Origin of the sequence: Paraburkholderia caledonica NBRC 102488, assembly GCF_000685095.1 — a bacterium.
Taxonomy (GTDB): domain Bacteria; phylum Pseudomonadota; class Gammaproteobacteria; order Burkholderiales; family Burkholderiaceae; genus Paraburkholderia; species Paraburkholderia caledonica.
Window position 1 is genome coordinate 1 of record NZ_BAYE01000036.1, and the last position, 42,790, is coordinate 42,790.

A 42,790-nucleotide genomic window follows, 5' to 3' on the forward strand; every position below is an offset into this window, starting at 1 on the left:
AGACGCAAGACGTCCGGAAGACTGGTCGCTGGAAGAGCGTCTGATGGCCTTGCAGGAGAGTCACGAGCTGGTGGGCGAAGCATTGAACGGCTGGTGTCGGGAGCGCGGCCTGTTTGCGCATCATCTCGTTCAATGGCGAGCAGACTTCTGTGCTGCCAGTGGAACCGGCAGCCGGCGCGAGAACGCGCAGGAGGTACGGGATCTGAAACAGGCTAATGTCCAGCTGCAGCGCGAGTTGAAACGCAAGGAGAAGGCGCTGGCTGAAGCTGCAGCGCTACTGGTGCTGCAAAAAAGTACCGCGCGCTGTTCGAGGGCGAGGCCGAATGACGGCCCCTGAAGAGCGCAAGGAATTGATCAGCCTGATCAGCGAGGCGACCCTGGCCGGGGCTCGCCAGGCACACGCGTGCAACATTCTGGGGCTCAGTGCCCGGACCGTTCAACGCTGGCAACGCGGCGAACCTGACGCGGTGGACGGGCGCTCGTTACGGCACCATGAGCCGCGCCATAAGCTTTCTGCCGACGAACGCGCCGAGCTGCTGGCGGTCGCGAACTCGCCCGAATTCGGTCATCTGCCGCCAAGCCCGATCGTACCGCGACTGGCAGACCAGCAACGCTATATCGCCTCCGAATCGACGTTCTACCGGGTACTGAAGGCCGAGAAGCAACTCGCCCACCGGCGCAGCGAACGGCCGGCCCACGCTCGCAGCAAACCCCGTTCGGTTTGTGCCGACGCGCCGAACCAGTTGTTTTCCTGGGACATCACATATTTGCCGACGACGATCCGCGGACAGTATTTTTATCTGTACCTGTTTCTGGATGTATTTAGTCGCAAGATCGTCGGCTGGCAGGTCTACGCCGAGGAACGCAGCGCGCTGGCCAGCGAAGTCCTCCGGGACCTTTGCGCACGCGAAGCGATACAGCCCGATCAGGTGATTCTGCATTCGGATAACGGCGGCCCGATGAAAGGCGCGACGATGCTCGCCACCCTCCAGGCGCTGGGTGTCATGCCGTCGTTGAGTCGTCCGGGTGTAAGCAACGGCAACCCTTATTCCGAGTCGCTGTTCAAGACCCTGAAGTACCGCCCCGCTTACCCACTCAAGGCGTTCGACACCCTGTTTGCCGCACGCGCCTGGGTGGGCGCACTGGTGCGCTGGTACAACCACGAACATCGTCACAGTGCGATCCGGTTCGTGACGCCAGCGCAACGCCATGCGAATCTCGATCAGGACATCCTGGACCGACGCGCGGCGCTCTACGAGAGCGCCCGGCAGCGCAATCCGCTACGATGGAAACGCCGCAAGCGCAACTGGCAGCGTGTAGATGCAGTGCATCTGAACCCGGATCACATTGACAACCAGGGTGCCGCCCCACAACGCCCTAACCAGGAGAGAAAGGCCGCCTGAAATTTATTCGTTGAGGCGACAACTAGCTTGAAACTTTCCGACCTGGTCTCGTACTCCCCGTTAGACAATACTTCCCATAAGCAACGAAGTGTCGAGGAAGACTCCATGCTGAAAACAGTTCAGACGAAACACCTTGTAATCGCCTATGACGAGCAAGGCAGCTCGTCGGGATGGCCGGTGGTACTGCTCCATGGCTTTCCCTACGATATCCACGCCTACGACGACGTCGGTCAACGCCTAATAGCTGAGGGCGCTCGCGTCATAACGCCCTATCTGCGCGGTTATGGCGCGACTCGGTTCCAGTCACCGACAACCATTCGCTCCGGCCAGCAGGCGGCGATGGGAGCGGACTTGCTTGCTTTGCTCGACGCCCTGACGCGTAATCGTCGGCACGTTAATTGAAGGCAAAGAGGCTAGGCGGCGCTCCATCTCTTCGAACTCAGGGTCACCGGCGACCAGGCCGAACCGATGCCGGTACGAATGAATGACGACCTCAATGAAGTCGGGGTTGTCGAACGCGGCTGCGGTCCTGGCAAATGTTGCGTCATCGAAGCGCCAGGATGGCGACCCCAGCGACCACAGCAGGCGGCATAACTCGCGGCGATTCTCTGTCAGCCCAGCTCGTCCCCGTTCGCCATGAAAATAATATTGATACCAGAGGCGCCGCTCTTCCTCGGGGTCTGCGGGTTTCATAGCAGCGGCTATGTTCTGGATGGCATAACCATTCGCTGATACCAAGCCTACGGCTCTTTCCGGATAGAGCGCAGCGACGACACACGCTGCTCTTCCGCCCCAGTCGTATCCGGCGAGCACTGCCCGGTCCATCGCCTGAAGGCGATGCCGACGGCGTGACGCAGCTCGGCGCGGGACGCGACGCAATGAGGCGGTTCACCGGCCGTCACGAGAAGCGTGTGGTGCATGGCGCAGGACATAACCTGCCGCAGGAGGCACCTGAGGAGTTCTTCCGTGCCGTTGCTGACGTTAATGCATGGGCTAGCTGACGGAAGCGCCCTCGGTAGCGCACGCCAAGGCGCTTGAGTGACCGTTTTCGCGACGGCGCATCGCTGTAGTTGCGAGCCGCGGCGGTGGGAGTCATACCGCCAAGCATGCAAGGCAGAAAAAGGGCCGCCCTAAGCCAAGGTGAGCACTACACCGTTAATAAGGATACGCATTACCACAACGCTCCCCTCAATGTTCTCGACGTGCTAGCGCTGAAGCGATTCACCGGAGGCTGGGGCGTCGGCGTCATCCCCGGCTGGGTCCAGCAATTAGGGAAGGACACCGGAGGGCTGGCCAACGTCACCGGCGGAGCAAGCGGTCACGCTGTCGGTATCGGCCCGATGGCGACGTGGTCGGGCAAGGTGAGCAAGACGCCGGTTAGCGCATCGCTGCGCTGGGTTAATGAATTCGCCGTCAGCAACCGCCCGAAAGGCAATGCCGTTGAACTCGCGGTTAGTGCGACCTTCCAGTAATCGGAGAGCCCTATGATACCCATCGTTATCGGGCGCAGCATTGGTCCAGCGTCGCAAGCGGGTACCGCCTAGTTGCAATAGTGTTGTCGTCAATGGCGTCGCTTGCCAGCAGTGCGGGCCGAATTGGTATCAACCCCAATTCATAGGCGCTCAAGTGCAGTACGTCGTTGTCACGCCGCCTCGATAAGCGCTACGTCGCCCTGCTTCGCCTGGGCTAGCTATGGCCGATTAGTCACAACCCGACGGATGTGGTTGACAATCCGGCGGCGTGGCATAGTGCTGGCATTTCAATGGGAGAAGCGACAAATGACGACACTGGAATCCTTGCAAGCAAAAATTCAAAGACTGCAGGCGCAAGCGGATGCGCTGCTCGCGAAAAAGTCGAGTGCTGTTATCGATAAGATTAAAAACTTGATGGCGGAGCACGGTCTAACGACTGCCGACATCGATGCGCACACTGGTGGCAAAAAGCGTGGACCCAAGCCGGGCGCCAAGGCTGCGAAGAACGCGGTCCAAGCAACGGGTAAGACTAAGGGCAAGTTGTCCCCCAAGTACATCAACCCCAAAACCGGAGAGACGTGGAGTGGTCATGCTCGGCCGCCGGCGTGGATTGCTAACGTCAAGGACCGCAGTAAATTCTTGATTGCCGGTGGTGCGCAAGCGACGGTGGCGGTGTCGAAGGGGACTGCGGGCAAAGCCAAGGCTGTCGTCAAGAAGACGGCGTCGAAGAGTGCAAGCCGAACAAAAGTCGTTGGCAACTATGTGCGCGGGCCGCAGCCGGCGCTCTATCGTGACCCCAAGACTGGCGCGACCTGGAGCGGACGTGCACGGCCGCCGGCTTGGATTGCTAACGTCAAGGACCGCAGCAAATTTTTGATTGAGGGTGCGGCCGCGGCGGGCAAACAGCCGGTACAAAAGGCTGCTGCCAAGAAAGCCACGGCGGCGAAGAAAACTGCTGCCAAGAAGGCCGCGACAAAGACGGCGGTAGCGAAGAAGGCAACGGCGAAAAAAATGGTTGTTGCCGGAAAGGTGCGCGCCACGACAAACGTCGCGGCCGCGCCCGAAGCTGCGGCTGCTTAAGCGACCGTGAAAGCGAGCGCACAGAGCTCGCTTTTCGCCGCGTCGGCGCGCGCGATTGACGTGGCTTACCTCGAGCGGGTCCGCAATACGTCCAGACGGGCGGCACATTCTGCGTTCGAACCACCGCGCTTGTAGGCCTGTGCCGCCTTTGTGCTGTCGGGGACGACGTCGCCGGGAGCACTTCTGTCCCAGTACCCCTCCCAGTGCAAACCAAGGTTGTACGCGGCCGACCGGTATCCAAGCTCCAGTGCCGTGGAATACATGTCCTTGGCCATATCGAGGTCGGCGTCCATGCCGCGACCAAGCCGCGCACTGTCCGCAAGAGCTGCTGCCGCCATGCCGCGCAGCGGGTCGCTCGCCGTATAGTCCTTAAGCACATCGCCCAGAATGACGTGCCCTCCCTCGTAGTCCGCAGGCCCGCCGCTCTCCGTGACAAGAGACAGCGCAAGCGCGACCCGGAGGGATGGATGCCGGTCGGGGCCAACCCGTTCGAGCAGTCGCCGGCCGAGGTAAGGTGCGCCCGACAGCGGGCTTGTGAGCAGGCCATTCGCAATAGCCGCGATGGATTCAAGTGAAAGAAATCCAACCTTGTTTGCCGACACAATGTGCCGGAAGAACTTTTCCACGTCGAGCGCCGGGTCGGCCTGGCGAAGTTGTGCCCACTCACGTTCAATTTGGCCCAACCAGCTGGAATCTACAGACATCAGATTTGGCGTCCTGTGGTGAGTGATGAGAACGATGATACCTCGCCGCTGCTGTTGCCTGACGGCCCGGCATGGCGAGGCCCTGTTCCCCAAAGCGTGGGTTCATAGGCCCGTCGTGTTCTGAGAGGGCGGTTAGTTATGTGCGGTTCAGGCGACGTCACGGTGCGTGATGCAAAGGACGATTGCTCAGGTTTGGCGAATGCTGCCGCCATTAACCTAGTTGCGTGAGTTGGTGGCCCGCGCCCGGTCTTTGATTGCCGACCACTAGCCGACGTTTGGAGCGCGAAACTCTACTGGCTCGCTGCGCTGCTTGGAGACGATAGCTCGCTGGCACTAAAGCAGCGCCAATGTATCTGCGCCTCGATTCGGAGCGACGTGGACTGGTCGTTGCACATCAGTCCCGGACCTGGACTTATAGGTCGGCAAGCGCGTCTCATTCTTTCCAACGCGCGCAATGTTGACGTGGTTGATGACGGTGGTCGTGCTGGGACTCTCCGGCTGCGGCTACAACGCTATCGAGACTAAGGACGAACAGGTGAGGGCGAGCTGGTCTGAGGTATTGGACCAGTATCAGCGTCGCGCGGACCTCATCCCCAACCTCGTGAATACAGTCAAAGGCTATGCGAGCCAGGAAAAAGAAGTGCTTATGCGTGTGACGGAAGCCCGCGCGAGACTGGGTTCGGTGCAGGCAAGCCCGGAGCTTATCAACGACCCGCAAGCATTTGCGAAATTTGAAGCGGCGCAAGCCCAGTTGACGAGTTCGCTATCACGGCTGCTGGTCGTGTCCGAGAATTATCCGCAATTGAAGTCAGACGCAAATTTCCGCGACCTGCAGGCGCAGCTCGAAGGGACCGAGAGTCGCATTGCAGTTGCCAGAAACCGGTACATCAAGGCTGTTCAGGACTACAACACTACAGTGCGGTCGTTCCCGGCGAATCTCACAGCCAGCGTGTTCGGATATAAGGAGAAACCGAACTTCTCTGTGTCGAACGAAGCAGACATTTCCCGTCCTCCGCAGGTCAATTTCGATACAGCGCCGACGCCCGGCGAGTGGAGCGACCAATTGAACATCCTGAAGGCAGCGAGGGTTCGCCGACTGCCTCGATCAATTCCCGTCTTGTTGTCATGCTGAGCCGCCTCGTCATAAGTCGCCCCGCTAGCCGTCTGACAGGTAGCAAAATACTTGAGGCAACGAGCCTAGCTCGGTAACAAAAAACCTGAGTCAATGCGCACATCAACGACGATCACGGACTCCTTGCGGAGATACTGCCCTCTGCGATTCTGCCAACGTGGCCCGAAGCTGGTCCGACGCTCCGATGTTATTGGGCGAATCGGAGGCGAGGAATTCCTGTGGTGATGCGTCTGACAACAGCAGCAGAGGCACTGCGGGTGGTTGAATGAATGCGGCGTGCGGCGCTGAGCCGAAATATGCTAAGCGTTGCGAGCAAAGAGATGGGGTATTCCGTATCGGCTGGCATTGCGCACGTGTCTCGCGGGGGATAGGTTGGACGAGACGTTCTATCGCTCCGGCCGTGCGCTCTACAAAGCTAAACGCCTCGGCCGGAATCGGGTCGGTCGAACTATAGTCCGAGCCTAACCGTCTTGGGGCGCACGCTCCTCGACGCGGTATTCACGAGGCGCATCCGCCACATAACGGCATTGATACGCGCCGCATTGGATGTCTTCACCGGCGATGCGGACGTGGTCGGCGCGTCGGAGGGTGGGAAACACGCGCCGTCAGGCGTTTGCCTTTTTCTTCCCCGCCCTGTGTGAGGGCACGCAAACACATGGTCACGTTGCCGCATTGCCGCATTGCCGCATTTCTGTTGGGCGCATTCAGCAGAGCAGGTACCTGGCGCGGTCCTTTAAAACCAAAATACGGTCGCAAGCGCCTATGATTGTTGTTGGGTCCATCGAATCCGGACCTTGCCAAAGCGGAACGCATTCCTGAAAACCCTTACTCAGCTTATGACCATCCCGAAGCCGGACAGCATCCGCGACACCCATCGCCAGTCGCTCATAACTTCAGAACTGTATTCGAGGGTAAGTCGGCATGCGGATTATGAAGCAGAGGCAAAGGTGTTGGGCCAACTCGCCCATGCACTGGCCACGTCGGACACAGAGATGTTTGATACGCTTGCACGCGAAGCTGCGCGGCTGTGTCGTGCGGACAGCGCAGGCATCAGCGTACTCGAGTCCCCGCCCGACCGGCCTGCCAGCTTCCGGTGGGCGGCTCTCGCGGGGCAGGCTGTGCCCTTTCTCAACACTCACCGGCCCTTCGACGACAGCCTGTGCGGCGTTACGCTGGCAATGGGCAAACCAGAGCTCTTCGGAACGCCACAGCGCTTCTTTCCATCCATCGAGATGCTGTCCCCGCCCGTGGTCGAGGCGTTGCTCGTGCCAATTCCTGTCCGGGACGACGCGTGGGGCGCAATCTGGGTGATGTCGCAACGTCCTGAAGTTCGCTTCGATGCCGAGGACCTGCGATTGCTCACCAGCCTCGCAGATTTCACCGGCGCGACGATGCATGTGGCGCGCATGAAGGCGCTAGCCGAAAGTCGGGCCATTCAGGCCGAAACTGCCCAGTCTGCCCTGCGCGAAGCGGAGGCTCGTAAGGACGAATTCATAGCGACACTAAGCCACGAGTTGCGCAGCCCAATTGCCCCCATCGACAGCGCCATCAAATGTCTGGGACGTCTGGAACTCCAATCACAACAGGCGGAGCAGGCGCTCGGTATTGCCGAACGTCAGCTCCACAGGTTGCAGCGCCTTGTCGACGACCTGTTCGACGCGTCCAGAATCCGGCAGGGCAAGGTCACGGTCAGGCCAGAGAACAGCCTCCTGGCAGACATTCTGAATGATGCAATTGCCGCTGTCCGGCCGCAAATGGAGGCGCGCAAGCACATGCTTAAAGTCACCGCGCCGGCTGATGCGGTGCTGGTTTACGTCGATTCCGGCCGTATTACCCAAGTGCTTGTCAACGTATTGAGCAACGCTGCGAAGTACTCACCAGATGGCAGCCAAATAACTTTGACTGCGGCTGTCGACGTTCCGGCGGCCCCCTCCGGGACGTCGACTGAGCCAACCTTGTTGATAACCGTCGTCGACGAAGGCTATGGGATATCCGCGCCGGCGTTGCCTCACATCTTTGACATATTCTCCCAGCGCGGTAGCCGCTCTCCTTCGACGGAAGCCGGCCTCGGAATCGGGCTCGCCCTGGTGAAATATCTGGTAGAGGCGCACGGCGGCACCGTCGCGGTCCGAAGCGGCGAGTCGTCCTCGGGAACGACGGTGACCATTCGTCTGCCGTTGTCGCGCGGCCCCGACTCGTCTGGTACGCAGCCTCATGGGATGGCACCTTGCCCGGCGCCCTGCCGCGTCCTCGTGGTGGATGACGACAGGGATACGGTTGACTCGCTGGCGCTTCTGCTTGAGCTTGATGCACATATTGTCCAGACCGCGACGAGCGCGGATGAGGCACTTGCCGCCCTTGATGGATTTACTCCCGACGTAGCATTCATCGACGTCAATATGCCCTATGTGGATGGATTTGCTTTGGCGGCAGAGCTACGAACTCGGCCAGCCCTTAAACATCTGAAGCTCGTCGCATTGACGGGAGACGTGTCGGAGAACGACCGCGTGGCAGCGCTTGCAGCTGGCTTTGACCGTCACATGGCAAAACCCGTCGATATGCAAGCACTTACTTCTATCCTCGCGAGCGTGGGGAAACGCCCCTGAAGACACAGGACTTCGGCTCGTAGTGAGCGACAGCTCGCGCGGGAACCATCGTGACCAAACGGGGTAAGAGAAGAGGAAGTGAGCTGCGGCCGACCCGACCGGGTACCGGCGTCTATGCGGTGGCGATTCGTCAGGTTTGGGCATAGGCATCCTGCCGACGTTGCCGTGTCAGTAAGTGCGCAACTCTCAGCCAGGTAATGCTTGGGCCCCGCAGCAGGCTCCCGTCGGGCACAGCGGTTGCGCCACATATGTAATGCTGCGACACGTGGCGTGCAATGTCTACCATACTCCTTGTAGACGATGACCTTGAAAACCGATGGGCTCTACAATTGGCCCTGGAAAGCGGCGGCCATCACGTAGTGCTCGCCGAGAATGGATACGACGCATTGCGGAAGGCCGCCCGTCATATTCCACAACTTGTTATCACTGACTGGCAAATGCCTGAAATGGACGGCGCAGAGCTATGCCGCCGTCTCAAGTACCAGCCGGCCTTCGCCGGCATACCGGTCGTCATGTTGTCCGCAATGCCGGAACCACCGGATGAACCACGCTGCTGGGCTGCTTTCCTTCGCAAGCCGGCTCCGATAGACCTGCTGATGCACACAGTCGATTTGTTTATTGCACAACGGCTGACTACGACGCGTACCTGAACTGTTAGTAAAGAGCAAAGCGCGTCTCGTCGGCGCCCCGTCGATTCCCATTGCGAAGTTACGTCTTCCGTTCGCCAATATCGCGTGCCGAGCTGTCTGACGCTGTCCCAGACAATCAGATTGACCTGCTGTCTCCACGGCTCCCGCGCCGGCTCATTGATGCCAAACGTCAGCAGGGCGACAGAAAGGCCCACGAATTGGGGTATGGCGGACCTGGCCGCGTGCGGTTTGCGCGACCTCTCCATTTTCGAAACAACAGCTTTCCCACTTGGAAGCGTCAATGAGGCGTTATCAACACTCGGCGGCCGTAACGGTGGCTTCACCAGTTTCGTCGCTAAGCCGCAGCAGTGATTTCCCACGTTACAGCGAATCCCGGCCCCTTGTGTGATGGGTAGGCATCTTCGTCGGACAGCCATGAGCCGGTCCCAACGCAGCTGGAATTCAGCCGCAGGCCGTCCACGCCTCGTCCGCGCTCGGTGCATATATACGTAGCATCCAGCGCTTCGCATCGAGGACTCCGATTCATCCATTGGGGGTCATGGCTTTTGCGCAACAGGAAACTTCCATGTGCCATCGAACACCGGCTTGGAAGGACCGCAAATCCTCGCGATGAAGTCATAGGGACCTCTCGGGGCAGGCAGCCAGTCTGACTCCTTATGCTTGCCCGGAGAATCATGCTGGACGTAGATGTCGAGCGAACCATCTACAGCGCATTTCAAGCCTTTGGTACGGCGTCGGCCGCTGTCGGCGACAACAAAGCCGGTCGTCGGTGGTGTGCCGACGCACGCCCTGCCGGGGCCGTCCATCTGTCAGTTTCTGGCCGACGCGGGGCGCTCCAGGTATGTGCCGTCGACTTGAGGCGCTGCGCTGCGGCGCGGCTACCGTTTGCCAGAAATTGACGGCGTCTGCCGTGATGACGAAACGGGTTCCATGCGAGAGCCCCAAGCCCAGGCCCAAATTTTGCTGTCGCCTGAAAGGCTTCCAATGTCCCGTCTTGAGTCGACTCGTCCAGCACCGCCTTTAGTACGGTGGCGTAAGCAACGGTCATAGCGGCGAGGTCGTGCCCGGCCTCGCTCGGTCAATCTCCTATCAGAAAGTCATGAGCTATCGGCCGACTCCAAAACTCCCTCATCAACAACCCCCGACTGAGTGCGGAGAAGACGCAAGAGAGCGACTTGTGTCAGCTATCGAGGCAGCAGAAATTGGCACTTTTTCCTGCCCGTTTCCCTTGCATGAAATCGTCTGGAACGACAAGTGCAAGGAGCACTTCTGGCTGCGTCATGACGCCGAGGTGGACTTCGACCTGTTCTATGCACGGTTGCATCCCGACGACCGGGAACGAACGCGCAGGGAAATCCTGGCTGCAGTGTTCGCGAATGTGCCATACGACGTTGAGTACCGAACTCTCTCACCGACCGGGGATATGCGCTGGATTCGCGCCAAGGGACGCACCACGTTCGACGCGAGTGGTAAGCCGACGCGCTTTGACGGTATTACCATCGATATTTCCGCGCAGAAACAGCTTCAGGCGCAGCGTGACCGCCTGCTTGAACGAGAGCGCCTGCAGAAGGAAATGGCGCAGAACGCAAGCGACACGAAAGATACCTTCATCGCCTCTGTCTCACATGAACTGCGCGCCCCCCTTACCGCGGTGCTGGCGTGGGTCGACCTCCTGGAGCGTCGAGGTAGTGATGAAGAGTTTGTAAAACACGGCGTGAGCGTCATCCGTCGCAATATTGCTGCGCAAACCCGACTCGTCGATGACCTCCTGGACGTTAGCCGGATTACCGCAGGCAAGCTGGCCGTCAGGAAGGCCCCTATTAACCTTGCGGATGCAATCCACGCGGAACTCGATACCCTGAGACCTCTAGCCGAGAAAAAGACCGTGACCATCACGGACCACCTCCGCGTTGGCTCATTGGTTCCCGGAGACGCTACGCGACTTCGTCAGGTCTTCGCTAACCTCTTGAGCAACGCGCTCAAGTACACGCCGGGCGGCGGCAATATCACCGTCAAACTGCGGGAGGTCGATGGCTATGCCGACGTGTCGCTCACGGACACAGGAGAGGGAATACCAAAGAACCTCCTCAATACGATTTTCGAACCGTTTGCGCAGGTCGACAGCAGTACCACTAGGAAGCACGGCGGTTTAGGACTAGGGTTGGCCATCGCGCGAAGCATCGTCGCCATGCATAACGGCAGTGTGACGGCTTTCAGCGACGGTGTTGGGAGAGGAGCGACATTCACCGTTCGACTGCCCTTGCAAACGGGCCGCCTCGCCACCGCTGCTGCTCCTGCATCTAGCCATGACGGAAGCGAAGCGCGACCGCCAGTTGCAGGAATGTCTGTACTTGTGGTCGATGACGACGAAGATACGCGGGACGCATTCGCCATGCTGTTTGAACACGAGCAGGTGGTGGCGTATCGGGCGAACTCTGCTGCGGAGGCGCGCCAAATCCTCTCGGAGCGCGCGGTCGATGTGATTTTCTCCGACATCAGCATGCCAGGCGAGGACGGTCATCAATTCATGGTGGGTCTGCGTGCAAGTGGCAATCGGACGCCGGCAATTGCGGTCACTGCTTTCGTCCGGGATGAAGACGGCGAACGCGCACGCGCTGCGGGCTTCGACGAGCACCTTGGCAAACCGGTAGCTCCGCAAAGGCTGGTGGAGTTGCTGGCAAAACATCGGCATTAGCTGCTGATGTTAGCCAAAAGACATGGGGTCATCAAATGGACAGCACTAGTGAGACGACCGGCGACGGCCTCACCGCGCAACGGGAAGGGCGACATGAAAGCGACGCCACATTCAGGCTCCTTGTCGATTCTGTTAGCGAGTATGCGATTTTCCGTCTTAGCGAAACGGGGATGGTGATGACATGGAACCGGGGCGCGCAGCGGCTGAAAGGATATGTTGCCGGCGAGGTAATAGGTCGCCATTTCTCGCTCTTCTATCCGCCTGACCAGGTTGCAGCAGGACATCCAGAAGAGGTTTTGCAAAACGCTCTTGCAGCCGGCGAATACTCGGAGGAAGGATGGCGCGTTCGCAAGGACGGCTCGCTGTTCTGGGCAAGCATTGTCATCGCCGCCATCCGCGACCCAAATGGCAGTTTGTCGGGGTTTGCGAAAGTCGTACGCGACATGACGGAGCGCCGAAGGCTTGAGGAACTGGAAGCAACTACGCGTCGCATGAATGAGTTCCTTGCAATGCTAGGCCACGAGCTTCGGAATCCCCTTGCGCCAATCAGAAATGCCGTTGGCGTCCTTCATCGTCACGAGGCACCAACCCCGCAAGTCGTGCAGACGACGCGTGACCTTATTGACAGGCAACTGACGCAGATGACCCGGCTTGTCGACGACCTGCTGGACGCCGGACGGATAACTACGGGGAAGGTGCAAGTATCCAGTTCGCCAATCGTAATGCAGGAAGTTGTTCAGCGTGCAGTAGAGGGCGTACAGCCAAAAGCCGACGGCAAGTCCCAGACGCTCTATGTTCAAATGCCTTCTGAACCGCTGATGGTCCATGGAGATATGACCCGGCTCGTTCAGGTGCTCCAGAACCTGCTCGACAATGCGTCGAAGTTCACGCCGGCAGGCGGGCTCATCAGCGTAGACCTTGTGCGGGTTCAACGGCTCATTGCGCTGCGGGTAAAGGACACTGGCCGAGGCATCAACCCCGATGCGCTCGACCGGGTATTCGACCTCTTCGCGCAGGAAAAGGACCCCGCGTCCGCAAGGGATGAAGGTGGCTTGGGCATCGGGCTCACGCTTGCTCGCTCTCTCGTTGAACTTCACGGCGGGCGCATTGAAGTCGCGAGCGCTGGCAGAAGAAACGGCGCCACTTTTACTATCTGGCTTCCGGCGTTGGACCAGGTCGCGGAGGCGCCCGAGACCAACAGTCCTCCAACGTCGGCGGCCCGAACGGTCCTGAAGGTGCTCGTAATCGACGACAACGAAGACTCTGCTGACAGTATGGCCATGCTTACGGAAGCAGGAGGCCATCTGGTACGCAAGGCCTATGGTGCCGCGGAAGGCATCTCGGTCGCTGCGGAGTTCTGTCCCGACCTGATACTCCTCGACCTTTCCATGCCGCTAATGAGCGGATATGAAGCCATCCCCCTCATCCGGGCCGCCGTGCGCAACCCCGCCCTCGTCGTGGCCGCCATGACCGGGTTCGGGCTTGAGGAGGACCGGCTACGCACGAGGGAGGCCGGGTTTGACGCGCATCTTACAAAACCTGTCGCTTTGGAAGAACTTGAACGCGTCGTCGACCTTGCCGAGATGAGGCGCAAAGAGCATGCGGGTTGAGGGACCTGTCTCGGTGATTGGCACGCCTACGGACTACCTCGGACCCGAAGGCTGACGGGTCAAGAAAGGCCGACGCTTGCGTCGTCCGCGCCGGCTGCGCATGCGCGAGATGCGTATTTCGGACGAAGGTGACCGGCCGTTTCGGGATCGTGACCGGCGATTTCGGCAACGTGACCGGCCGTTTCGGGAACGTGACCGAATGGACCGGACGACAGGACTGGCGTTGCGCATGACATCAACCACGCGAGCTATGCTTGCCGGCTTTTGCCGGAGAGAGCATGCCCGCGCACCGGATGAATATGCGCATGATCAAGGACGTTTTACGACTTAAGTTCGACGGCGGTTTCTCGCATGATCGAATCGCCGCGTCGCTTGGCATTTCCAAGGGCGTGGTCACGAAGTACGTCGGACTGGCGAGTGCCGCCGGGCTGGATTGGGCGAGCGCCTGTGATATGGACGAAGGCGAGCTCGAGCGACGGCTTCTTGGCAAGCCCACCGGACCAGCAGCCTATGCCCAGCCCGATTACGGTCGCATTCATCAAGAGCTGCGCCGCAAGGGTGTGACGCTGACGTTGTTGTGGGAGGAATATCAAGCGGAGTTCGCGAATCGGAAGACCTACCGCTATACACAGTTCTGCGAGCACTATAAGGCGTTCACGAAACGGCTGAAGCGCTCGATGCGGCAGATCCACCGTGCTGGCGAGAAGCTATTCGTCGACTTCGCCGGTCCCACATTGCCGTTGACCACAGGGCGCCGCGCGCACATCTTCGTGGCCGCCATGGGCGCATCGAGCTATACATTCGCATGCGCCACGCCGGCCGAGACGATGGAGGACTGGCTGAGTGGTATCGCCCGCGCGCTGACCTTCTACGGCGGCGTCCCACAACTGATCGTGCCGGACAACCCGCGCGCGATGATTGCCGATCCCGATCGCTATGAACCTCGCGCGGGCGACACCGTGCTGGACTTCGCGCGTCACTACGGCACCTCATTTCTGCCTGCACGCGTTTATCGCCCGCAGGATAAGCCGAAGGTTGAAGTGGCGGTTCAGGTGGTCGAACGTTGGATCATGGCACGCCTGCGTCATCGCCAGTTCGAGTCGGTCCAGTCGGTGGACGACGCGATCCGCCCGCTACTGAAGAACTTGAACGAGCGCCCGTTTCAGAAGCTGCCGGGATGCCGCGCCAGCGCGTTCACCGAACTGGACGCGCCGGCCTTGCAGCCGCTGCCGGCGCAGCCGTATGAACTCGCGCGGTTCAAAGCGGTGACGGTCCACATCGACTACCAATCGAGATCGATAAACATCGCTACAGCGTTCCGCACGCGCTCGTTGGACTCAAGCTCGATGCGCGCATCACAGCGGGTGCCATCGAGTTGTTGCATCGCGGTCGCCGTGTGGCCAGCCATGCCCGCAACGATCGCGTGGGAGGCTACACCACCGTCGTCGAGCACATGCCGGCGGCACACCGCGCCCATCTCGAATGGACTCCGCAGCGGCTTATCCACTGCGGTCAGCAGATTGGCGGCGCCACCGGCGCTCTCGTCGCGCGGCTTTTGCAGGAACAGCGACATCCTGAGCACGGCTATCGGGCGTGCCTTGGGTTGCTCTCGCTCTCACGTCGCTATGGTCGCGACCGTCTCGAAGCGGCGTGTGCGTTGGCGCTCGAACTGGGTGTGCATCGTTACCGCCACGTGCGCGACATCCTGGTCAACAACCGCGACCGCGCGGCTGCGACCACGCCTGTCGAATGGGTCAGTCCGAGTCACGCGCATGTACGCGGCCCCAGCTACTACCAATAAAGAGAACCCGCCATGATGATGCAACAAACCTTGAGCCAACTACGCGCCCTGAAGCTGGATGGGTTCGCTGACGGATTAGAAGAGCAACTAACGCAGCCCGGAACGGCGGCCCTAAGCTTCGAGGAACGCCTGTCGTTGCTGGTCGACCGGGAAGCAAGTTGGCGCGATGATCGTCGCCGCACCCGACTGCTCAAGCAAGCACGCCTGAAGTATCCGCAGGCCGTCATCGAAGATCTCGACACTCGCGCTGGTCGAGGCGTGGACCCACGTTCGCTCACGAGCCTAGCTCTCGGCGACTGGGTCGAGTCGGGATACAGCCTGCTCATTAGCGGCCCAACCGGCGCGGGTAAATCATGGCTCGCTTGCGCCCTCGCGCAGTATGCCTGCCGACGCGGGCACTCCGCGTTGTACCTACGCGTTCCGCGCCTCGGCGAGGAACTGCGCGTCCTCCACGGCAACGGCGGCTTCACCAAATGGTTGCTGCAGGTTGCTCGCGTTGATGTTCTCCTGCTGGACGATTGGGGAATGGCTCCGCTCGACGCGATCGTTCGAAACGATTTGCTCGAGATGATTGATGACCGATCTGCCGGCAAAGCCACGATCGTGACCAGCCAGCTACCAATTGAACACTGGCATGGCTGGATAGGCGACGAGACCATCGCCGACGCAATGCTTGATCGCCTCATGCAGCGTCATCACCGCATCAAACTGACGGGTGAATCGCTGAGAAAAGCATCTCCGAAGCCCAGCGTGCTGGAACCAGAACTCGACCAAAACTAGCGAGGAAATCTACAATCGACACCGCGCAACGCCCGACCTTGCCGAATCGGTCACGTTCCCGAAATCGGCGGTCACGTTCGCCGAAATACGCACGCGAGAGGCCCAGGCAGCAAAGCTAATTGCGAAAACACTAGCGACCCATGTTCTCGGGTCGGTATGAAAGCAACGCTGGAACGTTCACGTCCTCATCTATTTCGGGCCAGAGTATCTGCTCATGGTCTAGCGAGATGGCAAAGTGTTCACGCTCGGCTGCTGTGGCTGCCTGCAGCACGGGAAACCAGTCCAGTGGGAATTGAACCGCGGGACCCTCGGACATGTCGAGAAACAGGTGCACGCTGTCAAAATGCACGTCCACCGCAGTGCGCTCCATGGTCGCCTCCTCAATCAGAATCATCTTAAAGATAGGTCGCGGCAAAGCTGCGCTCAAGAGTGCACGTAGTTCGAGAATCCAGCCAGAATGCTCAATGTGCAACGGCAGCCGGACGTTCCCATGCAGGTGAGTCAAGTCTTATCCACTTGCGTCGCGGACAACATAGGGCGCATCCGCAAAGTCAGCACATGGGGACTATATGGTGGAGCGTCAGTCGGTCGCATTTGCACACCTCGCGTCAGTGAAGGCGCACCGTCTGGCCGGTCCACGGGGGAAACGCTGCTCGCCGCTCTACGTCTACCTATGCGCGGAGATGACAGGGCAATTCACCAGCGGGCGTTACATCAGTCATTGTTGACTTGTCCATCACAAACGCTAACAGACCTGCAGCTCGAGACTGGTCGCAGCGGCCACACGGCCGACCATGAAGTCAGAAGTCTGGTCGGCTCCGCATGCACCAGGCGCAGGGCGCGCGAGCCGTCGGTGAATGTCAAGCATTCGACTTCAACGCGGCTCCATTCGGCTGCAGCATTTTTGAAACCGGCGCGCGTTGCTTCGAACGACAGTCCCCCTTCGCGGAGTAACTGCAAATGCGATGTCCGATTGTCCGATTCTCCGCCTGAGCGCTGCCAGCGGTTCATTAAGGTGACTGCAATTTCGGCGTCGTGCGTCATTCCGGCGCTCCAATGAGTGCGGCGTTGCTAGTTAAGACATCGTAGCAAATTTTTGTGCGCCGCAACATTTGACCCTGTTTGCGTTTCCGGGACAGGCGCATAAGACACTGCCTGCCGGCAATAGGCAAAAACCATCGCTGCAGCCGCCGCCGATGGTGCTGCGGCAATGTTCGACTGAATTGACCGACCTCATCTCAACTATCGCGCTTCAAAACGCCTGTGCATGACCAGTTCAGCGCTTCTTCTTCCCACGGACCCTTCGATAGTTTGTAGTTATTCCCAAGCTCTTGTTTCGACGGATAACGAACACGCTGAGTGAAAAAACGACAAGGACGAGCGCTATCAGTCCGGCGGTCGGCCCCATTGCGCGCGCAGCTTCGTCCTTCCTGGATGCCGGGAGAGTGACTTGTGGTGGGCGGGCATGACTCGCGGCACGTTTCGGCAGAGCAGCGCGGGCCTCACTGTCTGGACGCAGGAGAAATGCTTCAGACGTTGGCAATGCCACCGGTGCAGAAAGAGGGTTCGCGTCCAAACGAGGAACGCCTGCATCAGACGTAAACCCGGCGGGCGCGAAGTCCGGTACGGAAGCTTTGCCCGGAGTCCGCGCGAATGTGAATCTCGCTTCGATGAAATGCGTCATCGTTGCCCATTGCGAAAGCACGCGGTCAGCGCAACGAGCGTCGATGCAAGCGTTCTGAAACTGCTCAAATCGGGTCAGTTGTCTCGATGGTTGCTTTCCGCTGCTCGGCATCACCTGTTTTCTAGCGACGATATCGTCGTACTCGTCGGTGACGATGGTGTGGTCAAAGATGACGCGCTGGACTCGTGGGCGGCCCGCCGGGCGTTCGATGTCACTGGCCCACGCTCCGGTCGAATCGAGGGTTGCAAGATAAAGAAACAGTCCCAGGCACAGCCTCGAACGCACCAACCCTCCTCCTGAGCCGACCGCCGTGGGCATCCTTTCAAGTTCCGTCGTGATAGTCGCTGTGGTGATAGTAGACCACGCCGTGCGTGGTCCCGACGCGCCCATATTTCCTCCGTATAGAAACGTCGGTAGCCCACCACTCACTTTGCGCGAGTTCGTGCTCGCTTCCGGACGCCGGGCAGAGGAGCAGGCACCGGTTTGTGTGGCGCCTTCGGTACTGCATCTGGCAAATTTCCGCATTCCGCGAAACGCTGGAGCAGCCTCGCCGCGGCCGACCTGCCGCGCTGCTCCAGTCTTCCACGGAGTGCGAGCGCAAATTCCGTAAGGTCGTCGCGTCCGTGCAACGCCTGGAAGTCCTGAATGGTTTCTGCGACCGCCGCCAGCGTGGTGTGCTCGTGCATGGTGCTCGCGATATGCGAGGTGGCTCTCGCCAGTTCCATCTCGTAGACCTTCAGACGTGCTGTCTCCTCGAAGACATTGTTTCCTTTTGCTGGCTTCGTCACATCGAATAACCCCCGCTGTGCGAAAAAACAGCTTTCCCCATGAGACAAAACGCGCAGCGGCATGATGGTGACCGCGATGCCGAGCGGCCCGCCAACGTCAGAACGTATAGGCAAGAGAGAGAACTGCATGCCCCCGATTGCCATGAAGTGCGAATCAGGAGGCCCGGGGCTGCCCAGTGCAAAGCCAGTGAACGTCGAGTTGGAGGACCGTGGCAAGGCGCGTGCAGGCGTTCAGCGGCGGCACAGTGGTTCCGCCGCGCCAATACTCCACCTCATATTCACTGACACCGAGCCAGTTAGCTGCGCGTGCCGAACTGATGCCAGCCCGCTTCAATGCCCGGTCCAGGCGTGCGGCCAAGGCGCGTCTGAGGCGGTCGTTCCCAGCACTACGCTCGAGATGACCGAGGCTCTCGGAATGAGGACTCATCATGTGATAGCTCTCTCAGATATATGTTCTTATGCAATTCGCTACAGCTCTTCCTGCTGCGCGCCGCAGGCTACATGCTCCTCATGACGCTTTCGTGATGCCATGCATAACCCGCCCCGGCACGCTCGATGCATTCTGCCTGCTTGCGAGTTGTGAGTCCGTCCACCTGACCGCATGTACAGCGCGTACAGTAGCGTGGTGACCATAGCAGTCAAGCATAAAGCCAGAGTGACTGCCACGTCCACATTGCCCCCGACGACCAGCACGTCCATCGGGGCTCTCCTCGATTTTCGAAAAGCGGTTTTACAACCTTTCTTATTATTTATTCTCCTAACTATTATTACTTAGTATCCTAAATCGTTTCGCCGCGCCCTACCAGTTCTGTAGCCAGACAATATCCGCCAATCGTTGCTCGCGGCTGCGCATGACGCTTGTCTGAAGGTAGACGATAATCAGCATCATTTCGCTTAAATCGGGCTATTTTTGCCCCCCGGCACTGCGGCATTCACTGCGTCGAATGATTCGTGAGCAGCTCGCGCCTTAACCCGGGGCTAGCGCTCGACGACGTCAGATATGGTGCACGATGTCAGCGTTGCGGGCATCATCGCCGCAGCAGCCCAACGGGGTTCCGGGCGGGGAAGTGATTTCTGGGTTAGTCACCTGGCGGTGGAAACGATGGCTCTGACCGTATCAGTCACAGCGGCGCAACCGCGCTAGGGGCCCATGAAATGGAGACGCCAGGCGCGTGACCGACGCCGAATGTGAGCTCCGCAGCCAGAAGCCGATGATGTCTATTGCCTGCGCGATAGGGAGTGAGGCCACGCGGCGGCACGTCCAGCGCGACTGAAGTAAAAACTTGGGGCTTTAGGGCTCCGCTGCTTCCATTAGTCACTGGTTTGCAAAGACTCGTCGACGTGCAATGGAACTGAAACAGGTCACGGCACGGTTTGACGCTGCCGCGCGTTGGCGAGCTGCGTCGGGCTCACCCACGGCCTCAGCTGTCGGGGTACTGGTGAACACGAGCGCATCTCGGTTAGCGTTCAATGCGAACGCCCGTGACCGCCGCCACCGCCCCAGTATTGGCCGCCGCCGCCCGTACCGCGCCCTGGGTATCCGTGCCCACCCCAACTGCCATGACCGCCCCAACCGCCCCGATATCCATGCCCCCAATAGCCGTGGTGCCCCCAGTAGCCGTACCGGCCACCGCCATAACAGCATCCGCCCCAGTAGCCGAAGCTCAGTAACACCGATGGTCCCCACCACGCAGGCCAGCCGTAGTACGGATACGCGACGGGGTAATACGCAGGCACGACGAAGACGGGCGCGACTGGTGCGATATAGGTGTTCGTCGATGCAGTTACATCTGACGCAGCCGCACCGGTCGCGGCTGCGTCGGTCATCGAGAAAGGATATTGCTGCTGCGGCGCTGCCGCCGGCACTTCGCCGTAAGGAACGTAGCCGTAGGGCACGTAGTAGTAGCAACCGGACAAAGCTGCGCACAGGACCACCACCGCAACGACGCCGCCTGCACGCGACGTTGCATCCAGCGTTTTCATAACCAGCTCCGGGGTCCGACGCGACGCAACCTGCGCCGCGCCTTCAATACAGTCAGCGTAGCATGCAGGATTCCTAGCGTCGCGAGGTTCATGGGCATCAGGCTGAGGCCGCCGGAAATGATCTCGAGACGACGGCTATTCATCAGTAGTCGTCGGGGCGCGGGCTCGCTTCGGAGAGTTCCAATGAATCAGATAACGGAAAGCGCGGGCTCGCCTTAAGCCCGCGCGGTTTGCGACGGGTCATGAAAAGGTCGCTGTTTTCGGGCAGCTTGCCACTTACTCCTGACGACGGCAGACGTTTCGGTAAGACGAGAAGCGCCAGCGGCCTGAGGCGCCTCTGACGGCCATCGCGACAAAGTCATACAGCGCCTTGGACCCCGTCGTGCAACGAGGCCGCCCATGGCCACAATCGGGAGCCTAGGCGCGGATTCAACAGCTACCGACGACGCCCTAACATGAGCGAAACGCACCCATGCTTCTTCCTCAGACGTATCGATGGTGGCGCCGTTCCAGTCAAAGTCGCTGCGTTCCCGGACAGCTGTGGCCCGGTCGCCGAAGGTCCAATGTGTGGAACGGTTCACTAATCCGGAATGTCCCCTCGCGACGCCGTACCGCAGTACCATGGTCGGCGCACTAATGAACGACTTCCGGGAGCCCCTCACCTTGGCGGTCGAACAAAACAGTGAGTCCGATGTACCGCTGCCGTCGCGCAACTTTGACGTAATGCGGCGCGTGCTCGCCGTCGTCCTGGTTTTATCGGTCTTGCTTCCTCTTGGCGCTGTCGTGAGCTATGGATACTTCGACTATCAGCGGCGTATCGCCGACGCAAGCGACATAGTGGACCGCCTGACCAGGGTTGCCCAGGAGCACGCGCTGAAGATTGTCGATATGAATAACGAAATCGAAACGCGCATCCTCGGGCTTCTCGGTAATGACGACGATGTAGGAGTCAGCGAGCGTGAGGGTGGCATACGCGCGAGGCTCAGCACTATTGCGGCGGACTATCCGCAACTTGCTGCGATATCTGTGTTTGGTAACAACGGCGACTTGCTGGCAAGCAGCCGTTTCTTTCCAGCGCCGCGGGTTTCGGTTGCCGGACGCGAAGACTTTCGAGCCGCAATTGCGTCAGCGCCGGCTCCCTATTTTTCGCGCCCCCTATCCGGCAAGGTTATGCAGTCGGACGTTTTCACGATGAACATGGCCCGGGTCGGCAGGGACGGAGATTTCCTGGGCGTGGTCTCCATCGCCCTTAAGCGGCAGTATTTCGGCGAGTTTTACGCGGAGCTCACTAACAGCAAACCGGCATTCCTCGTTGGACTGTACCGCCAGGATGGGACTATCCTGGTCAGACTCCCGGACAAGGACATCATGACCAATCCGGCGGCCAATATTCCCTTTACTACTGCGCTTGGGCAAGCGGTGCCAGTTGGCCGGGTCGATATTGTTTCTACGGTTGATGGGATTGAGCGAATACTGTCGTTTCGGCGCGTTGGGCGTTATCCATTGTATGTTGCCTGCGGCTACGCTACGGCAGCAATACATGACCAATGGCGCAGACATGTCATTGTCGTGGTCATGCTCACGCTTGTGCCGTGCATCGGACTCTGGGCGCTAATCTTTTTCTCGCTTCGTCAGTTGCGAGCTGAGGAAGCTGCATGGAATCACTGGAAAAACGAGTGGGTACGGCGTGCATCCGCCGAAGCGTCAAGCCGCCAGCTTCGGCGCATGGGCGCGCTCGGAAATCTGGTCGCGCGGGTTGCTCACGACTTCAACAATCTGCTGATGGTCGTGGCAGCGAATATGGAGCTGGCAACGCGCAAGAACTATACGAACGTTGAAAGAGAAGTCACCGCCGTCAAGCGAGCCACAGTCGGCGCGGAAGCGCTTTCGCGCAAACTCATGAGCGTCGCACGCAAGCAACCGCTGAAACATGAAGTCGTTGACCTTGCCGCATGGTTTGGGAGTGCCAGTGACATCATAGGCACAGCGCTAACAGAAAGAATCGATTTCTATCTGGACGTTGCGCCGGACGCATGGCCCGTTAAGGTAGACATCACCGAATTGGAGTCGGCGATTCTGAATGTCGCCGTCAACGCCAGAGATGCGATGCCCGACGGCGGGCTCTTCTCGGTGCGGTGCGCCAACGTCCGAACAGCACAACCGGGAGATGGAACACCCGGCGGAGAGCGATCCTATTCTGCGCTATTCGCTTGTTCCCGGCTTGCGCGGCGGCAATGGCACGGCTTGTGCCGCCGCCCCTGCCGCCGGATATCGGATGGATCGATCCACGCCAAGGGCTGGAGGATGTGCTGCCTCTGGACACCGGGGTGACCCTGCCATATTAAATAAAAGCGCGATTCCAGTATTTAATTAACTCTTGGGCGAATCGCCCTAGACTTTGATGACTTTCTCTAAAAGCGGGACTTGCAATCAGTGCAAGAACAAGCAACAAGGAGGTAGGCCATCATGAAGTCGCTCATCCATGCAGTCATTGCCGCTGCGGTCTTCGCCGCTCCGGCTGTATCGTTCGCTCAGCAATCGGACCCTCCGGTAACAACCCGTGCGCAAGTGCGCGCTGAACTTATTCAACTTGAAAACGCCGGCTACCACCCTGCCGTCGCTAATGACGCTACATATCCGACCGAAATTCAGGCTGCCGAAGCGCGTGTCGCTGCGCAAAACGGCACGGCAAGCGGCTATGGCGGAAGGATTAGCGGTTCGGTGGCATCGGGCGCTCCGGTAATGGTCCGTCCCTCTACCGATGACGGCATGAAGTCGCTTTACTTTGGCAATTAAGCAGTTGCCTCGGCAATGAGCTACCCCGGCGCTAGTTCGACTGTTTCGGGAATTGCTGGCGTGCGTGTACGCCGTGTGTCTGCCGGACTGAACAAGGGCGAAGCCCGCAACTCGCTGGCACGGGCGGTGTTCTTCTATCGGTTGGGCGAGATACGGGATCGTTCTTACGAAAACCAGCGATACCGGGCCAGTGGCCTGGACCTTGTGGTAGCTGCGATCATGCTGTGGAACACCGTGTATCTGGAGCGGGCAATTGCCGCCTCACGTCAGCAGCGGGAGATCGACGAAAGCCTTATCCCGCACATCGCGCCACTGGGCTGGAATCACATCAACTTGACGGGCGACTACGTGTGGCACGCCAACAAACGCGTCGCCAAAGGCCGATTCAGGCCGTTGCGCGCCGCGAAAACGACCAACGCGAAGGCTTAGTCGGGTAGCAGCAACGCATCGCTGCGTCGCCGCCCCCTTCTTCTATGAGCAGTAATTTGTCAAGGCCGCTTACGAATCGTCGATCAATTTCCTCCGCATCTCCTTGCTAGAGCGTATGGCTGGGTCAAGGGCAGGCGAAGCCTGGCGTAGCGAACCCTTGACGCTGGGTAGAGGCGATATGCTGGCGTATGTTGGTGAGCGCGCGGTATTGCGCACACCAACATACAGGCGCGTTCCACGTCACCCAGTAACTGTCACTGCCGCAATCGAATCTACGTCCCTGCCTGAAGCCGGCCGTGGCGCTCGTGAGATGATCCAACGTCTCACAACCTTCTATCCGCTGGCAGTTCGCCAGCCCCATCCTGCATGCGCGCTGCGCCGGATCGTGTCCGGGTGACATGCCCCATCTAAGAATCGGTTGCGTCGGCAACCCAGGGGGCGGACGGGCATGTCCACTTCAACCATGGGAACAGTAAGTGATCGGATTGTCGCGGCATCACTATCGCCATGCAATACGATCTCAAACTGGTTTCATCTGTGCGCCATCAGGAATAACGCCGTCCTTCAGGTAGCGCCATAATGCGATCACCAGTCGCCGTGCGACTGCGACGATGGCGATCCGCCGCGCCCGGCGGTTAGGCCCCGTGCCCTGGGTGCGCTGATTGAACCACCTCGTCAGCGCACTACCGGGCTGATAGCGCAACCACTGCCAGGCCGTCTCGATAAGCTGCGTGCGCACCCATCGGTTGCCCTGTTTGCTTATCCCCTGGTCCACGTGGCTCTCGCCGCTGTCGTACGGTTGTGGCACCAGCCCGACGCATGCACCGACCTGCCGCCGGTTATTGAAATCGCGCCAGAAGAGTTCGAGCGCCAGACGTGATGCGCCGATTTGACCAATGCCTCTGAGCTGCGTGAGGTGATTGATGCGCTCACGCACTGGCACTGGCAAGCGCTCCTGCAAGGTCCCCTCCAGCGCGGCCAGTTGACGCTCGGCCAGCACGAGCCGTTCTGTCTCGCGTAGTAGCCGCTCGCGCAGTTCCGCCGGTAGGGCCGCGCCGTCGTGACAGGTGATCTCACCGCGTTCGAGCCGGTCAGCGAACCCCTTATGGTCGACTTCGTCCCAGCAGCCAAGAGTTACCAGCAGTTTTCTCATACGGTCGCGATGCTGCAGCACTTCCTTTTGCAGCTGACCTCGATCACGCATGAGATGACGCGAGGCCTCGTCCTGTGGCGACGGTACGCGAACCACGTGCATGCGATCGCGTTCGCCATGCAGCCAGGCGCGCAGGTTGATCACCAGCTTGATCGCATCAAGCCGGTCAGTCTTCGCGCGTCGCTTGTAACGTTCGACCGGAATACTCGCTGGATCGATCACATAACAGTCGACGCTTCGCGCTCGCAATGCGCGGTAGATCCAGAACCCGTCCTGGCCAGCTTCGTAGCTCACAACAACCACGCACGTCTGCTGGCAGCGACCATTTCTCCTTTTGTCGCTCAATCAGGTCCAGCATCGCCTGCAGGCGCGCCTGGGCCTGTGGCTGCTCCACCGTATGTACCGCCGGTTTCTCCCGGCGCCCGTCGTGCAGCGCGACCTTCCACTTCCCGACGGCCAGTTCGAGCGACACCGCCAGTATGACGTCTTCTGCATGGGGTTCGGTAACGTGATTTGCGTCCATGATGCCCTCCATTGAGCAAGTCTTGGCTCCGTCAATCTTACGACTCGGGCCTTGACGACTCTCACGCTACATAGGATCTAAGAACGGAGCGTGCGAGTTTCCCCGGACTCCGCTCAAGCCGTTCAAAGCCCCTGATGCGGAGCCGGTTTCGTCACGGATAGCCCAAGACTGTGAATTTTCGCGTGGCAGCTCGGGTGAACCATGATCAGGTTTCTCGACGCATTCCCTCCGCCGTCAACACGACGGACGATGTGGTGAACGTGCCAGCCTGTGTCCTTGGTGATGCGTTGGTCGCAGACACAGCAGATGCCCGTTGAGCAAGCCAAAGCCGAATCAACTTCTTCCGACCTTTGAGCGAGTTGAACATCTTGAAACCTTGACGATCTTCGAGGTAACCTTCCCAGGCCGGGTCGAAGGGATTCGCCTCTGCTTTTATTTTGATGTACCGCCGGATGGGTACCTCTGCCGCATAGCGAAGCGTCGTCACGATTGGCTTGCCATCTGGCCAATACTCACCCGTTTGCGCAGCAAAGATCCAATCCCGTGTTCCAATGCATCGAAAGTAACGATGTTTGATCCATCGACGTCCCTTGTTGGGATGCCGGCGACAGCACCATTGCCACAACGCACGCCATATCTCTGAATCGACGCGCGCGAAGACTCTCTTGGAGACAACATGTCGACGATAGTCCGCCCACCCTTTGATCACCGGGTTTAGCAGGCCAATCAGGTTCTGTTGCTTGGCCGTCCGGTTTTCATTGATGGTCGAGCGAATTTTTCTCAGAAACGCCTGAACGTTCTTCTTTGATGGCTTGATGAGCAGCTTGCCACGATACTTCCGAACGTTCTGCCCAGAAAGTCGAACCCCTCCGAGATATGTGTGACCTTCGTCTTCTCTGGCGAGAGCGACAACCCGCGCTCCTGCATGAAACGTTCAATAATAGGTCTGACTTCCCCGTTCCAGAACCTCTTTCGACGGACCAGTAACGACAAAGTCATCTGCATAACGAACGAAATTGATTTTTGAGCTGACTTGCCTTCCGTCGATCCACTTTGGTGGCCCAAAGGCAACCGCCAGATGACGCTGCAAGCCATCCAATACCCAATTCGCGATCGCAGGCGAGATAATTCCGCCTTGCGGTACACCCATCTGTGTTGGGAACCACTGTCGATCTTTGAGATACCCCGCCTGTAGCCATTTCTGAAGCATTTCTCTGTCCGTCGGGACGTGAGCAATGATCCAGTCATGCGAAAGTTTGTCGAAACAGGCCTGAATGTCGCCTTCTAGAATCCACTGCGCAGCGCGTTTGGTCGCAAGTGCAATGAAGCATTGCTCGATCGCGTCGGCGGTGCATCTTTCCGGGCGAAACCGATAAGAGTGTGGGTCCGCACTCGTTTCCGATACAGGCTCCATGGCGAGCAAATACAGCGCTTGCATCGCTCTGTCGCTCATACAGGGAATTCCGAGTGCTCTTGTCCGACCGTTGCTTTTGGGAATTAGAATTCTACGCAACGGCCGCGGCCGGTAACCACGACGATGCAGCATTTCGATGGCGTGGTATTTGGCGTCCGGGGAGGACCATGTAACCTTATCGACCCCGGGTGTTTTCCTGCCTCGGTTCTCCGTCACCCGTTTGACGGCGAGAGCTTTGCCGCTGAACGAGTGGGTCAGCAGCCATTGCAGGGCTTTCACCCTGTTCCAGCGGCCTTCCTTTGTAGCCTTGACGATTCTAGCCTGAAGCCTCCCGACTTCCCGGTAACATCTCGCCCAGTTGATAGCGTGCCAATGTCCCGCGTCGCCGGAGAGTGCACCAGCGCGTTCTGCATACGCCGTCATTTGCTTTCCCTCCTGTAAAAGTTCACCAAACAATCTTGTCAAGAATGACCCGATCGAAGTCTGCCCGCTTTCGCGTGGGGTGATATCGCCTTGCAGCCCAACCCCTATCCACCCCATTACAGGGCGGCGTTCGCTTTCTCGACCATCCTTTACCCGCATCCTCATCAGCGTTCCTTGCGGTTCGCCTGCCACGAGGACGAAGATTCGGGCTTACCGTGTTCCACGCCAGTTACACGAACAGCTTAGGTCCCGCCTTTCCTCCGGTGACTTCCTGTCCCTGTGCCCGCAGTACGCATGGAGCAACCTGTCACATACCTTTTGGTCCAAGCCTGCCAGCATCTTTGGCTTGTTCTTTTTTAACGAGGGTTACGGCGATTCACTTGTGTTCACCATCCTGTCCAGCCTAGCGTCCTTGCCGCCTGATGCTGGCAGCAGTTGAGCCCGCCTCGCGGCATGCTCTTCTCATGCGAGGGACTTCATTGTTCCGAGGGCTCCGAACCCGGCCGTTACCAGCCACGCTCGCCCCGGTAGGCTATCGTCGAGGGAACAACGAGTCTCACTATCCCTTGCGGGTTGAGACAATAACTGGCGCGACTTCACGTCGCACACGTACGAAAAAATCCCTTTCTTGAGGGCACCCCGACTTGTGACGTCTATCCGTAAGAGATCAGCTTCGCGGTGATAGGCGGCAAAAATGTCGGCCGGCGGAATCGTAGGCGCCCTCTGCCAGCGTTGGCCCTACTTCCCGCCCGAGAGAAGGTCGCCGAGGGACCAGCGAGCGGCGCGGAGATAAACACAACACGGCCGACGCCCGGGTCTGTGGCTCAATGATCGAGAAATTGCCGTAGCTTGTCGGCGCGACTCGGGTGCATCAGTTTTCGCATCGCCTTGCTTTCGATCTGCCGGATCCGTTCGCGCGTCACGTCGAACTGTTTGCCCAACTCCTCGAGCGTATAGTCCGACACGGTATCGATCCCAAAACGCATCCGCAGCACCTTCGCCTCACGCGGCGACAGCGCATCGAGGGCGTCATCGATCGCGGCGCGCAGGTTCGCGCGCACGGCCGCGTCCGCGGGTGATGCCGCCATTGGATCTTCGATCATATCGCCAAGCGTCGCGTCGGCATCCTCGCCCACCGGCGTTTCGAGCGACACGGGTTGCCTGGCGACCTTCAACATGCTGCGAACCTTCTCTTCCGGCAGTTCCATGCGCTGTGCCAGCGCCGCAGGATGAGCCTCGCGTCCGGTCTGCTGCAGGATCTCGCGCGAAATCCGGTTGAGCTTGTTGATCGACTCGATCATATGCACAGGCACCCGAATCGTGCGCGCCTGATCCGCAAGCGAGCGCGTGACGGCCTGCCGCACCCACCACGTTGCGTAGGTCGAAAACTTCCAGCCGCGTCGATATTCGAATTTGTCGACGGCTTTCATCAGGCCGATGTTGCCTTCCTGAATCAGATCGAGAAAATGCATGCCGCGGTTGACGTACTTCTTCGCGATGGAGATCACGAGGCGCAGGTTGGCCTCGATCAACTCGCGCTTCGCCTGCCGCATTTTCGACTCGGCCGCCATCATCTGCCGGTTGATCTTCTTCAACTGTTGCAGCGGCAGTATCGCGTCCGCTTCAATATCGATCAGCTTTTGCTGTTCGGCCTGAATGGCGGGCAGACTGCGTTCGAGCGCGGCTCCATACTCGCGCGACGCCGCTGCCGCCCGTTTGGTCCAGCCGGGATCGGTCTCGTGCCCCTGAAACGACTCGATGAACTTCTCGCGCGGCATCGCGCACCGGTCAACGGCAATCTGTAAAATGCGCCGCTCGACCGCGCGCACCTGCGCAACCTGTTGCTGGACATGGGCACACAGCCGATCGATGGCTCGTACTGTGAAGCGAATTGGCGCCAGCTCGCGCTGGATTGCTTCGCATATGCGTGCGAAGGCAACCTGCCCCTTGCCTTGCGCGGCGTCCCCGCGCGGAATCTGATCGAACAGCTCGCGCACTCTAGCAAATATCCCGAGGCAGTCGCTCGTGAGCTGTTTCAGACGCGCTTCGTTCGCCTTCGCCGGGTTGCCCTCCTCGATCTCGCTGTCGTCAGCGTCCTGCCCGTCGTTGTCATCGGCGGTGTCCGCGTCGATAGCCGCTGTATCAGCGGAGTCCGACACCGACGGCCCGCCCGCCACGGAGTCTTCATTGAGACCGTCGACCAGTTCGTCGATGCGCAGTTGATCGGCTTCGATCTGCTCCGCACTCGCAAGGATCGCGGAGACAGTCGCCGGGCAGGCCGCAATCGCCTGGATCATTTCGTGAAGGCCGTCTTCGATGCGCTTTGCGATCTCAACCTCGCCCGCGCGAGTCAACAATTCGGTCGCACCCATTTCACGCATGTACATCCGCACGGGATCGGTCGTGCGCCCGAATTCGGAATCCACGGTGGAAAGCGCAACTTCCGCTTCCTCAACCGCCTGGTCATCCGACACGGCTGCCGGCGCAGCATCGTTCAGGAACAGCGTCTCAGCGTCGGGCGCCTGCTCGTAGACCGCTACACCCATGTCATTGAACGTGCCGACAATGGTTTCGATGGCCGCGGTCTGCGCGAAATTGTCCGGCAAGTGATCGTTGATTTCGGCGTGAGTCAGGTAGCCGCGCTCCTTCCCCAACTGAATGAGTGCGCGCATCTGACGCTGCCGTTCTTCGTCCTGCAACACGGTGGACACTGCGTCGATCGACAGCAAGGCTGCGGTCGCCCTGCCCTTCACTGCGCGCCGGCCCGCAGGGTTCGGCGCGGGTGCGACGGTGGTTGGCCCTGCATCTTCCCGATCAAAACGTGCCATACATTCTCCTTGACAGGCTTGCCCGGCGATAGCGAGATCAGCGGCTACCCGACTGCGGCCGGCGAGCCACGACATTGACGGCTGCAGGCGAGCACGAGCTGCAGATCGCAACGAGCAACGGACGCGGCCTGCTTGCGTGCGCGGGCCGATTAGAATCGCGCGAGAAAACAACTCACGGAAACCTCAGCCTGACATTCTAACATTGATTGCTGCACTGCACCAATCAGCCCATCGCCCCACCGACGGCTGCCCGCACCCTAAACGGCTTGTCGGCGTTCGCCGCTGGTACACCCGCCGTGCGGTCCGGGGGAGGCGTGCCGGACGGATCCTTGCGTCTGCAATGCGGTTGCACTTCGGGTGCTTTGGCGGAGCCGCGACCCCCGGTCGGTCTCACCGCCAGGCCCCGCTACTCCGTGGGGCGCTCCCGTGCCTCGAGCTCGGACCATACCCACATATGGCACCCACGCCCGCGATCGCTGGCCCCCTTCGGCGCCCGGGAATCTGTCAGATCGCGGCGAGCGACTGTCTGGCGGCGGCATTGGCGCCGACTGTGCTGCGCGACGCCCATCCGCGCCCTGCCCCGCGCCTGACACACTGCCGACAACTACGGTTTCGTCGCGGTGTGTCAGCGCTGCCAAGCCGCTATGAATGCTATTGCCGCGTCCCCCGATGTGTCCAACAGCTACGGTGCGCGCCGTAGACATGTCCTCAAACGAAGGGGTAGAAAGTTGTGGCTGTCCGCCCCTTCATTTCTGGACAAGTGGGCCGGTCTCTAATGAAGGGCATGAAAGTTGTGGCTTTCATACCCTTCATTTCTGGACATTGACCGGAGGGGGGCGTCAATGTCGCCAGTTTGCGGCTGCTTGATCGAGCGCAGCGACCAGCAGCGCCTCGGCCGCTCTGCGTCGCACTGGGGTCACCAGCGCGCCGGAGCCAGTCCCGATGGTCCGCCCGATCATGCTCAGATGGGTGGGCTGCGCAAAGCGTTCTGCTTACTGGCCATCCGGTCGCGGCTCACGGTAGCGCGCGCATGTAATTCGAATGAATTACAATAGGGGGTCTAGGGCTACGCAAAGGAGTAATCGTTATGGCTGCGACTGCATTGGTGCAAACACGCATCGACCCCGCGCTGAAAGAGCGCGCGGCTGCGGTGCTCGACAACATGGGACTGACTGTCTCGGATGCGGTGCGAATCCTGCTGACGCGCGTGGCCAACGAAGGTGCGTTGCCGTTCGCCTTCGCGACGGACCCGGCCGTGCATGACGCCTGGTTCCGTGCGAAGGTGCAGGAAGCATTGAACGACCCGCGGCCTGCTACCGCGGGGGATGAAGTCGAAGCTCATTTTGCGAAGCGGCGCGCTGCGGCCCTCCGGAAAGCCGGCGAGGGTGACGCGTGAGGCTTGAATGGGCTGCTTTCGCAGTAGAGGATCGCGACGCTATTTTTGATTACATCGAACAGGACAGTCCGTACGCGGCCGTCGTCGTCGATGATCGGATTCGTGTGCAGGTCAGGCAGCTACTGCAGTTTCCAGAGACTGGCCGCCCTGGGCGCATCGAAGGTACTCGCGAACTGGTTATAAGCCGGACACCATATATAGCCGCCTATCGGATCACGGGAGAAACCGTGCGCATCCTGCGGGTGTTGCACGGCGCGCAGTTATGGCCTGATGAGATGTTGGATTAGCCATGGACGCAGGGTGCAAGCCGGCGGACATTCGAGAGAAATCACAGGCTCCTTTGCGTGATGGCAAATTTCAGAAAAACGAGGCCCGAATTTGGCAACGTCGAGGCCTACGCCAGACGTCACCGACGCATCGTGCCCGTTCTAGGGACGACGATACAGCTTTCGCTTCAGCAAGCCGAACGGGCGACCCCGTTGGGTTCATTGAAGCGGCTGGTCGATGGAAGCGCGTTCAATATGGAACTGCTCAGTACCGTCGTGCCTTCGTTGCGCGGGCTTGTCTGGGAGTTTCGAAAGTCGGTTGTGGCAGCGGGCTACGAACTTATCACCATCGCAGACGACATTGAAGTGGTCCTCTTAACCGCAGAAGAGCCCGGTTCGACTTTTGAACTGGAGGGGCGCTTGAGGGGAATCGCTGCCCGAATCGTTGTCGCACTCGAGTACGGCATCTCCCTATGCGACATCACGGTTGTGGCCGAGTCATCGTCCTGACCTCGGGCCGCCCGGCGCGCTGTCGCGGCGCGCGGCAGGCCATACTGCCAGCCTATTGCAGTTAAGCGCGATGCTCCCAGCCGCGACGGATGACCACGGGCGCAAGATGGACGGCGGCGGAGCAGGGCGGACGCGACGGGCTGCTCAGGGTTCAGGGGCGCCTGAAGGTCTGAGCGATTGTTCGTCGCCGACGCGTCTCGATGATCGGGCAGCGTCCGGGCGTGGCAGTAACTGACGGATGGGACCGCCGCCGCCATGCCGGCCGGCAGACGATGCTCACCGACAACTGACAGAGTGCGCGGCGGGTTTTGCATCACCGCACTGCATGGCGACGAGCAGCGTCTGAGGGAGAGGGGCCGAGTTCGAGGCCATCATGCCCGCGCGTGTCATCAACCGGCTCGGAGGTCCTATTTCAGCACGTCCGACTCTTCGTAGCAACGCATTGCCGCTTGCAGGGGCGTGGCGCCCATCCAGTGTTGCCCGTCGTCGGATTTGATACCGCCGCGGGTTACCTTGCCCACACAAGCGATAAATTGTTGTCCTAACTCTGCATCGGCAATTTCGCCAACGACGATTCCCAGTTGTTTCAGGTCATCCAAGGTCATTTTCATTCCTTCTGTGCGGGCTACGCCGAGATCCGCTCGCCATCTTGCCGCGTCGGACGCGCTGCGTCCAAGGGGCACTGGTGGACACTGTATATTTATACAGCATATTACAGCGTCAGGCCGCAGCGACCGGCGAGATGCCGCCCTCCGGTGCGTCGGCCCGCCGTGGGTGGGCGCCGGCGTCGCTCCTTCTCATGACGCTCCGTCGCCTTCGCCCGCGGCCTCTCAACAGGGGTAGGGAACCGTTACAGCGAACCTTCGCGGTCAGCTTTTTTCGCCCGTGAATTTCCGAGGACACGAACCGGTGCGGGCCGCGCGCGCGTGGTTTGGGTCTGATGGCCTCAAACTTCCTCTGAACAAGCGGAGCATGCGCGCGTATTCCGAGACGCCGTATCCCTCAAGCTTGGTGTGTTTGTGCCGTTAGTTCATGTGGCGGGAGATTGTGAATTGACCGGTGTGGCTAGATGGACTAATATGGGCTTAGTCCACTAGGAGCAGCTATGCAGACCGTCAATATCCATGAAGCGAAAACGCAGTTTTCACGGCTGGTCGATGCCGCAGCCAGCGGCGAGGAAATCGTCATCGCCAAGGCTGGCAAGCCGGCCGCCCGACTGGTACCGATGGAAAGGGCGAAGGTCACGCGGCGTTTCGGCGGCCTCAAGGGCAAGGTCCGTATTGCGGACGACTTCGATGCACCGCTCCCCGATGATGTGATCGCAACATTCGAGGGTCGTTGATGCGCCTGCTTCTCGATACACACGTTTTCCTCTGGTCGGTCATGGATGACCGCAAGCTGACCAAAGCTGCGCGCAAGCTGATTCTGGAGGCTGATGAAGTGTATGTAAGCAGCGCGAGCGTCTGGGAGGCTTCGATTAAGGTCGGCCTCGGCAAACTTGAGGCCGACGTCGATATGCTCGTCACGGAAATTGAGGCCAGCGGCTTCATTGAACTGCCAGTGCGGGCCGTTCACGCTGCGCTGGTTCGCAATCTGCCCGACATTCACCGCGATCCGTTTGACCGCCTTCTGGTTGCGCAGGCAACGTCAGAGCCGTTGCGGTTGGTGACTTCGGACGGCCATCTGGCGAAGTACACCGACCTTGTTATCACAGTGTAGGAAAAGCGCTCGCGCCTGTCGCGCGGGCCACACAGGAAAACACTCATGCAGATCACGATCGACCTGGCCGGCGCGTCGGCCGAACAGAAAGCCCGTTTTCAGGGCGAGGCGTTCACTCAAACCATTGCCGCAGTGCGCGATGCCGTAGGCGACGCGTCGGCCACAGTCGAAGTGCATGGAGCAACGCCCTACGTTTCGTACACCGCTGCGGTCCAGAACATTGCGGACCTCGAGCGCGGCATCGCAGACGCCAAGAGCGCGAAGTAGGCCACGGAAAGCAAAATGGCAACTCAAGACACACGTAGCAGCGACCGCGGGACTGTCGACCAGATGTCGCAAGCACGGACGATCTGCGGAAACAATCCTTTCTTGCTGGCTGAGCTGGAAGAGTTCTTGAATCGACAACCGTCACGCGCGCAGATGCACGAGTTCATTGAAGGTCTGCGCAATCCTGACCGGCAGAAAGAGCGCTTCGATGCCAACATTTTGCGGGTTTGCAAGTTGGTCGGGATTGACGATCCCACGCCAAGCGAGAAGCTGCTCGCTCTCCAGGTTGGACTGCAACAAGAGCAAAACGCCGCGCTGGCAGTAATCGCGAGCCGTCTCGGCTCTCAGAACAAGGGTGCAGACTCTCGACAGAGCCCGTCCGTTTTCGGGCCGCTGTTGACCGGTATGTTGCTCGGCGCAGTTGTTTCGCATTGACGTCGGAAAAGCGCTCGCGCCGGTCGCGCGGGCCAAACAGGAAAACAAGGCGATGACTTTGGCTACGTTGATTATTGCGGTTGCAACGCTGCTTACGTTACTGGCTGCGGTGAGCGTAGCGCTAGTGAATCGTTGGTACGGGGAGCATTTTTCCTCAGCTGTGGAGTGCCGAAAGGTCACGGAAGCGGACGGCCAAGAGCACGATCACTATTCATTCACGGCTTCGCGCTCGAATACGTTCATCGGCCACACCGTGGGCCGAGCTTATATCGCATTCGCGGCAGTTCGCTATGACCGCTTGATGCGCAAGCGTCCGCCGGCCACCGCTATATAGGAAAGCTTTATGCGATTCATCCCCACGGTCTACTCGCAAACGGGCGGCTCCCTCCCGCGCAGCAACGAGCGCGCGAAAGCTGACTTCGTCAGACAGCACGTTCGGCACGGGTGGACTGAAAGCGATGCCGTCGCACGTTATGAACTGTGGGTTGCGGAGGCCATTGATAGCAATCCAGATATGGACGTCAACACTCATCAACAACTGGCTGACCAGGCGATCACGCGGGCGCGTAACACGTCGCGTCCTCAGGACTAGGAAAAGCCGCGAGCGCGGCGCAACGGTACAAAGGGCGAAGAATGATGTGGTAGTCCGGTTTTCTGTTCCGTCATGACATTTTCTGGAAACGTATTGGTACACTTCCGGCGACGACGGGGAACGAATGCATGACGACATCAGGCGAACTGTTTGAGCAGGAATTCGAGACGTGGACGCCGGCCCAGGCGAAAGCTTTCTTTCGGGCCGGGATTGTGGACGACTTCTTCGCGACAGATATCGGTGGCGACCTGTGGGTGCTCACGCTGATTGTCATCAGTCGTCGGGGGCGGCAAATGCAGGTTCAGTTGCGCACGGCTCGGGAGCTCGATGTGCGCAAGGTGCGTCAGTTCAAGACGCTCGACGCCGCTGTCAGAGCCGCCGGTGAGATCGGCTTTGATGTGCGCACTATCGGCATGGCGAGGCCCGCACAACGTGCTGCCCAACGTTCAGGCAAGGCTACGCGCGTCGCACACGAGCAGCGGAGCATGTTACCGGGCGCGGACTAACGCCTGAGAACGTGGCTGCCCTTCTATTCCATCATCGAAATTAGGCATGAAGCTGTCAAACATTTACCGTACGACCGCAGTACTCTTGAGCGTCACCCTCGTCGCCTGTAGCAGCAAGTTGGACGCAACAAAAGAAAACTATGCCGCGGCTGTGCAACGGCACCTCGATAGCACAGACGCTGTGTGTGTCGTTAGCGCGGCCCCAGCGCCGTTCCAATATGCGAACGTTCGTGTATATGAGCAGCAGCAGGCAGACCAGCTTGTGAAAGTCGGCTTGCTGACGAAGGAGCCCACGACCGTGCGCGATTTCGGACAGACGCTGCCCGGCGCCCAATACACGCTCACCGACGCCGGCAAGAAAGCGTCCAGGGGCGTGGCGCCAGGTTTGGGGAACCGCTTCTGCGGCGGCAAGGCGAAACTGGTCGACATTGAGGCACCTTCCCTGGGCGCGAAAAGAGACGTCGGCGACAGGATATATGTTCATTATGTAGCCGAACTCGTTGAGCGACCTGCATGGGATGACGAATCGGTTCTCGTCGGTCACATCGAGCTCGCCACAACAGCCAACAATCAGTTCAAGGGCGAGACCTACCTCATGCTAACCAGCGACGGCTGGAAAGTGGCCCCGAAGTAGGACCGGTCGCAATGCTCCGTTCGTGAAAGCGTTAGGAACAGGGATGAAACGAAGTGCCGACAACAAGAAGGTCGTCGCGGCCCGCGTCGACCCGCAGATCGAGCAGAGACTTCGGCTGCTGGCAGAAACGACGGGCCGTAAGCAGTCGTTTTTCCTGCAGCAGATCATCGAGCGTGGCATCGACGCGATGGAGGAAACGTGGCTGCCGCCGGCGACGCTCGCGAAGATCCGTACGGGCGATTTTCCGGGGTTGCAGGAGCCGGGTTTGACGCCGGATCTCTTTGAGGAATAACGCGTACGAGGTCGAGTTTGACCATAAGGCCAATGCACACCGTCGGGCTCAGTTCGGCCAGCAGCCGCCGGTCGAGGTGTCTATCCAATTTGCATGGCCGAGCTCTCGTCCGCCCCCGCGCAATGGCCGGTTTTGGGCGAGCGAATTGACAGCGGTATTGCCTCAAGGCGGCCACTTTCGGTCAATCGACACGTCTGCCTAGATCGTCGACAATCGCCGTTTAGAGAACCGAAACTCATCCAACGTCGATCGACGTTCCGAGAGCCGAAGGTTATGCTGAGTACGCCGCGGCCTTCTGACGAAGGCAAAAGGCAGTTGCGATGTCGTCAATCTGCGAATCGAGATCCCAATTGGGATTCTGCACAGGCGAGCCAGACGCTTCCGTCGTCCCTGCGACGAGCGATGTGGCTCGCTCCTGGAGCGAATTAATTAATTGCCGCTTACCAGATCCTTTGTCCGCTGGGCAATCGCCGACAGGCCTTTTTCCACGATCTCCTGCCAGTCGCTTGAAACCACAACTTGCTTGGATTCGCTAACGTGAGTCTTGACGGCCTGAGAACCATGAAGAGCACCGACATCGCCTGACAACTTCAGTTCTGACTTCTGGTTAGTTTTAACTGACCAGAAGCCGGGCTGGAACCAAGCCCAGAAAGCGACTATTTGTGCATTGACCGGAGAGGCGGCGGCAAAGTTGGGATCCCCTTGCTTCACGACGATGTAGCCTGCCTCCTGAAAGCCTTTAGCCAATGCACTTTCAACGAGCCCGGAGACCGTCTTGCCTTCAGGGAGCACCACATCGCCGAGTGCCTTGCCATAAGTGTTTCTCTTTCGACCGATCGCGCGAGCTTTCGACGCATCGCTAGAATCTTCATCGGGATCGAGCGACGCCATATCGGCGCTCGGGGGCTTGACGGTGAAAGTGCGTTTGTCCTCCACTGAATCGATTCGCACATACTTCCCCGTCGCAGGATTAGTGCCTTGCGGCGCCGAGACGTCGACAGTTGTGCGACCCACCACGCATCCGGTGAGAACGGACGCCGCGAGGCTATAGATAGCAATTCGACTCAACAGCATGCTTGTTTCCCCTGGTTAGTTTTTCTATTTGCCAAGCCAAACATTTGGCGCTGCCCGCGCCAAAGTGAATGTGCTCAAGCTGCTCTTGCGGGATCCGGAGCGTAGCCGGGATGATCGCCGCCTATATTTAACGGCCGGAACCGGGAAATCTGAAGTACCGTTCAGGGTTGGTTACCGTCGACCGTGTCGGGCAGTGACCCGCCAATGCGCGTCGTTCGACGCTCCGCCAGTCTGGTTCGGCCCGCATCCCTAAGCGGTCACTCACGGATCGACGCCGGCCCAATCAAAGCAGATGGCGGATCTTACAAACACTCACTCGGCACGAGGAAAAATGTCGCTGACGCGACCGGCGTCGCTTCTCGTGGCTATGCGACCGACCATCTGCGGATAGCGAAGTGATTGAGCGGGCGAGTGCAGCACGGCGAATTCGCCGGCTCGCCGTCCCGACTCTGCTACAAGCATTCCTGCATCCCTGCGCTTGCTCAGGTAATGGGCACGGACTCTCCTTCGGCGAAGAACCACGCCGCCATCGTCCGTGCCAGTTCGAGCACGACCTCCGCGTCTGTCCGGCCGGAGGACGCGCGCACGTGGAACGAATGATCTGCGTCGTCCACTACCTGCAGCGTGGCGCGTGGCCCCAGCGTTTCGACGACCGACCTCAGCAGGTGAAGCTCGGCCAGCTTGTCGCGCGTGCCCTGCAGGAAGAGCATCGGCACCGTGACGTCCGCCAGATGCCGTGCCCGCTCCACGCCGGGCGCGCCGGCCGGGTGCAGCGGGAACGCGACGAAAGCGAGGCCACGCACGCCGTCGAGTGGGGAGATGGCTTGGGCCTGGGACGTCATGCGGCCGCCGTACGACCTGCCGCCGGCGAAGAGCGGCAGGGCTGGCAGCTGCCGGCGGCCCTCTGCGACGGCTGCCCGCACGGCAGCATGTGCCACGGCCGGCGAGTCCACCCGCTTGAAGCCGCGCTCCATGTACGGAAACTGGTAGCGCAATGTGGCGACATGCCGACGTGCTGCATGCCCGCCCCGGCACCGTGCGCGAAGATATAAAGGGCTCGCGCGTCCTCCGGCACTCGGAGGAGCGCAGAGACCTTAGTGCCGTCGGGCAGTGCCATGGAAAGCGATTCTGGGTCGTCCATCGTATTCAGGTCATGTCGTTGAGGCCTTAGCGCTGATTCTGCATCAATGAGGCATCGAGGAGCGTTTGTGGCGGCCTCCGGCAAGGCATTACGCAGGCGGAGTTTGCCGGCCGATCCATGGAGCGCGCGCCCATCGTAAACGGCGCCGCAGTCGTGATGCGTCGGTTGACGACCACGCGTCAAAGGAAGTTCTCGAAGGGCAGTTCATTTATCTGGCTCTCCCGGAAGCGTATGTCCGGCTGCAGAAAGTTCTGGGTTCGGCCAGGAGCCGCCGGTCGAGGCGTCTATCCACTTTGCATGCCCGAGCTCTCGTCCGTCCCTCCGCAATGGCCGGTTTCCGGCGAGCAAATTAGCAGTGGTGTTGCCTCAAGGCGGCCAATTCCGGACGTCCGACGTTCCTGCTGAATCGGTGACAATCCACTGTCGCGGCGCGGCCGGCGACATAGAGGATGAAAATGTTGCGTGTCGACAATAACATCGTCAACTAGCAGTCCCGGCGGGATCCAACATCACCGCTGCTTGTGAGGCAAGGGTTAACACTCCAACTCCGACGGCATCCCGTCGACCGACCTTCCCCAATTGACGGAGTTAACCCTGAATTAGTCAATAGCGAAGTCATTTGCTATTGACAACTTCTCGCGGCGCAGCGACCATGGACTCTCCCCACCGCGAATTGCCTCGCGGCTCGCCGGTCTGGCACCGTCGTCTGGCCGCCTTTTTCGAAAGCTCGCACCACCCTTCCATTGTTCATCGGTGTTGGCGTGAGTCGTCGAACTGCGGGGTCCGAATAATGTTCACGTAAAGAAGGAATACACAGCTGGTCTACACATAGGACGACTAACGAATCGGCTATGGTAATAGCGAACTACGTAGCCAGGCTTCGAATCACAACTAGACGGAGACAGATATGCGACCAAAAACGATAGGTAACCAGCTGAAGGGCATTGCCCTTGCGATCGGAACCACCATCGTTCTATTTCACTTGAGCGGCTGCGGCGGTAGCGGCAGCTCGCTACAAGCGACAACGCCGCCACCTGCTGGATCGGGCGGACCCACCGTTGCCGAATTAACCACCAAGTGCGAGTCTCTGAGAGGACAAGTGATTGCCGGCGTGACGGTGACTGCAACCAGTCGGGTGGCGCCGATCTCAGGCGTTAGCACTGCAGGCATTTGCAAGGTCTCTGGTACGCGGGCGCCGTTCCTCGACATTGAGGTTGATGTGCCCGACAACTGGTCGGGAAGGTACTTCCAGAACGGCGGTGGCGGTTTCGACGGAACGATCTACACCGCGTACACGTTTGACACATCCAATACCATCACCGCGATTAATCCAGCCATCACAAAGTACGGTGCCGTCTACGCTGCTTCGAATGGTGGGAATCGGGCTGCAGTGCCGGCCGAGGCTGCACCGGCCGTTTGGCTGACTGGAACAACACAAGCTCAGGCATCGATCACCGACTACGCATACCTGTCTATCGGGACGACAACAACGTTTGCGAAAGCCGTTATTAACGCGTTCTACGGAAAAGCGCCAACGAAGTCGTACTTTAACGGGTGCTCAAACGGTGGCCGTGAAGGCTATATTGCGGCTCAACGGTGGCCGGATCAATTTGACGGTATCGTGGCGGGATGCGAAACCGAAGACATGGCCGGACAAACAGCGAAATGGCTTCAGATCGGTGGAACGGCTGGTACTACTGCGGCGCTGACCAACGCCCAATACACAGCTTCCTATCAAGCTGCGGTAGCGGCATGCGACTCTTCAGACGGGCTTGCCGACGGCTATCTGACGAATGCAGCAGCTTGCCACTTCAGTCCGGCGCTACTGCAATGTGGGTTGTCTACTGCCAACCCGAATCCCGCCCTCTGCCTGTCTGCGGCACAGGTGACCACGTTGCAGAAGTATTTGTCGCCAATGGCGCTCTCCGACGGCACCGTCATCTATAGCGGATTCAACTGGTCAGACTACTCAGCGTTTGGAGGGGCCTTCGGGTCGCTTGGCGGTGTCTATGCGTTCCTGGCGACAGGCGACCAGTCCTGGCTCACGCCCGCGAGGCAGGCAGCCTTTAACCCCGACACCGATTACGGCATTATCGGCCTGGGCCTGAAGCAAATCGGCATCGACAACGACGTGCAATCGATCGCACAGTTCGTTGCTTCGGGGAAGAAGCTGATCTCGTGGCACGACATTGGCGATAACCTGCTGTCGCCAAACGAGCATGTGAGAAATGACGCGAGGATGACTGCAATCGCTCGAACGATGGGATTGTCCGATCCGACGACTAATACCAGGCTTTTCCTGGTACCTTCGAACACGCATGGCGCTGGGCAAGACGTCACGCAGATCGATTGGCCGGGCGCAATTATCAAGTGGGTAGAACAAGGGGACGCGCCCACGCAACTGACTTACACTTTCCGAACGAGCGCAACTGCTTCACGCAGTCTGCCTGTCTGCCTTTATCCCAGGGCACCGCATTACAATGGCAGCGGCGACATAACTTCCGCGACTAACTACACTTGCACATGAGCTTAACGCTTCAATAAGGACAACTAGCAAGAACAGTTGTGCAAACATGGAAGGCCCGCGATCAGGGGCCTTCTTCTCGTCTTAGCCGTTACCTCCGGCACGTTTGCGCCTCATCTCGGCCCACTCGATTAACGCTTGCATCGACGGCCCGAGCGCATATCCCATATCGCAAAGTTCGTACTCTACCTTCGGCGGCACTTGCGGATACACCGTTCGCCGCACGATGCCGTCTCTCTCGAGCTGCTTGAGCTGCTGAATCAGCATTTTCTGGTTGATGCCGTCAATCAGCTTCTCCAGATCGGAGAATCGCAGCGGGCCTCTTGCGGCAAACAGTTGACAAATGATGACGATCTTCCACTTGCCCTCCAGAACCCGGAGGGCCTCTGTCGTCGCCTCGGCCCATTCAATCCGCTTTTTGGGATCTTCGCAGTTCCATTCACGCTCTTGAGACACAAACACCTCGGTATGCTACTTACTTTTTAGTCGGTACTTACCATTACAACACAAGCCAGCTAAAGTGGGTGCCGCGTGCAATATTGAGGACACAGCTATGAAAATCGGGATCGTCGGAACAGGAAACATTGGCGCGTCTCTCGCCCGCAAGTTAAGCGCGGCAGGCCATGAAGTGCGCGTCGCGAACTCTCGTGGCGTGGATGGCGTTCTGGAGTTCGCCGACGAGATCGGCGCGCAAGCCGTGGATGTTCGCGGCGCCGTCGATGGCGCAGAAGTCATCATCCTTTCGATTCCGCTGCCCGCCATACAGGCGCTTCCTGCGGACCTGTTCGATTCGGTAGCGGCTGACGCGATCGTCGTCGACACCGGCAACTACTACCCGGACATGCGCGACCCGCACATTCCAGAAATCGACGAAGGAATGCCCGAAAGCGTCTGGGTATCCAGACAGACCGGGCACCCTGTCATCAAGGCATTCAACAACGTGCTGGCCTACACGCTCGCAGAGCTGGGCCAGCCGGAGGGGACGCCTGGCCGCCTCGCCGTCGCGGTGGCGGGGGATGACCTGCGCTCCAAGGAAATCGTGATGAAGCTTGTGAATCAGATGGGCTTCGATCCGGTCGATGCGGGCTCGCTCGCAGAATCCTGGCGCCAGCAGCCATCAACCCCCGCGTATTGCTGCGACTACGATGCGGATGCCACACGCAAGGCGCTGGCTGCGGCCGCTCCTGGGATTGCGCCCACGATACGCGACCGGCTGCCGGAGGTTTTCGCCAGCCTAGGCCCCAGTCCCAGCCACGCCGATGTTGTCGCTATGAACCGTGCAACCAACATCGTTGTAGGCAAACACGCGTCCTGAGCGGGCTACTTGTCATAGAGCACATTACTGGCGAAGGGTTGCGGAAACACGGCGAGCAAAAAGATCGTCGGCGTGCATGTCGCGGATCGCTATGGTTGCAGCCCGTGGACGCTTATGTGTTCGCTGCTGAACGTCCACGCATCCCTGAAATCGAGCATGGCGCGA

The 42,790-nt window shown here is 59.6% G+C and carries 38 protein-coding genes and 6 pseudogenes; 29 read left to right on the plus strand and 15 right to left on the minus strand.

Features of this window, described 5'->3' with window-relative positions:
* Together BCA01S_RS39690 and BCA01S_RS32430 are read left to right on the plus strand one after the other, a co-directional pair.
* Positions 1-337: pseudogene (locus tag BCA01S_RS39690) on the plus strand (hypothetical protein); the annotation flags it as partial.
* Positions 324-1,403 (plus strand): IS3 family transposase, encoded by a 1,080-nt coding sequence (locus tag BCA01S_RS32430; protein WP_027780440.1) that lies wholly within the window; start codon positions 324-326, stop codon positions 1,401-1,403. The pseudogene BCA01S_RS39690 and the gene BCA01S_RS32430, both read left to right, overlap by 14 nt.
* A 369-nt stretch (positions 1,404-1,772) precedes the next feature.
* On the opposite strand, the pseudogene BCA01S_RS35990 reads toward BCA01S_RS32430, so the two are convergent.
* Positions 1,773-2,228 (minus strand): annotated as a pseudogene (locus BCA01S_RS35990) (alpha/beta fold hydrolase); the annotation flags it as partial.
* Between the two features lie 281 nt (positions 2,229-2,509).
* Here BCA01S_RS35990 and BCA01S_RS32440 point away from each other — a divergent pair.
* Together BCA01S_RS32440 and BCA01S_RS35995 are read left to right on the plus strand one after the other, a co-directional pair.
* A complete protein-coding gene (locus tag BCA01S_RS32440; RefSeq protein ID WP_027780442.1) occupies positions 2,510-2,875 on the plus strand; it encodes a transporter in 366 nt (121 codons plus the stop codon).
* Between the two features lie 306 nt (positions 2,876-3,181).
* The gene (locus BCA01S_RS35995) at positions 3,182-3,955 is read left to right on the plus strand and encodes an H-NS family nucleoid-associated regulatory protein (RefSeq protein ID WP_042320227.1); all 774 of its coding nucleotides are present in this window, start codon (positions 3,182-3,184) and stop codon (positions 3,953-3,955) included.
* Positions 3,956-4,020: 65 nt separating this feature from the next.
* On the opposite strand, the gene BCA01S_RS32450 is transcribed toward BCA01S_RS35995, so the two are convergent.
* Positions 4,021-4,659, minus strand: a complete 639-nt coding sequence (locus BCA01S_RS32450; protein WP_027780443.1) for a hypothetical protein — start codon at positions 4,657-4,659, stop codon at positions 4,021-4,023.
* 469 nt (positions 4,660-5,128) lie between these two features.
* Between BCA01S_RS32450 and BCA01S_RS36000 the strand changes: the two genes are divergently transcribed.
* The 4 genes from BCA01S_RS36000 (at position 5,129) to BCA01S_RS38295 (ending at position 9,398) form a co-directional block, all read left to right on the plus strand.
* The gene (locus BCA01S_RS36000) at positions 5,129-5,791 is read left to right on the plus strand and encodes a LemA family protein (protein WP_244146098.1); all 663 of its coding nucleotides are present in this window, start codon (positions 5,129-5,131) and stop codon (positions 5,789-5,791) included.
* 794 nt (positions 5,792-6,585) lie between these two features.
* Entirely contained in the window at positions 6,586-8,397 is a 1,812-nt protein-coding gene (locus BCA01S_RS32460; protein WP_156955164.1) for a hybrid sensor histidine kinase/response regulator, read from the plus strand.
* A gap of 275 nt (positions 8,398-8,672) precedes the next feature.
* Positions 8,673-9,047: a response regulator gene (locus BCA01S_RS36005; protein ID WP_042320233.1), complete on the plus strand. Its 375-nt coding sequence runs from the start codon at positions 8,673-8,675 to the stop codon at positions 9,045-9,047.
* A gap of 204 nt (positions 9,048-9,251) precedes the next feature.
* A complete protein-coding gene (locus BCA01S_RS38295) occupies positions 9,252-9,398 on the plus strand; it encodes a hypothetical protein (RefSeq protein WP_156955166.1) in 147 nt (48 codons plus the stop codon).
* Positions 9,399-9,583: 185 nt separating this feature from the next.
* On the opposite strand, the gene BCA01S_RS37645 is transcribed toward BCA01S_RS38295, so the two are convergent.
* Entirely contained in the window at positions 9,584-9,853 is a 270-nt protein-coding gene (locus BCA01S_RS37645; protein ID WP_084167073.1) for a DUF1214 domain-containing protein, read from the minus strand.
* 371 nt (positions 9,854-10,224) lie between these two features.
* Between BCA01S_RS37645 and BCA01S_RS32475 the strand changes: the two genes are divergently transcribed.
* The 4 genes and pseudogenes from BCA01S_RS32475 (at position 10,225) to istB (ending at position 15,933) form a co-directional block, all read left to right on the plus strand.
* Positions 10,225-11,742 carry an ATP-binding response regulator gene (locus BCA01S_RS32475; protein ID WP_052369577.1) on the plus strand — a complete coding sequence of 506 codons (1,518 nt, stop codon included), beginning with the start codon at positions 10,225-10,227 and terminating at the stop codon, positions 11,740-11,742.
* Positions 11,743-11,777: 35 nt separating this feature from the next.
* A complete protein-coding gene (locus tag BCA01S_RS36010; RefSeq protein ID WP_052369579.1) occupies positions 11,778-13,352 on the plus strand; it encodes a PAS domain-containing hybrid sensor histidine kinase/response regulator in 1,575 nt (524 codons plus the stop codon).
* Positions 13,353-13,630: 278 nt separating this feature from the next.
* Positions 13,631-15,153, plus strand: a pseudogene (istA, locus tag BCA01S_RS36015) (IS21 family transposase).
* Positions 15,154-15,165: 12 nt separating this feature from the next.
* A complete protein-coding gene (istB, locus tag BCA01S_RS32495; RefSeq protein WP_027780447.1) occupies positions 15,166-15,933 on the plus strand; it encodes an IS21-like element helper ATPase IstB in 768 nt (255 codons plus the stop codon).
* A 130-nt stretch (positions 15,934-16,063) separates the two neighbouring features.
* On the opposite strand, the gene BCA01S_RS39365 is transcribed toward istB, so the two are convergent.
* The 5 genes from BCA01S_RS39365 to BCA01S_RS32520 all read right to left on the minus strand — a co-directional run bounded on the left by BCA01S_RS39365 (position 16,064) and on the right by BCA01S_RS32520 (position 20,388).
* Positions 16,064-16,438, minus strand: a complete 375-nt coding sequence (locus BCA01S_RS39365) for a DUF2442 domain-containing protein (protein WP_244146099.1) — start codon at positions 16,436-16,438, stop codon at positions 16,064-16,066.
* Positions 16,439-16,647: 209 nt separating this feature from the next.
* Positions 16,648-16,977 (minus strand): hypothetical protein, encoded by a 330-nt coding sequence (locus tag BCA01S_RS36020; protein ID WP_042320235.1) that lies wholly within the window; start codon positions 16,975-16,977, stop codon positions 16,648-16,650.
* A gap of 232 nt (positions 16,978-17,209) precedes the next feature.
* Positions 17,210-17,935 carry a hypothetical protein gene (locus BCA01S_RS36025; RefSeq protein ID WP_042320257.1) on the minus strand — a complete coding sequence of 242 codons (726 nt, stop codon included), beginning with the start codon at positions 17,933-17,935 and terminating at the stop codon, positions 17,210-17,212.
* 107 nt (positions 17,936-18,042) lie between these two features.
* Positions 18,043-18,534, minus strand: coding sequence for a hypothetical protein (locus BCA01S_RS36655; RefSeq protein WP_052369583.1), 492 nt, complete (start codon positions 18,532-18,534; stop codon positions 18,043-18,045).
* Positions 18,535-19,872: 1,338 nt separating this feature from the next.
* Positions 19,873-20,388, minus strand: a complete 516-nt coding sequence (locus tag BCA01S_RS32520; protein WP_027780449.1) for a hypothetical protein — start codon at positions 20,386-20,388, stop codon at positions 19,873-19,875.
* Positions 20,389-21,024: 636 nt separating this feature from the next.
* Between BCA01S_RS32520 and BCA01S_RS36040 the strand changes: the two genes are divergently transcribed.
* The 3 genes and pseudogenes from BCA01S_RS36040 to BCA01S_RS32535 all read left to right on the plus strand — a co-directional run.
* Positions 21,025-22,719: a cache domain-containing protein gene (locus BCA01S_RS36040; protein ID WP_174447110.1), complete on the plus strand. Its 1,695-nt coding sequence runs from the start codon at positions 21,025-21,027 to the stop codon at positions 22,717-22,719.
* 135 nt (positions 22,720-22,854) lie between these two features.
* Positions 22,855-23,184, plus strand: coding sequence for a DUF4148 domain-containing protein (locus tag BCA01S_RS32530; protein WP_027780450.1), 330 nt, complete (start codon positions 22,855-22,857; stop codon positions 23,182-23,184).
* A 69-nt stretch (positions 23,185-23,253) separates the two neighbouring features.
* Positions 23,254-23,613, plus strand: a pseudogene (locus BCA01S_RS32535) (Tn3 family transposase); the annotation flags it as partial.
* Between the two features lie 520 nt (positions 23,614-24,133).
* On the opposite strand, the pseudogene BCA01S_RS36045 reads toward BCA01S_RS32535, so the two are convergent.
* From BCA01S_RS36045 to rpoD, 3 genes and pseudogenes are all read right to left on the minus strand, one after another.
* Positions 24,134-25,289: pseudogene (locus tag BCA01S_RS36045) on the minus strand (IS110 family RNA-guided transposase).
* A gap of 122 nt (positions 25,290-25,411) precedes the next feature.
* Positions 25,412-27,126 (minus strand): annotated as a pseudogene (ltrA, locus tag BCA01S_RS36050) (group II intron reverse transcriptase/maturase).
* A gap of 824 nt (positions 27,127-27,950) precedes the next feature.
* Complete coding sequence (gene rpoD, locus BCA01S_RS32550) at positions 27,951-29,954, minus strand: RNA polymerase sigma factor RpoD (protein WP_027780452.1); 2,004 nt, start codon at positions 29,952-29,954, stop codon at positions 27,951-27,953.
* A gap of 1,087 nt (positions 29,955-31,041) precedes the next feature.
* On the opposite strand from rpoD, the gene BCA01S_RS32555 reads away from it, so the two are divergent.
* Genes BCA01S_RS32555 through BCA01S_RS32565 form a run of 3 tightly spaced genes read left to right on the plus strand, consistent with a single transcriptional unit; the run spans position 31,042 to position 32,126 of the window.
* Positions 31,042-31,350 (plus strand): type II toxin-antitoxin system RelB/DinJ family antitoxin, encoded by a 309-nt coding sequence (locus BCA01S_RS32555; protein WP_006051649.1) that lies wholly within the window; start codon positions 31,042-31,044, stop codon positions 31,348-31,350.
* Positions 31,347-31,637, plus strand: a complete 291-nt coding sequence (locus tag BCA01S_RS32560) for a type II toxin-antitoxin system RelE/ParE family toxin (RefSeq protein WP_027780453.1) — start codon at positions 31,347-31,349, stop codon at positions 31,635-31,637. The genes BCA01S_RS32555 and BCA01S_RS32560 overlap by 4 nt, the downstream gene beginning before the upstream one ends.
* Before the next feature lie 57 nt (positions 31,638-31,694).
* On the plus strand, positions 31,695-32,126 hold the full coding sequence (locus tag BCA01S_RS32565) for a hypothetical protein (protein WP_156955168.1): 432 nt from the start codon (positions 31,695-31,697) through the stop codon (positions 32,124-32,126).
* 407 nt (positions 32,127-32,533) lie between these two features.
* On the opposite strand, the gene BCA01S_RS32570 is transcribed toward BCA01S_RS32565, so the two are convergent.
* Complete coding sequence (locus BCA01S_RS32570) at positions 32,534-32,731, minus strand: hypothetical protein (RefSeq protein ID WP_027780455.1); 198 nt, start codon at positions 32,729-32,731, stop codon at positions 32,534-32,536.
* Positions 32,732-33,231: 500 nt separating this feature from the next.
* Between BCA01S_RS32570 and BCA01S_RS32575 the strand changes: the two genes are divergently transcribed.
* From BCA01S_RS32575 to BCA01S_RS32615, 9 genes are all read left to right on the plus strand, one after another.
* A complete protein-coding gene (locus BCA01S_RS32575; protein ID WP_027780456.1) occupies positions 33,232-33,468 on the plus strand; it encodes a type II toxin-antitoxin system Phd/YefM family antitoxin in 237 nt (78 codons plus the stop codon).
* Positions 33,468-33,845 (plus strand): type II toxin-antitoxin system VapC family toxin, encoded by a 378-nt coding sequence (locus BCA01S_RS32580; RefSeq protein WP_027780457.1) that lies wholly within the window; start codon positions 33,468-33,470, stop codon positions 33,843-33,845. Before BCA01S_RS32575 ends, BCA01S_RS32580 begins: the two co-directional genes overlap by 1 nt.
* A gap of 45 nt (positions 33,846-33,890) precedes the next feature.
* Positions 33,891-34,112, plus strand: a complete 222-nt coding sequence (locus BCA01S_RS32585; RefSeq protein WP_027780458.1) for a hypothetical protein — start codon at positions 33,891-33,893, stop codon at positions 34,110-34,112.
* 15 nt (positions 34,113-34,127) lie between these two features.
* A complete protein-coding gene (locus tag BCA01S_RS32590; protein WP_027780459.1) occupies positions 34,128-34,547 on the plus strand; it encodes a hypothetical protein in 420 nt (139 codons plus the stop codon).
* Positions 34,534-34,881 (plus strand): hypothetical protein, encoded by a 348-nt coding sequence (locus BCA01S_RS36055; protein ID WP_052369584.1) that lies wholly within the window; start codon positions 34,534-34,536, stop codon positions 34,879-34,881. The genes BCA01S_RS32590 and BCA01S_RS36055 overlap by 14 nt, the downstream gene beginning before the upstream one ends.
* Before the next feature lie 9 nt (positions 34,882-34,890).
* On the plus strand, positions 34,891-35,139 hold the full coding sequence (locus BCA01S_RS32600) for a hypothetical protein (protein ID WP_027780460.1): 249 nt from the start codon (positions 34,891-34,893) through the stop codon (positions 35,137-35,139).
* Between the two features lie 128 nt (positions 35,140-35,267).
* On the plus strand, positions 35,268-35,645 hold the full coding sequence (locus BCA01S_RS32605; protein ID WP_027780461.1) for a hypothetical protein: 378 nt from the start codon (positions 35,268-35,270) through the stop codon (positions 35,643-35,645).
* A gap of 46 nt (positions 35,646-35,691) precedes the next feature.
* On the plus strand, positions 35,692-36,279 hold the full coding sequence (locus tag BCA01S_RS32610; RefSeq protein WP_027780462.1) for an SEN1982 family lipoprotein: 588 nt from the start codon (positions 35,692-35,694) through the stop codon (positions 36,277-36,279).
* 43 nt (positions 36,280-36,322) lie between these two features.
* A complete protein-coding gene (locus BCA01S_RS32615) occupies positions 36,323-36,571 on the plus strand; it encodes a hypothetical protein (protein ID WP_027780463.1) in 249 nt (82 codons plus the stop codon).
* 429 nt (positions 36,572-37,000) lie between these two features.
* On the opposite strand, the gene BCA01S_RS32620 is transcribed toward BCA01S_RS32615, so the two are convergent.
* A complete protein-coding gene (locus BCA01S_RS32620; RefSeq protein WP_027780464.1) occupies positions 37,001-37,645 on the minus strand; it encodes a hypothetical protein in 645 nt (214 codons plus the stop codon).
* Positions 37,646-38,127: 482 nt separating this feature from the next.
* Positions 38,128-38,640, minus strand: coding sequence for an alpha/beta hydrolase family protein (locus BCA01S_RS36060; protein ID WP_244146100.1), 513 nt, complete (start codon positions 38,638-38,640; stop codon positions 38,128-38,130).
* A gap of 1,053 nt (positions 38,641-39,693) precedes the next feature.
* Here BCA01S_RS36060 and BCA01S_RS32630 point away from each other — a divergent pair.
* Positions 39,694-41,313 carry a tannase/feruloyl esterase family alpha/beta hydrolase gene (locus BCA01S_RS32630; RefSeq protein ID WP_027780465.1) on the plus strand — a complete coding sequence of 540 codons (1,620 nt, stop codon included), beginning with the start codon at positions 39,694-39,696 and terminating at the stop codon, positions 41,311-41,313.
* Between the two features lie 81 nt (positions 41,314-41,394).
* Here BCA01S_RS32630 and BCA01S_RS32635 read toward each other — a convergent pair whose 3' ends face one another.
* Positions 41,395-41,766, minus strand: a complete 372-nt coding sequence (locus tag BCA01S_RS32635) for a winged helix-turn-helix transcriptional regulator (protein ID WP_027780466.1) — start codon at positions 41,764-41,766, stop codon at positions 41,395-41,397.
* A 97-nt stretch (positions 41,767-41,863) separates the two neighbouring features.
* On the opposite strand from BCA01S_RS32635, the gene BCA01S_RS32640 reads away from it, so the two are divergent.
* Positions 41,864-42,625 carry an NADPH-dependent F420 reductase gene (locus BCA01S_RS32640; protein ID WP_027780467.1) on the plus strand — a complete coding sequence of 254 codons (762 nt, stop codon included), beginning with the start codon at positions 41,864-41,866 and terminating at the stop codon, positions 42,623-42,625.
* Positions 42,626-42,790 lie beyond the last annotated feature (165 nt).

Excerpts from the sequence above, each read along its gene's own strand:
- BCA01S_RS32430 (WP_027780440.1), top strand. The coding sequence starts at position 324 with ATGACGGCCCCTGAAGAGCGCAAGGAATTGATCAGCCTGATCAGCGAG.
- BCA01S_RS32440 (WP_027780442.1), top strand. The coding sequence starts at position 2,510 with ATGCAAGGCAGAAAAAGGGCCGCCCTAAGCCAAGGTGAGCACTACACC.
- BCA01S_RS35995 (WP_042320227.1), top strand. The coding sequence starts at position 3,182 with ATGACGACACTGGAATCCTTGCAAGCAAAAATTCAAAGACTGCAGGCG.
- BCA01S_RS32450 (WP_027780443.1), bottom strand. The coding sequence starts at position 4,659 with ATGTCTGTAGATTCCAGCTGGTTGGGCCAAATTGAACGTGAGTGGGCA.
- BCA01S_RS36000 (WP_244146098.1), top strand. The coding sequence starts at position 5,129 with ATGACGGTGGTCGTGCTGGGACTCTCCGGCTGCGGCTACAACGCTATC.
- BCA01S_RS36005 (WP_042320233.1), top strand. The coding sequence starts at position 8,673 with ATGTCTACCATACTCCTTGTAGACGATGACCTTGAAAACCGATGGGCT.
- BCA01S_RS38295 (WP_156955166.1), top strand. The coding sequence starts at position 9,252 with ATGGCGGACCTGGCCGCGTGCGGTTTGCGCGACCTCTCCATTTTCGAA.
- BCA01S_RS37645 (WP_084167073.1), bottom strand. The coding sequence starts at position 9,853 with ATGGACGGCCCCGGCAGGGCGTGCGTCGGCACACCACCGACGACCGGC.
- BCA01S_RS36010 (WP_052369579.1), top strand. The coding sequence starts at position 11,778 with ATGGACAGCACTAGTGAGACGACCGGCGACGGCCTCACCGCGCAACGG.
- istB (WP_027780447.1), top strand. The coding sequence starts at position 15,166 with ATGATGATGCAACAAACCTTGAGCCAACTACGCGCCCTGAAGCTGGAT.
- BCA01S_RS36020 (WP_042320235.1), bottom strand. The coding sequence starts at position 16,977 with ATGACGCACGACGCCGAAATTGCAGTCACCTTAATGAACCGCTGGCAG.
- BCA01S_RS36025 (WP_042320257.1), bottom strand. The coding sequence starts at position 17,935 with ATGCCCACGGCGGTCGGCTCAGGAGGAGGGTTGGTGCGTTCGAGGCTG.
- BCA01S_RS36655 (WP_052369583.1), bottom strand. The coding sequence starts at position 18,534 with ATGCAGTTCTCTCTCTTGCCTATACGTTCTGACGTTGGCGGGCCGCTC.
- BCA01S_RS32520 (WP_027780449.1), bottom strand. The coding sequence starts at position 20,388 with ATGAAAACGCTGGATGCAACGTCGCGTGCAGGCGGCGTCGTTGCGGTG.
- BCA01S_RS36040 (WP_174447110.1), top strand. The coding sequence starts at position 21,025 with ATGAACGACTTCCGGGAGCCCCTCACCTTGGCGGTCGAACAAAACAGT.
- BCA01S_RS32530 (WP_027780450.1), top strand. The coding sequence starts at position 22,855 with ATGAAGTCGCTCATCCATGCAGTCATTGCCGCTGCGGTCTTCGCCGCT.
- rpoD (WP_027780452.1), bottom strand. The coding sequence starts at position 29,954 with ATGGCACGTTTTGATCGGGAAGATGCAGGGCCAACCACCGTCGCACCC.
- BCA01S_RS32555 (WP_006051649.1), top strand. The coding sequence starts at position 31,042 with ATGGCTGCGACTGCATTGGTGCAAACACGCATCGACCCCGCGCTGAAA.
- BCA01S_RS32570 (WP_027780455.1), bottom strand. The coding sequence starts at position 32,731 with ATGACCTTGGATGACCTGAAACAACTGGGAATCGTCGTTGGCGAAATT.
- BCA01S_RS32575 (WP_027780456.1), top strand. The coding sequence starts at position 33,232 with ATGCAGACCGTCAATATCCATGAAGCGAAAACGCAGTTTTCACGGCTG.
- BCA01S_RS32580 (WP_027780457.1), top strand. The coding sequence starts at position 33,468 with ATGCGCCTGCTTCTCGATACACACGTTTTCCTCTGGTCGGTCATGGAT.
- BCA01S_RS32585 (WP_027780458.1), top strand. The coding sequence starts at position 33,891 with ATGCAGATCACGATCGACCTGGCCGGCGCGTCGGCCGAACAGAAAGCC.
- BCA01S_RS32590 (WP_027780459.1), top strand. The coding sequence starts at position 34,128 with ATGGCAACTCAAGACACACGTAGCAGCGACCGCGGGACTGTCGACCAG.
- BCA01S_RS32600 (WP_027780460.1), top strand. The coding sequence starts at position 34,891 with ATGCGATTCATCCCCACGGTCTACTCGCAAACGGGCGGCTCCCTCCCG.
- BCA01S_RS32605 (WP_027780461.1), top strand. The coding sequence starts at position 35,268 with ATGACGACATCAGGCGAACTGTTTGAGCAGGAATTCGAGACGTGGACG.
- BCA01S_RS32610 (WP_027780462.1), top strand. The coding sequence starts at position 35,692 with ATGAAGCTGTCAAACATTTACCGTACGACCGCAGTACTCTTGAGCGTC.
- BCA01S_RS32615 (WP_027780463.1), top strand. The coding sequence starts at position 36,323 with ATGAAACGAAGTGCCGACAACAAGAAGGTCGTCGCGGCCCGCGTCGAC.
- BCA01S_RS32620 (WP_027780464.1), bottom strand. The coding sequence starts at position 37,645 with ATGCTGTTGAGTCGAATTGCTATCTATAGCCTCGCGGCGTCCGTTCTC.
- BCA01S_RS32630 (WP_027780465.1), top strand. The coding sequence starts at position 39,694 with ATGCGACCAAAAACGATAGGTAACCAGCTGAAGGGCATTGCCCTTGCG.
- BCA01S_RS32640 (WP_027780467.1), top strand. The coding sequence starts at position 41,864 with ATGAAAATCGGGATCGTCGGAACAGGAAACATTGGCGCGTCTCTCGCC.